This window comes from Tahibacter aquaticus, assembly GCF_004363655.1.
Classification (GTDB): Bacteria; Pseudomonadota; Gammaproteobacteria; order Xanthomonadales; family Rhodanobacteraceae; genus Tahibacter; species Tahibacter aquaticus.
This window is the reverse complement of the sequence record NZ_SNZH01000021.1, coordinates 56,659-114,329: the sequence shown is the minus strand read 5'-3', so window position 1 is coordinate 114,329 and position 57,671 is coordinate 56,659. Positions and strand designations below refer to the sequence as shown.

The window sequence follows — 57,671 nt, the reverse complement described above, 5'->3', positions numbered from 1 at the left end:
GGCCGGCTGATGCACTGCGTCATCGCGCGCGCCAACTCGACCATCTGCTGACGAAATGCCGCCGGGTAGGAATACTGGGGGGATTCCGACTTGCAGATCTCCGCGCACTGCTCGGCGGGGGACTTCATGTCCCTGTTGCACTGGGACCTGATCCTTTTGTCCTTCATACACTGCTGGTGCTTGGACTGGACTTCGGCCCCGCATTTCTCGCACTTCGGGCCGGCCCACGCGGTCCATCCGGAAAGGGTCAGGATCGCAGCAGCGAAAAAGATGCGACGATTCATCGGAATGACCACTTTTGTAGCAAAAGAAAATCTTTCTGTAGGGGTTCGGTCACGCTTCCCGACCGCACGCTTCTTGGGCCTGTCGAATTCGTCTATGGCTCGGCGGTTTCCTTTCCCGTCGCGACGGCTGATGGTCAACGTACAGTGACCCTGGCGCGGCAAGCCGCCGCGACTGGCCGATGGCAAAGGCCTCCGAATGTCGCCACTGCTGGCCTCAGGGATGCTGCCTTTCAAGATGCGTCTCTCGTCCTCGCGTGATAGTGCGCCGTATTGAAGTTCGCTTGGCGAGTTGGAGTGAGAGTTGGCGCCCTGACCGGACAGTGTTTGCCGGGGTGAGGCAGAGGAAATCAGCGTGTCACGGGCATGCACGCACGGAATGCGCCGAGCATCGAAGGTGAGTCTATTGGTTCAACGGGCATAGTCGGTCGAGTACAGCAAGCTGTCCACCACACACCGTTCGACGCTTGCTACCCGGGCAGTCCCGTCCAACTGGAGGCTCGCAGGGGGGCAATGTCATAGGCTTAGGGCAACCCGTCGCCGCAACCATCGGCTCGGCGAAGTGCCGCCGCTAGGAGGCGAATGAAGACAATGCGTCGGTCACCCGGTTGGTAGCCTCGCTACCCTGCGCGCAGGGCTATGGAAAATGCGCTGACCTGCCTCGGAGTCTGTACGGGGTTTGCCTAGAATCGGCGACATCCGCTACTGACGCTAGCATACAGGTGTAGAAAACCAGAGTGGACTATGTCAATGAGAGCCCTGCTCGTACAGTTCATCGTGGCCGCCGTCTTGATCGGTGGGGTACTACTTTTCACAAGGTTCACTGCCTGGCGGTCGGCGCGGGCCGCTCAGCAACGCGCAGCGGTACAGAAAAAGGGCACTGCAGCGGCCGCTGCGGTAGCGTCCCGAATTCGATCTCCGTCACCGCCACCGCTCCCTTTGCCAGCAACAGAGCCCGTGCCGGTTCGAACAGCGTCGTCACCCCATCTACCACCTGGCGGGTACCAGCCGCCACCGGCGAGCGGTCCAGTAGCGACGCCGGTACGCTGGGTGCCGGAGGGTGAGACCGTCACAGTCGCAGGCATTTCGTTCAACGGCGGTCTGATTTACTTCGGTGATCCGGCCCGCAACCGCGAGTTTCGCGATGAACCAGCGGTGATCGATCCAACGCTGGCGGTAGATCGACAACGCGTGCAAGACGTCGCCTGGTCAGCGTCCTATTGGCCACGCTATGACCGGCTGCTGCCCACTGATCGCACCCTATTTCTCAACTGGCTGTCACATGGACGCGCGGATGGGTCGGTCGCGATCGGTATTGTGTTCCTGTTCTACTACGGAATTGAACGCCGAATCTTGGTGGACGCGGTGACTGATCCTGCTGCGCGCGCGGAGGTTCCGCGGCTGCTCGCTGAAGTTGACCGCTTGCGTCGCATCTACGTTCATAGCGCGTTTCACGACTATTCGGGGTCGTTGCGCGATCTTGCAATCGCACTGTATGGCAACGCATCGCGTTTCCGAGCGACCGCGACGTTGTCACCGGGAAACATGCCGACAGGCATGACAATTGTTCTAGGGCGATTGGTCGGCGAAGGGCAGGCACTGCCGGCGGTACTGGCCTTTGACTGGGCGCGTTGCCTCGACGATGCCCCGCGCCAGAGCGCGTTTCGTCTCGTTGAGGCTGAACTCGAGGCACTTTTCATAGCGCGATACACGGCAAGATACCCTACCGGCCTCGTAATCTCAGCACCCAAGCGCCAGTTGTCAATTGAGCACCGAGGCGCGGCGGGCAATCGCATTGGGCTGCGCCTTACAGTCGGTGTGCCCGATGTACGCGGCATCTCTGCGCCGCAACGTCCGCTGCTACAGTTACTGCAGGCTTGTCTTGAGGATCTCGGCGCCCTAGTCCGCGTGCGAAAGCGCGAGCGGCCGACGGCGCTGGAAGTGGCGGCAGCCCTTCCCGCCGAATTGCGTGGCTCTGGCGCAAACGAGGGCATGAAGCCTCTGTACGACCTGATGGACGGCGCACTGAAGTCGACGCCGATCGGCGTTTTTGCTGGCGATCGCCTGCTGACCGCTGCCGGCGTCCTCGCCGGCCAAAAGTGGGGCAAGCGCGAATGTACCGCGCTCCTGTCAGCACTGGATTCGATCGGGATCGGCGTCGAGCCGGACGTTCGGTTCGATGGCCCCATCGTTGACGCTACCAAGTCTGTGGCAGTTTTTCGTCTCCCTGACGACGCCGCAAGATCCCCGAGCGCCAACTACCGCATGGGGCAGCTGCTCCTCCAGCTTGCTGTCGCAGTAGCCGCCGCCGATGGCGAACTTGATGAACGTGAAATGGAGGAAGCGCTGCAGCACCTTGATCGACTCTTCGCGCTTGAACCTACTGAACGACTGCGTCTGCAAGCGCACTTAGCATGGTTGGAGTCGGCTCCACCATCGCTTGCCAAGCTCTCCAACAGGCTAAAATCACTTCCGCCTGAACCGCGCCGCGCGTTGGCAGATGTTGTCGTAGGCATCGCGGCAGCCGACGGCCGTATTGACCCGGCGGAACTTCGTACGCTGGAGAAGGTATACCGCGCGCTAGGACTCGATGCGGCGACCCTGCCGGCAGACGTGCACCGCGTTCAGACAGGTGTAGCGCCACGACCGATGCAGCCGACGACCGCGACCAAACCGCAGGGACTGGACGTTGATGCCATCGCGGCCAAACTCAAGGAAACGGCGGAGGTACAGAGGTTGCTGTCCTCAATCTTCGTCGAGGACAGCTCCATGCCACTCGTCGACGCGGTGACCCCGTCAGTGCCAACCTACACCGCATCGCCAATTGAGTCGGCCAATCTTCCGATTGCCGGTCTTGATGCCGCGCACAGCACGTTGCTGCGCCAGCTTTTGGCTCACTCCAGCGACATGGTAGACCGTGCTGACGTCGAACGCTGGTGCGACCCACTGGGGCTGCTGCCTGACGGCGCACTTGAAAGCGTCAACGAAGCGGCTTATTCAGTCGCGGGCGACGCATTGCTTGAGGTCGATGAGTGCATCTCGATTCGCTCTGACATACGTGACATTCTGACCCGATCACTAGAAGGAGTTCCTGCATGAATGCTTTGGCGCCTACTGTCATCCGTCCAAAAGACCGGGACACCGTGCTGCAGGCGCTACGTGCTGGCGTGGTGCCGCGCGCTGGCCTTCAGCTCATCCAGGTTGGTCGCGCCAGGGAGGTGCAGTCGCTGGTTTCTGACCTTGATCGCGTCGCCGACAGCGGCTCGGCATTTCGAGTGATCGTAGGCGACTACGGCGCGGGAAAAACGTTCTTCCTTACGCTGGTGCGCGCCATTGCGCACGAGAAGGGACTAGTAACAGCGCATGCGGACCTCAATCCCGATCGACGCCTGCACGGCGCCCAGGGTCAAGCGCGCAGCTTCTATCAGGAATTGATGCGGAACCTTGCCACGCGCACGAAACCGGATGCCGCAATGGCTAGCATCGTCGAGCGTTTCATCTCTACAGCGCTCCAGGAAGCCAAACAGAACGGCATGCCCGTAGAGACTGCCATCCACACGCGTCTGCAATCGCTGTCCGAGCTAACCAATGGCTACGATTTCGCCGAAGTTATCGCGAAGTACTATCAGGGACACGACCAGGGCAACGATCAGTTGAAGCAGGATGCAGTGCGATGGTTGCGCGGCGAGTTCAGCACAAAGACTGACGCGCGCGCTGCACTCGGTGTACGCAGCATCATCGATGACGACGATGTCTACGACCAGCTGAAGCTGTTCGCACGTTTCACTCGCCTTGCAGGCTATAAGGGTCTGCTCGTCGTCGGCGACGAGTTGGTAAATCTGCTGAAGATCCCGCACGCGGGTGCTCGGAACGCCAACTACGAACAACTGTTGCGCATGGTGAACGATGTGCTGCAGGGTCACGCCGACTCGCTGGGGCTGTTGTTTGGCGGCACGCCAGAATCCTTGATGGATCCGCGGCGCGGTCTTTATAGCTACGCGGCACTGGAAACACGCCTGCGCGAGAATGCGTTCGCCCAAGCGCGTGGTGTCGACGATACTAGCGGTCCCGTAATTCGGCTTGCGACGCTCACACCCGAAGATCTCTACGTCCTGCTTACAAAGTTGCGTCATGTGCAGGCTGGTGGCGACCCCACGAAATACCTCGTTCCAGATGACGCGTTGTACGGCTTCCTTGCACACTGCTCCAACGTTATCGGTGCGGCATACTTCCAGACGCCACGCCAGAGCATTCGTGCTTTCCTGGACATGCTGGCCGTATTGGAGGCCTCGCCCGGTACGTCATGGACCGACCTCGTTACCAGTGTGGCGGTAGCCAGCGATGAGGCGCCGCCAATCGACGACATGGACGCGACCGGGCCGCGGGAAGCGATAAAGCCCGTAGCAAGGGCGGTGATGCCAAACGTTCTGCCCACTACGATCGATGATGATGGCCTATCCACGTTCCGTTTCTAGGACGGCGACATGCTTCCCATCACTTTTGGAACGATAACCGGCGATGAGGTGTGCGGTTTGGTGACGCGCGAAACACGCGAAAGCCGCCGGCTGGATTTCAAACGCGAGCTATACAAAATTGGGGCCGGCGAAACCTCCGAAACACGGTCGCGCGAAATGCGCGAGCTGGTAGCCGACGTGGTGGCTTTCGCCAACTCTGAGGGCGGCGACATTGTGATCGGCGTCGACGAGATGGACGAAGTGGCAGTGGCCGCCGCCGGTGTCGACCTCACAGAAGCCACCGAGTTTGAACGAAAACTGGCGAACTACTGGAAGGACAAGGTGGATCCTCCGCTATCCTCAGTCGTTGACAGTCGCGTGATTCAGTCGCCTTCGGACGCTAGCAAAGCGTTCGTACTCATTCGAGTTCGGCCAAGCCAGAATGCACCGCATCGCACATCGGCGGAGCGAATTTTCTACGAACGCAACGGCGCACAGAAAAACGCTATGGACATGAGCCGCATCCGCGAAGCTTTCCTGCGGGAAGACATTCATTACGACGCGTTCGACGCATTTCGACGTAACCGGCAGAGACAGGTTCAAGACGGAGTTACTTCTGGCCTTCCGTTCCTCCAGCTACATGCTGCGCCACTACACGCGCTCGCACGAAGCAGTCGTCAGCTGCTGAACTTCGAGAATCTCAATCCCCGAGACACGATGCCGAGTATCACGCATGTCGATCGGGAGTTCTTTACGGCTACAGGCTTCTTTTGCACGTCAGATGCTGATGATGATAGTGGGCCATTGGGCTATCAGGTTTTTTTTGACGGCCGCTATGAGCAGGTAATCGGCGGTAAGAAACAAAATGGAGACCATATTTTGCCGTTGGGTTGGATTATGAGAGGCATCGCCATGGCGCTTCGGCATACTCGTCGAGTTGCCGATCAGCTGGGAAATGGACCAATACTCGTTGGAGTTACCGGCACATATTTGAGCGACTCCATTCTCGATCCTGGCAACCGCCAGTGGGTGACGAGGAAGTCAAAAGTTGCGCCCAATGAGGTGGTATGGTGTCCGGAGATCCGGTTGGAAGCTCTACCGGAGCGCTCCATTGATTTTGCCAAGTTGCTGGCACCTACGCTTCTTCCGTTGTTCCTGTCATACAACCGAGACAAGGTGGAGCTTTCACTAGATGAAGCAGCGTGGTCAATAATTGATCGCGCGTTGCCGTCGTGAATGCGTCGATGTACCTACACCCGGGCGTCCTCAAATGGATTCACGCTCGTGGCTGGCGCACCCTGCGCAACATCCAAGAGCAAGCCATCGCACCTATTCTCGACCGCCAGAGCGATGTCCTGATCTCGGCACCGACGGCTGGCGGCAAGACGGAAGCCGCCTTTCTGCCCATCGTATCGTCGTTGGCCGGCAATCCGCCGCGCGGCGTGGGGTGCATTTGCATTTCTCCGCTGCGCGCACTTATTTCCGACCAAGCGCGTCGCCTGGAAAGCCTCTGCGAGGCCACGGGCCTGCGCGTACAGCCATGGCACGGCGACGTCACAGCCGGCAAGCAGCAGTTCTGGAAAAGTCCAGCAGAAATCCTGCTCATCACGCCGGAAAGCCTTGAGGCGATGTTTCTGCACCGGGCGAGCGACCTCGCGCGTGTGATGGTCGAACTACGTTACGTTGTGTCTGACGAGTTACATGCTTTGGTTGGATCAGTTCGCGGGCGGCAGATGCAATCTCTGCTACACCGCTTGGACACTCTGCTGGGCAGGACCACGCCACGGATCGCGCTTTCGGCTACCTTTGGTGACGTCAAGCTGGCCGAGCGTTTCCTTCGACCGGACGGCGCCCTTCCCTGCATCTCGCTAGAGGGAGCACAAGGGGGCGGCGAACTTCGTGTCCAACTTCGTGCATTCATTCGCCGCAAAGGCGGTGACGATCCGTATCAGACTATTTCGGACCACTTATTCTCAGTCCTGCGCGGCGAATCCAACTTGGTCTTCGCCAATTCGCGAGGGCTGGTCGAACAGGTGTCGGATGATTTGCGTGATAGGTCCGAGCGCGCGCACGTACCGAACGAGTTCTTTCCTCACCACGGCAGCTTGTCGCGCGACCAGCGCCAGTGGCTCGAAGCACGGTTGCGAGATGCGCATTTGCCGACGACCGCGGTATGCACCTCGACATTGGAGCTTGGCGTCGACCTCGGTGACGTTGAATCCGTGGCTCAGATCGGCGGAGCACCGACCGTGTCGGCGTTGAAACAGCGACTCGGGCGCTCCGGTAGACGACCAGGCAAGCCGCAAGTCCTACGGCAGTACGTGGTACTGGGCGATGTCGCTGTCGATAGCTCGCCGGGTGAACGACTGCGCCTACCTCTGATACAAGCGATAGCTGCGGTGGAGCTGATGCTACAACGGCGGTTCGAGCCGCCGCGCCTAAACGATGATCTTCACTACTCTACCCTGGTGCAGCAGGTGCTGTCGGTGATTGTGCAGAACCGCGGAGCGCGCGCTGATCAACTCTACGGGCTCCTTTGCAAAACAGGCCCATTTCACGACATCGACACAAAAAACTTTGGCGCTTTTCTTCGCGGCCTCGGCGCCACAGGTGTGCTCGAACAGCTTGGTGACGGCACCCTCGTTCCGGGTGTGAGCGGCGAACGGCTGCTGGCAAGCCACGACCTATACACCGCGTTTGCGATTCCGGAAGAGTTTCGTCTGGTCGCCGGCGGAAAACCGTTGGGTACACTACCGATCGACTCTCCCGTTGCGCCAGGAATGTTGATCATATTCGGCGGCCGTCGCTGGAGGATTGCCCACGCCGATATCAATTCGAAGACATTGACACTCCTACCTGCGCCAGCGGGCAAGGTTCCTCTGTTTGGTGGTGGCGCTGCAGCGGTGAGCGCGCTTCTTCGACAGGGCATGTCAGAATTGCTGCGTGACACCACTATGCCCGTATACCTCGACGAAGAGGCCCAGATGCAGCTTGTGGCGGCACGCAGCGAATTCTTGGCGATGAGACTAGATACCCAGCCGATCTACGCTGAGGATTCGTGCTTGTGGCTCGCGCCATGGTGCAGCGACCGCGCCTTGAATGTGCTGCGCCTAGCTCTGTGCAGTTTAGGACTTGAGGCAACAAACGAAGATGCATTTGTAAGCGTCTCAAACTCGACAGTCCCCACCGTCGTCGAGGCGCTAGATCAATGGCGAGTGCAAGGATTGCCGTCGATGGATCAGCTTCTGGCATTGAGCTTGCCGATCGTGGAACAGAAGTTCGACCAGTTTGTGGACACCGCGCTGAGGCTACAGAACTTCGGTGTTCGGCATCTCGATTTCGACGAAGCAACTAGCGCTTTGGCACGCCTCAGCAGTACGACAGCTTGATGTTTGAAGCTTCTCTGTTATTTCGCCCATCGCCCTCGCAACATACTTTTCCCAGATCGGCGCTCTTGCAACATACATTTCTAGGCCAAAAAGTTCGACTGCCTGACTGTGCAATGAAGCGCAAATTCTTTGAATTTCACAGCCTTGGCCCGATGCATACTCGTGTCAGGACAACACTTATCGGCTTTATATGAGTCTTGTGAGACGCGCTGAATCGGAGTAGGGTGGCTGTCGGCGTAAACCGTCCCGCCCGCGGCCGCCCGCTGGAGTAGTTGCCATGAGTGCCCCCACCATCGTCCTGGATTCGCTCCGGCTCGAGCCCCGGTTGTCCGTAACCAGCACGCTCGTCGACGCCGCCGCCATCGCGCAGGAAGTGCGCGCGCTGGACGATCATCTCGTCGCCTTACTGGTGCGCGCCGCTGACGTCGCGGCCCCGCCGGCGGACATCTTTGTCAGCGCGTGGGCGAGCATCGCCTCGCAACAGCTCGACACCGCGCGAACGATCCTCGAGATGCCCGTGATCGCGCTACCAGACGAGTTGGCGCGTTGGCACGAGGTCGTGATTCAGTCCATCCGTGAAATGGAACGACCGCGCGCACTCTTTGTGCATCTTGCCGACATCGAACACGCGCACACAGCGCTCACAAACCAACTTCGCAACGTCTCCGAAAGCATTGTCGGTGTGGGAATGGTGGGATCGGCGCTGGTCAAGTGGTTCAACGAGCGCCGAGAGGAATCATCGTTGCTGCTGCCGGTGTCGACGCTCAATCACGTCCCGGGCGAATCAGCGTCGATATCGCTCGACGCAGCGCGAGCATTACGCGACACGCTGCTCAAGGACGAGATGTGGCTCACCAGCACGCAGGTGGCAGAACACGGCCGTGGCGAGGCGCTCGAGACCAACCCGCACGAGTACGCCAGCCGGCTGCGGCGCGAACGTCGTCTGCTCGGGGTGCGTATCCGCGGCCAGTACCTGCACCCGGCCTTCCAATTCTTGACGGCCACAGGTGCTCCACATCCGAAGATGTCCGAACTCCTTGCCATTCTCCCCGCAGAAGATCACGGGTGGGCCGGAGCGCTATGGTGCTTCTCCCCCACGAACGCGCTCGACGGCCAACGACCGGCCGACCGCTTCCTAGCCGACCCCGATGCGGTCATCGCCCTCGCGCGCCGCGACTTCGAGGGCGACAATGCCGACTGGTGACCTTCCGACCTTCGTCGACCTGGTCATTGACGAGCTGCGGCCGCGCGTATGGCACCAGTATCCGACTGTGCTGCCCAGCGGCGCCACCGTTACGGCGACGCAGTTCAATCCTGCGAGCCGAGCCCGCTTTTCCGCCATCGTGGCGTCGCCGCCGCGCGCGATGTACTACGCAGGCTCAAGCCGCGAAGCAGCACTCTGGGAATCGCGACCGCTGCGGGACGTGATCGGCATCGGAGGCATCGTGCCGCTGAGCCGGCACCAGTTTCGAAATCAGCGCCTGGTGGAGCTGCGGTCGCTGCGACCCTTGCGCTTCGTCGACCTCGACATCAAGAAGGCGCGTCGCATGGTAGCGACGATCGCCGACCTGGATCTACTCGAAAACCTTAAGCAGACGTCGAAGCACGAACGCACGCACGCCACCGCCGCGGCCATCCTCGCGCTGGCCGCCGCGCGCGGAATAGCGCTGGACGGACTGATGTGGCGATCCAAGCAACACGGCACAGACACTGTCTTTCTGCTGTTCGACCCACCGGTGCGCAGCGCCGATCTGGAGGTCATCGCCGGCACCGAGATAGCGCTCGACGACCAGGAGCAGGCGTGGCCCGCCGTCGACGCAGCCCTCGCGCAGGCGAGCCTGCGCCGCGCCACCGCGGACGACGCCGCCGGCGACGCAGTGGCGGAGTCCCCATGACCGGAAATCTCGCAACAACACTAACAGCACATGACGCTCGCCCTGCCCACTGAAGTCACAGCGGCGCTCGCGACGCGGGAACAACCGCTCGTGATCATACGTCCGGCGGCGACCCCTCAAGACCTGGCGGCCGCGCTGGTGAAACTCGCCCGCCTGCGCCTTCCCCTCGCCTACGAAGCCATGGACGCGTGGTGGGCAATGAACTCCGGAGCAGCACGGCACGCGCTGGTGTTTCGGCTCGCCAGCGCGTTGGACAGAGTCGACAGCAAGACGGCCGAAGACGTGCTCGATCCCCGTTGGCGCGCGGGCGTCGGCATTCCGCTGGCCCTCGCCACATTTGCCGCCACCTGGCGCGGCCGCCGACGCTCACGCGCCGGCAACAGCATCAAGGCACTTTCGGCCGATTGGCGCGTCTGGCGCACGTGGTGCAAGTCCCATCACATGCCGAGCTTCAATCCGAGTGCGCGGCAGCTGCGCGCATTCCTCGCCTGGTACGCGCCAACCCACAAACTCGCCAGTATCCAGCGCTGGGGATCGAGCCTCAGTACGTTACACGAGGCGGCGGGGTTCTCCAATCCTCTCAAATCACCCCTCAACCGCGACGTCTGGCTGGCCGCGCTCAATCCGCCCGATCCCACGAAGGCTGGCGTCCGAACCGACCGCCGCAACGTTCCTGTGCGCCAAGCCGAGGGCCTCACACGCGAGCATCTCGAGCGCGTGCTCGCTGCCATCGACACCAAGACCCTCATCGGTGCGCGCGACGCCGCTCTGCTGGCAACAACCTACGATCTGCTCGGCCGCCGCTCCGAAGTCGTTGCGCTTGACGGTGACGACATCCGGGTCGACGACGAAACGAGCCAGGGGATAGCACAGATCCGCCGAAGCAAGACGGACCAGCGCGGACAGGGCAAAGCACTCTTCCTTCGTCGCGATACCTGCGTACGCATTCTCCTTTGGATCGACCGCGCCAAGCTTGATCTTGACGAGCCCGCACTATTCCGCTCACTGCGCGGTTTCGCGGGCCACGGCAGCGCGCGGCCGCGCGCGCGGCTGCCCGCCTCGGAGTTGGCGAAGATCATCCGAAAGCGCGTCGCGTCCGCCGGCCTCTTCGACGGGCTAGGGCTCACTGAGAAGCAAATCAAGGCACGTATCGCCCGCTTCTCGGGGCACTCCTTGCGCGTAGGCGCGGCGCAGGACATGGTAGCGGCCGGTATCTCCGACGTCGACTTGATGAACAGCGGGCGTTGGAAGAGCCTGAAGACCGTAGCTCGCTACACCGACGCGCTACGCGCCAAGCACGGTGGCATGGCGAAGCTCGCGGAGCTCCAGGACGCCGCCGGGGCCCGCGCGCCGATGCGGGGTTGAGCCAGGATAGGAGCACAATTGGGTCATACGATCTCGACTCCTGCAGCATCAAGGACCCTATCAAGCTGGCATCCCTTCCGGTCACGGCCTTCCCAACGGAAAGAGGCGCCACCCGAACGGCTCGTGGTACGCCTCAGCCAGATCCATGCCGAGCACCTAGCTGTACTCGTACACTTACCATGCCTGCTGTTTATCGTGTAGTTCCATCACCGCTTCGCCCAATCGCCATCGCGCAAGACGATCCCTGCACGGCTCAGGTTCGCGTAGAGTTCTCTAGCGCGTGCTGGTTTGATGAAGTTGAGAAGCCCCCATCAGGTAGCGCTGTGCCGCGACTCTTCCGGTACGCGACCGTGCAATACGATCCAGAAAATTGTTTGACAGTCTCGCGCGGATTTGCGAAGGGGGTGAGGCCCGAGCAGCTCACCGCGACAGCCATGCCATTTCTGACGATTTGCGATGCTTGTTTCGGCTATTGCAAACTGCGCAAAGCGAAAGGTCGGCTCGACCAGCACAGCAACCGGATTCAGCGAGAGAAAGGGTACAGTTGAGCCGCGTCTCGCGTATCCCGTACTCCGAATGGTTTGCACTCGGCGGCCTATGATCAAATTTTCGCTCTTATCTGGGCTCAACCCAATCTACGGAAATTTCACTGCAGCCGATCGTACATGGGCATCGATCGAGGCATAGATTTCCAGTGGAAAACCGATCGCCGTTCTGCCGGGATGCGTTGACCTGTATGCAGAATCAGATAGGGTAGCGGTGTATGTCGTGTGGCGGCCAAGACAGTGTGGCATTCAACATGCAAAATGAGGGAGTGACCAAGTGGCGCAAGGCCGCACAGATAGTTTGGGGCGCTACTACACGCGCGAATGCGTGGCCTCCGTACTGGTGGACGCGATTGACGCAGTCCTACCCCACACGATCATTGATTTGGGAGCCGGGGCCGGTACGTTAATTACCGAGGCCGCCAAACGTTGGGGGAAGGCTCGCTACCTTACGGTCGACATCGATCGAAAGGCAGCCAGCGGAGGTTTCCCAACGGCACTCGGGAGAGCGTATCGTCACCACGTTGGCGATGCGCTGGAGCGCAACATTGAGTCCCTTCTCCCGGTGCCACGTGGCGGCGCATGCGTTGCTCTGTGCAATCCGCCGTACATTCGACCCAAATGGCAGATCCATTTCAGAGACTTGCTAGAAGAAGTGGGGCTCGAGTCAGTACTACCCAAAGCACGGGACTTGCCGGCAGATGTACTCTTCGTGGCGCAAAGTCTGCGTCTCTTGAAGCCCGGGGGACGCCTCGGTCTGATTCTTCCAGACGGCCTGATAGCTGGAGAACGGTTCGCCAGCTTCAGAAGCGCGCTCGTGACGCATCACAGCATTCACCAGGTAGTCGAGCTTCCGCGCAGCATATTTAGAAGAACTGAGGCCAAGGCCCACATCCTGGTCGTAGGACGATCGGAAAGCCAGGCCAAGGATATTCTAGTGCGCTGCTTGAATCTCACGGGAAAATTGTCAGAAGCTATTGCGGTTTCACCGGAGCGCGCATGCGAACGACTGGATTACTCGTTTCATGTGGCCGGAACCAAAATCGGCAAGCGACCGAGGAACTGTGTTGGTGATTTCGTCGAGAATGTCAGCCGTGGCTCCTACAGTTCTAGGACTCGCAAGGATGCGAGTGTGGTCGTCTTTCATACGAGCGACCTGCCACCTGGGCGTACGACGGTACCCAAGCGATTCTGGCTGCGACCAGCCGTGGCGACAGGATCTGCAGTGACTGCGATCGCGGGTGATCTCCTCGTCGCGCGTGTCGGCCGCGGGCTGAGTAAGAAAATCTGCGTGGTTACCGCGGGAAAAATTGTGCCTTCGGACTGCTTCTTGCGGATCCGTCCGCGGGCCGGCTTGAGCCAGAAACTGCTTCAACTCCTAACAAGCTCGCGCGGCCAAGAAGCCCTTGAACGCATCGCCCATGGTGTGGGTGCTCGTTTCATCACTGTCCAAGCTTTCTTGTGTATCAGAATATGACCATTGCAACTCCGACAACCGACCCCTTGGAGTTGCAAGTCGCCCTACAGCAGCGGGCCGACTACATCCCCATAGAAGACTTGTCGCAGGAAACGTCGGAAGCGGGAGATTTGTTTCAAAAGGTCTTCCGAGAACTGATCAACCGCGGCCTCCGTACGTTGGTGGGACCACGTGGCTGCGGCAAGACCCACTTGATGCGGTACACATGGCTGCAGTGCCGCAACACGATGACACGTCCGTTTGCGGTCTTTGTCTCATTCAACCGCTACTTTCGACTGGAACCCTTACTGTCCAGTCAGGCTGGTGCTCTGGAGCAGTTTCACTCCTGGGTGCTGGCTCGGACCATTCTGTCGATACTCGACAGTGCTAATGAATGGCAGCCAAAGCTATCCGTCGCTGACTTGCTGCCCGACGGATTGTCGCCAACTGAATTGCAGACCTTTGTGAACCGGGTTGAGCGCAGCGTGCCTCCGGACACAGATTCGGCGCTAGTCGGTAGAGCGCTCTCGATCGACTTGGTCCAAAAGCTTGCAAGTGCAACGCGTGAGCGGGCGGAGCGCAAGCACACGATCCTGCTGATGGATGATGCCGCACTCACACTGACACCTGACTATTTGGTCGAATTTCTAGACATTGTGCGGTCGCTTAAGACCGTAGACCTAGCGCCTAAGGCATCGGTCTATCCGGGAACGACCGAGATGAGTCCTCGATTTCATGAGGGGCAGGATTCGATTGCCGTGCCCGTTTGGCTCAGCGTCGAAGATCCGGCATACGAAAAGGTGATAGACGGCATTGCACGAGCTCGAGTTCGTACCTTCGATCAAATACCAGACGACGCAAAGGCTACTCTTCGGTTCGCCGCTTTCGGCATACCGCGTGCCTACCTTACGATGCTCGATGAATTTGGCCGAGGCGGATTTGCGAGCACGCAGCAAGGGGTGAGCCGGATCATTCAGCACCATCTCGATGCCCGCGTCGGGGAGTTCCGGTCGTTGGGAACAAAAGTTCCAAAATTGGATTCGCTCGTGGTTGCCGGCGAGGCTGTGCTAGAAGCGATGGCCAAAGAGATTAAGACGGCCAATGACGTGTCGGCATCGAGGGACCTAAGGCAGCTCACATACGGTGTCGTCGAGAGCGATTTGACGCCCATAGTCGAGCGGATGTTTCGGCTTCTAATCGAGGCCGGGCTCGTCTACGACAACGGGACCGTCAAGCACGGGACGCCAGAGCGAATCTACCGACGCTATATTCCACACGCCGCACTACTTATTTCGATCCGCGCGTTGGGTGGAGGCACTGCTGGCGGAAGTCTGCGCCAAACTATCGACGCGATTGCACGAAAGTCTGAGAAGCATCCGGTCCGCAAAGGACTTCAGCGGGCCGTTCCCAATCTCGACTTGTCCCAACTCTCCTTTTCGTTGCCCAAGTGTGCTGCCTGCGGCACTACTCGGATCACCGATAGCCAACGCTTTTGCCATCACTGCGGCCAAATGTTGGTTGAGGCATCCACATTCGCGAAATGCCTCGATACGCGCATTGACGATGTGCCTGGCCTATCTGATTGGCAGCGAAACCAGATCACACAGTTCCTTCCGGCGTACCGAACGTTGCGCGATTTTCTCGCCAAGCAAGATCCCGCCGCCGATCTCCTGACCGTGCGCGGGTTTGGGCGTCAGCGCACGACAAAAATCGTTGACGTGCTCAATGGCTTTGTCGATGAATACCTGTCATGACTGCGCCGCTCAGACACGTGCCGGCGAACTACTCCAGCATGGTGCCCATTCCGGCGCCCACGACTCGCTTGGATACCTGCACGGTATTTCAAATCTCCCATGACGATTCGATGCTGTCGCCGATCGATCAGTTCATCACGAACACACTGCCACTAAACCTGATGTGGGCCAAACGCGGTCCCACCGAGCGGTTCGAGCGGTTCGAGGGCGTACTACTCGTGCTGGGCTATGTGTCAGCCGTCGAGAGCTACATGCGCGCACTCATCCGGCGTGTGCTTGTCGTTGACGAAATAGCAAAGGAAAAGTGTCATTCGCTAACTGTGTCGTACGCTGCAGCGCAAGTTCATGGCTCTGATATGCTTCCTGAAGCGTTGCTTGAGGAGCATGCTTTTTCTGGCGCCAAGGGTATTACCAGCGGGCTAATCAAGTTCTTGGGCGTTGACGTGGCGCCAGACAAGGCCTTGGTCGACCTGATCGACCAGTACGGCGATGTGTGCGAAATACGCCACTGCTGCGTGCACCGTTTCGGAAAGCTGGGCACGAAGAACGCCGTGGAATTGGGACTAGAGAGTCACCGGGCATTGATTGAAAAGCCCGTCGAACTCGGACGGTCCTCGATTGAAGTAATCGCTTCGGTCCTTGCGACCTTGGTCAAGAGCATCAACAATCATGTAATGGCTGCCGTTCTGAATCGAAGCGTATGGCCAAGCCGGAATGGATCATCGTCGCCGTGGACCTGGATCGAGCGCAAGGATTGGAGTCTGTATCGTAGCTACTATGCCATCTTCGCGAGCACCAAAGAGGCATCTCCGTCGGCCACGTGCGCAGTGATGTATAGATTGTTCAAGAATGAATTTAAACAACGGTCCCAGAAGAAAAACGTAAAGTGAGCCCAGCGACGATTGGTGCGGTACCCACTGAACAGTCTATTGCAGAAACATTTTTCGGCTTCTGTGATCGGTTTTTACATGTATCTCGGCTCAATCCCAAATCCGTCTCAATAGGCGAGATCCTTGCCTATATCTTGAAAACTGCACAAAAAACGAGATCGACCCAGCCAGCATCCCCAGCACCGGCGAACCGACCTCGTGTTGTCCACCTGGAGGTTCAGTGAGTTTGCTGACAGCGGAAGCAACCACGCGGATGCTCGGGCTACGGTCTGCCGCACCTGGGGCTATCCTGCGGATGGCTGCTGGGCTGAGTGGTACACCGACACGGAGGTGCGCCCGACGGTGAGGATGCTGGCGACGACCGAACGCCGCGCAACGCGATGCGTGCTCCACGATGTTACGCCCCTGACGGGTGCGCCGCGTTCTTGAAGTTGTCGCGCATAGGCCTCACCGGCGCACCCCCGCGCCGATGGGAACCCCGAAATGAACTTCATCCATCGATCCGACGGCACCTACCGCTTCCACCGCAGCCGCACCGACGTTGCTGAGTGCGACGTGCTGGCGGCCGCCGAAGACATCCTACGCCGCCGATTGGAGCGGCACGGCTCCGTCAGCAAACCCACGGATGCGATCAGCTTCCTTCGCGCGCGCATCGGGCACCTACCGCACGAGGAGTTTCATGTGTTATGGCTTGACACCCGTCACCGCATCATAGCGGCCGAACGGCTTTTCGCAGGCACTCTAGACGGCACGGCGGTTCATGCGCGCGAAGTCGTACGCCGTGCGCTGGAGGTCAACGCGAGTGCCGTGGTGCTAGCGCACAACCACCCTTCAGGTGTGGCCGAACCGAGCCACGCCGATCGCCTGATCACCAGAGAATTGAGCAGCGCCCTCGGACTCATCGGGGTCCGCGTGCTGGACCACGTCATCGTCTCCGCAGGTGCATCAGTCTCCCTGGCGGAACTCGGCGAGCTCGCAAATTAACCCTCCCAATGCCAGCCGGTCGGCAGCCCACGCTGCCGACTTCTCGACAGAACGCCTCCCTCAGATCCTGTGCGCGTGCGCTGTTGACCGATTGGATGGATCGGGCGCTAGACCTGGTGAGGTCCCCTGAGTTCGTCGAACTTGGTTACTGCAGCGTCTCAGGATAGGCATCCGCACTATCCGCGACATGGCGCAGCCAAGGCCGCTATGTACGTGCAGGGGTTCGGCCGAGATACGTGTAAAAATAGGACATTCAAGTCTAGAAAAGCAATTTAATCAGCTAGTTACACGATTCGGCCGCTTCAGAGGGTTCGTAGCTGAACAGGCCGCCCCGGCCCCAAGCTGACTCAGCGCAGATCCCGTTTCGACCAGCTGGCCCTGTCGTCCGGTAACAGGCCGTCATCGAACACGTCCAGCTTGTCTTCCGGCTCGAGCATGTCCTTGTAGATGACGAGGTTGGTGCCACCCGCCCGCACCATGCTCGGGAAGATGATGCCCTTGTGGCCCTGCTCCATGGCTAGATCGCCCAGCATCCAGGTGATCGGCGTGATGCCCTGATTTGTTGGCGCGCGTTTAAAGCTGACCATCCCTGCGCGTTGAAGATTGACCAGGGATGGAAGCCGAGGGGAAGTTCCCTGGGCTGGTTTGAAGTGTAGAGTTTTTGAGTCAGGAAGGTGTGTCGTTGGCCTCCTTGGCCGCGCTTTCGCGGCTTTGCTCGCGAGCTTTGATACGAGCTTTGGCCTTGCTGCTGCTGTGGCGGAAGCGGTAGGACTCATTGCCGGTCTCAACGATGTGGCAATGGTGGGTGAGCCGGTCTAGAAGCGCGGTGGTCATCTTCGGATCGACGAACACGTGAGCCCATTCGCCGAAGACCAGGTTGGTGGTGATCACCACGCTGGTGTGCTCGTAGAGCTTTGACAGCAGATGGAACAAGAGCGCGCCGCCTGCTTGTGAGAACGGCAGGTATCCCAGCTCATCGAGGATGACGAGGTCCAGATGCATGAGCTGATGGGCTAAGCGTCCAGCTCTACCAGCAGCCTTTTCCAGCTCCAGCGTGTTGACGAGTTCAATCGTGGAGAAGAAGCGCACTCGCTTGCCGTGCTGAGTGATCGCGTGAACTCCCAGCGCCGTAGCAAGGTGTGTTTTGCCTGTGCCTGTGCCACCGAGGAACACGATGTTCTCGGCTTTGTCGGTAAACGCGAGTGTGGCGAACTGCTCGATCTGACGACGCTCGACCTTGGATTGGTCGAACTCGAACCCGGCCAGGTCGCGATGCACCGGGAAGCGCGCTGCCTGCATCTGGTAGCGGATCGAACGCAGACCCCGATCAGTGCGTTCCGCGTGAAGCAGCGAGCGCAGGAGCGTGTCGGTCATCTGCAGATGCGAAGCTGGGCTTTGATGCTGCAGTTCCGCGTAGCCGCTGGCCATACCGTACAGGCGCAGCGCTTTGAGTTCGGTGACGAGGTCAGTCACGTGTCACCTCCGCATGCAAGCTGTCGTAGCGGCCAGGAGCAGCCAACGGCGGAGTGGTAACTGTCAGCGCGGTGGCGACGATTTCCGGTGCAGGCTCCTCGCGCAGACGTGCCAGCACGTTCAGCACGTGCTCGACGCTGGGGCGTCCGGTATCGAGGACCAGTTCTACGGCGACGATTACCGCCTCAAGGCCGTGAACGGGAACTGCCGCCAACACCTGTGACATCACGCGATCGCCGCCTTCGCGACGCAGCAACGCCCGGCTCAAGCGCAATAACGGTTCGGGCATCTGAGCGAACGGTGCGCCATTACGCAGTGCGCCCGGCTTGCGCTCCACGAGCGGAAGATAGTGCAGCCAGTCATAAACGACACGATCGCGTTCCACGACGCGTGCGTGTTCAGCGACGACCTCTTGGTCCACAACGATGACGAGTCGCTCCGGGTAGAGACGTACGCTGACACGATGGCCTGCGTAAGCGCACGGTACGGAGTAGCGGTTACGTGCCACGGTGATCAAGCTCGTGCTGGAGACGCGCACCGGCAATTCCACGTAGCCGTCGAACGGCGCCGGCATAGGCATTAGATGCGCTTGTTCGTGCTCCAGTGCCTCGGCGATCGTTAGCTCCGGATGCTCAGGGTGCGCAGCGCTACGTGTCATCACGCACTGTGTGGCCAAGTACACATTGAGCTCAGCGAACGAGGCGAAGCGCTGTTCCAGCGTCGTATGCCAGATCCGCCGTCGTGCGTCCTGGACGTTCTTCTCGACCCGGCCTTTCTCCCAGCCGGATGCCACATTGCAGAAGTCCGGGTCGAACAGATAGTGCGCCGCCATCGCCGCAAAACGTGCATTGACGATTCGAGCCTTGCCTCTGCCCGGCACGCGATCCACAGCCGTCTTCATGTTGTCGTAGATGCCGCGGCGAGCGACACCACCCAGCCCGACGAAGCATCGTGCATGTGCGTCAAACAACATCTCGTGCACTTGGCTCGGATACGCGACCAGCCAGAACGCGCGGCTCGCGCACAGCTTCATGTGCGCTACCTGCACTCGGCGCCAGATGCCGCCGATCACGATCCCTTCTTCGCTCCAGTCGAACTGGAAGGCCTCGCCCCACGCAAAGGTCAACGGCACATACGCCGACCGGGCGGTGACGGCACCCGCCTGTTCTCGCCACGCCCGAAGGGCTTCGGTGACGCGTGCATAGTGGCCGGTAAATCCCTCGGCCTTGAGTTGCTCGTGCAGGCGTCTCGCCGTGCGGCGTTGCGAGCGCGGCCGTCGCGCATCCACGCCTCGAACTCGTCCAGCTTCTTGCTCGCTGGCGTACGTTTGTACTTCATCTCGCGCCGCGCCGGCTCACGCAACCACGCTTTGATCGTGTTGCGCGACAGGCTCGTTCGCCGCGCAATCTCGCTAATCGACAACCCATCTCGCAACCTCAGCCGCCGGACCTTCGCGTACATCGCCATGGTGTGCACCTTCGTCACCCCGCATCGGCCGAAACCCATGCAGGTTAGGTGGGACACCCTGGTCAATTTTCCGCGCGCACAACCCCGTTTAGCTGGTCAGTTTTCAACGCGCCTCAACAGACTAACGCAGCTTCCGACGCTTCGGGGTAAGAAAACGTCGTGTTCAATGCACGGCGCCCTCGGGCGGCACCGCCGGTCTACGTGTTCACCAGCGTTAGCACGGGCGCGAACCCGCCGCCCGCCGTGCGGAAATTGGTGGTTTGCCCCTGATAGAGCCGGGCCGCGTAGAACAGCGCCTGGCCGCGGTAGGCATAGCAGCGCAGATCGACCTTCAGCGGGGTGGCATCGCGTCCGGTATGTCGCTCGCTGGGGGGAACCACGGCCTGCGCGACATAGGCCTGACCTTCCATCTGGGCCCAGGTCTTGTGGGTCAGCTTGTCGCCCCGGTAGCTGGCGCGGCTGCCGAATCCGCCGGCGGGCTTGAAAAACCAATCGCGTCGCGTGGCCCACAACTGCTCGCGATTGTCCGCGGTCACGAGTACCGTCGACGGGATTACCTCGGCAAGCAGCGCCTGCACCTCCTGGGACAGCCCGGCTTGGGCTAAAAACCTGCGGTCGCCCAATAGGCTCAGATTGCGCTTGTCGGCCCACAGCGCGTGGGCGCGCGGGTGGGGAGTCAACGCCACGTTGCCCGCCAGGTACGCCGAACGAAGCGCGTGCGACGTGGGTGCGGCCAACGCGAAGTCGGTGAGACGGTTGTAAACCCACCCGATGCGCGTCTCGCCCAACCGCAGCGCGCCGTCGACGTAGCTCAGATCCGCCGGATCACAGATGGCCGTCCGATGACCCCGAGCTTCCAGCGCCCGTTTGAACAGCATGAACTCGGCATAGAGGTATTGCTGCTCTGGCGCCTCGTCTACGATAGCCACCTGCGCGTCGGCGGCATGTTCGCCCTGCGCCCGCCACTCATCGAGCAAGACGTCGATCGCCAGCTGTTCGGTCTCTGGGGAGGCGGCCGGCACGCTCAGCGACGGCAGGCACAGGCGCTGGGCCTTCGCCAGGAGGGCGTTGAGCAGCAGCCCGCCGGGATTGGTGTTGATCTCGATAAGCCGGGGGCCCTCGGGCCCCAGATGAAAGTCAAAGCCCAGCAGTCCGCTAGGCGAGCCCGGATCGTGGTGGGCGATGGGGGGAGCCCAAGCCAATGCGGCGTCGACGAAGCCAGTGGTCGCGACGGCGGCGCTCAAGGCCCGTACGGCGGCCTCCATCTGCCCAATGGTGTGCTCGGGCACGAAGACCGGCAGTGCAGCGAACAGGTGGGCGTGGGCATCCGTCAAGCGCCTGGGCGCGCCTTCCGAGGCCAGCAGGCCGTTGACCTGCTCGCGTACGGCCTCCGGATCCACCGCGACGCAAAAACAGTCGCGGTGCAGGGCGTCGGCGGTCACGGTTTCCACGCAGGGCACACCGCAATGCTCCAGGACACGGCGAATGGCAGGTTGGGTCACGAGGGTCACGGGGGGTCTCGCAGTAGGGGGCGTGTGGCGCCCAGACAAGGTTATCGTGACGTATCCTGCGCCAGCTGGAACTATTCCGGGTCGGAGGAGTCGGAGGAGACGCTGGGTCGTTTGACCCAGGTCAAGCCCCGGCGCCGCCGGAGCGGGTACGGTAGTTTTCAACCATGAAGCGATTCCGCCGCCACCGCTGGTCCACCCGTCTTTCGCTGCTGGCGATGGTCGCCCTGCTGTGGACGCAGATGGCCTTGGCGAGCCATCCTGCCTGCACTTTGGCCAGCATGGCGCTGGCCGAGAGTGGCATCGGCCACGCTGATCACGGCGGGCCGCCCCCGGAACCCTGTCATCCGGCGCCCGCCGCGGATGCGTCTTCGCCCGCGTGCGAGTCGCACTGCAGCCGCAGCGAACTGAGTCCGGACGTCTCCCGCGTGCTGGCCGTGCCCGCCCTGGGGCTCTTGCCGGCGATCCCCGTGGTCAGCGTGCAGCACCTCCCCCACGATCCCGACGCCGCCCAGGCACCGGGGCCGCTGCGCTCCTGGCATCGACCTACTGCGCATCCTGCGAGTCTCTTGCTGATCTGATTCCTGACCGATGACCGGCCGGCGCCGCTGTGTGCCGACGCCGGAGACATCGGTTCGGCCGCGTTCTGCGGCCGGTGCCGTCCGACCCACCCCTGCCGACCCCTGTGGTCCGCAGTCCGTGCAAGGCGAACACCATGGGATTCCCGTTCATCCGTTCCACACTGGCGCCCCGCGCTGGCCAGCCGCGCCCCATCGCGCTGCAGGCCTTGGCATTGGCGACCCTGCTGGCCTTCGCGCCGCCGACGTTCGCCGAGGCGCCGCCGCCGGGCGCCGACGTCGCGTCGATCCGCGCCTGGCTGCTGGCGAACAACCCGGACCTGCAGGCCATGCAGGCCGAAGCCGAGGCGGCGCAGGCGCGCATCTACCCGGCCGGGGCACTGCCCGACCCGATGGCGGGCGTTGAGCTCCAAGAGATTGACCCCGACCGCCCCACCCTCCTGCCCAACAACGTCGGCTCGACCACCTACAGCCTCAAGCAGCCCATTCCCCTGTGGGGCAAACGCGGCTTGGCCCGCGAGATAGCGGGCCAGCAAGCCAATGCCGCCCAACTCGAACGCGAGGCCACGGCGTTGAACCTGCTGGCCCAGGCCGAGCAGGCCTATGTCCGTTACTGGCACGCCCGCGAAAGCGTCCTCGTCGTGGACCGGTTGATTGAATTGCTGGGTCAGGTCGAAGAAGTCGCCCGCGTGCGTTACAGCTTGGGCGTGGCGGCGCAGCAGGACTCCATCCGGGCGCAAGTCGCGCGCACCACCATGCAACGCGAACGCATCGAGCGCCTGGCCGTGCGACGCGAGGCGGCCGCCATGCTCAATGCCGTGTTGGGCCGCCCGGCGGACGCGCCCTTGGCCGAACCGGCGAGTGAGCCGGTCCTGGGCTTGCCGGCCGGTTCACTCGCCCATGCCCTGGCCGGTCTGGAAAACGCGCAGCACCCGGCCCTGCAGGCACGTCTGGCGGTGGCCGCCGCCGCCGACACCGCAGCGCAGTTGCAGCGCCGCCAGCGGTTCCCTGACATCACGCTGGGCGTGGGGGTGATGCAGCGTGACGACCGGGTCGACAGCCTGGAGGTGATGCTCGAGGTCGAGATTCCCCTGCAGCAACGTGCCCGGCGCGAACGCGAGCGCGAGGCGGTGTTGATGGGCGACGCGGCACGCTCGCGTGTCCAGGCGATGCGCAACGACCTGCAGGGGCAACTAGGCCAGGCCTGGGCCCAGGCCGACAGCGCCCGCGATCAACGCCAGTTGATCGAGCAGACGCTGATACCGCAATCGCAAGCCAATTTCGAATCGGCCTTGGCCAGCTACCGGGTCGGCGATGTCGACTTCGGCACGCTGCTGGAGGCCCTGGAGGCGTGGCAAGGCGCCGACCTGTCGCGGGTCGATGTCCGTCGCGATGAATTTCTTGGTGCCGCCGCCGTGCGCGCCATTGTCGGGAGTGTCGAATGAACCGTACGAATTGGAGTGTGTTGGCGATCGCCGTGGGTGTGGCCCTGGCGACCGGCTGGTGGGTCGGGCGATCGACCGCCCCGGAGACGGCTCTCAGCGCGGACGCGCCGTCGGCCTCGGCGGAGCGCCAGGTCTTGTACTACCGCAACCCCATGGGCCTGCCGGACACCTCGCCGGTGCCCAAGAAGGACGCCATGGGTATGGACTACATCCCGGTTTTTGCCGGCGGCGAGCCCGCGGCCGAGCCGGGTGCCGTCGTGCTGCCGCCGGAGAAGGTCCAAAAGCTGGGTGTGCGCACCGAACTGGCCGTCCGCGAGTCCCTGGCCGGTGCCGTGCGGGCGAGCGCCACGGTGCAGGTCGATGAGACCCGCCAGTTCGTCATCGCGCCCAAGTTCGAGGGCTGGATCGACACCCTGTACGCCAATCAGACCGGCATGACGGTGCAAAAGGGGCAGCCGCTGATGGCGCTCTACAGCCCGGAGCTGGTCGCCGCCCAGAGCGAATACCAGATTGCTGACGCGGCCGCCCGGCGAATGGCGTCGGCGGATCCGGCCAGCGCCGCGACCATGCGGCAGCTTCGCGATGCCGCCCGAGCGCGCCTGCGCAACTGGGACATTGGCGGCGCCCAGGTCACGCGCCAGGGCAGTAATTCGCGGCTGGTGCTGACGGCCCCGGCCGATGCCGTGGTGGTCGAAAAGCTGGTGGTCCAAGGCGACCGCTTCGAGCCGGGCCAAACCATCCTGCGGCTGGCCGACCTGTCCACGGTCTGGGTCGTGGCCGACGTGCCGACCTCGGCTGCGGCGGGCCTGACGGTGGGCGGCGAGGCCACTTTCCAGACGCCGAGTCTACCCGGCGAGCGCTTCTCGGGCCGCGTCAGCTTTATTCAGCCGATCGTCAACGCGGCCAGCCGCACCATTGGCGTGCGCATCGAGCTGCCCAATCCCGAGGGCGCGCTACGGCCCGGGCTCTTCGGCGACGTGGATCTGACCGGCACCGCGACGGACGCGGCGGTGGTGATCCCGCGCTCGGCGGTCATTGACTCGGGCACACGGCAGCTGGTGCTGGTGCAGACGGCGCCGGGGCGGTTCGCGCCGCGGACCGTGCGCGTGGGTGCCCGGTCCGGGGATCGGATCGAAGTGTTGTCGGGCGTCGAGGTTGGCGAAGCGGTCGTGGTCTCGGCCAACTTCCTGATCGACGCCGAAAGCAACCTGCGCTCGGCCATGCAGGGCATGGACCACGGCGCGGCGCCGCCGCCCACCGGCGAAACCGACACGCCACCAGTGAAAGCCGAAGAGGCTCCCGCCGAGCCCGATCCGCATGCCAGCCATACGGGAGGCCAGTGAGATGCTCGCCCGCCTGATTGAATGGTCGGTCCGCAATGTCTTCCTGGTGCTGGTGATGGCCCTGGCGATCACGGCCGCTGGCATCTACGCCGTGGCCCGGACCCCGCTCGATGCCCTGCCCGACCTGTCGGACGTGCAGGTGATCGTCTTCACCGAGGTGCCTGGCCAGGCACCGCAGGTCGTTGAGGACCAGGTCACCTACCCGCTGACCACGGCGATGCTGGCCGTGCCCAAGTCCAAGGTCGTGCGCGGCTTCTCGTTCTTCGGCGCCTCGTTCGTCTACGTGATCTTCGAGGACGGCACCGACATCTACTGGGCGCGCTCACGCGTGCTCGAGTATCTGAACTTTGCCTCGAAGAAGCTGCCCGAGGGCGTGACCCCGACGCTGGGGCCGGATGCCACGGGCGTGGGCTGGGTCTACCAGTACGTGCTTGAGGGTGAGCAGTGGTCGCTCGACCAGCTGCGCGCCATCCAGGACTGGTACGTGCGCTACCAGCTGACCAAGGCCCCGGGGGTGGCCGAGGTGGCCAGCGTCGGCGGCTTCGTGCGCCAGTATTCGGTCACTGTCGACCCCGGCCGGCTGCGCCAGTACGGCGTGCCGCTGTCGCGCATTTCCGAGGTCATCGCCAGCAGCAACCGGGATGTGGGCGGGCGCGTGGTCGAGATGACCGAGACCGAGTACATGGTCCGGGGCCGGGGGTATCTGCGCGGCATCGAGGACATCGAGAACCTGGTGGTCAAGGCCGACGGAGGCACCCCCATCCTCATCGGCGATCTGGCCCGGGTGGAGCTGGTGCCCGATGAGCGCCGCGGCGTGACCGAGCTCAACGGCGAGGGCGAAACCGTCGCCGGCATCGCCGTAGCGCGCTACGGCGAGAACGCCCTGACCGTGATCGAGGGACTCAAGCAGAAAATCAATGAAATCGAAGCCGGGCTCCCCGAGGGGGTGTCGATCCGCGCTGTGTACGACCGCTCCGACCTGATCCACCGCGCCATCGCCACGCTTCGCTGGACCTTGATCGAAGAGAGCCTGATCGTCGCCCTGGTCTGCATCGTGTTCCTGTTCCACGTCCGCAGCGCCCTGGTCGCGATCATCATGCTGCCCGTGGGCGTGCTGATCGCGTTCCTGGCCATGCGCTTGCTGGGCATGAACTCCAACATCATGAGCCTGGGCGGCATTGCGATCGCCATTGGCGCGATGGTGGACGCCGCGATCGTGATGATCGAGAACGCCCACAAGCACATCGAGCGCGACGACGGGACCAAGCCCCGCATCCAGCTGATCATCGATGCCTGCCGGGAGGTCGGACCGGCGCTGTTCTTCAGCCTGCTGATCATCACCGTGTCCTTCCTGCCGGTATTTGCCCTGGAGGCCCAGGAAGGTCGCCTGTTCCATCCCTTGGCCTTCACCAAGACCTTCGCCATGGCGGGCGGCGCGCTGCTGTCGGTGACGCTGGTGCCGGTGCTGATGCTGCTGTTCGTGCGCGGCAAGATCCTGCCCGAAGAGAAGAACCCGGTGAACCGGTTCCTGATCGCGGTCTACCGGCCGGTGATCGCCGTGGTCCTGCGGCACAAGGCGGCCACCCTGGTGGCCGCGCTGGCGGTGATGCTGGTCTCGATTTGGCCGGCCACGCGCCTGGGCAGCGAGTTCATGCCCACGCTCAACGAAGGCACGCTGCTGTACATGCCGGCGTCCCTGCCCGGCATGTCGGTGACCAAGGCGTCGGAACTGCTGCAGCAGCAGGACCGCATCATCAAGTCATTCCCGGAAGTCGCCTCGGCGTTCGGCAAGGCCGGTCGTGCCCTGACCGCCACCGATCCGGCGCCGGTGGAGATGTTCGAGACCGTCATCAACCTCAAGCCCGACGACCAATGGCGCGAGGGCATGACCATCGACAAGCTGATCGCGGAAATGGACCAGGCCTTGCAGTTCCCGGGCGTAGCCAACTCCTGGACCATGCCGATCAAGGCTCGCACCGACATGCTGGCCACCGGCATCCGCACCCCGATCGGCATCAAGGTATTCGGAACCGACCTGGTGGAGATGGAGCGGCTGGCCAAGGAGATCGAGGCCGCGGTGCGGACGGTGCCGGGCACGACCAGCGCCTACGCCGAGCGCCTGACCGGCGGCTTTTATCTCGACATTGAGCCCGATCGGCGGCAGTTGGCGCGCTACAACCTGCCGGTGGGCGAACTGCAGGACGTGATCGCGGCGGCCTTGGGCGGCGACATGGTGACCACGACGGTGGAGGGACGCGAGCGTTTCGGCGTGGTCGTGCGCTACCCGCGGGAGCTGCGCGACAGCCCGGAAACAATCGCCCGGCAGGTACTGGTCCCGACGATGGACGGGGCCCAAGTGCCGCTGGGAGAGCTGGCCACGATTACGATCCGCAAGGGCGCGCCGTCGATCCGCACGGAGAACGCCCTGCTCTCGGCCTATATCTACGTCGACACCCGCGACCCGGACCTGGGCGCCTACGTGCGCGCCGCCCAAGACGCCGTGGCCACAGCCGTCACGTTCCCGCCGGGTTACTACGCCACGTGGAGCGGCCAATACGAGTACATGCAGCGGGCGATCGCCAAGATGAAGATCGTGGTGCCGGTGACGCTGTCGCTGATCTTCCTGCTGCTGTACCTGAACTTCCGCCGGGTCACCGAGTCGCTGATCGTGATGCTGTCGGTGCCCTTTGCGCTGGTGGGCGGTGTCTGGCTGATGTGGGTGCTGGATTACAACCTCAGTGTTGCGGTGGCCGTGGGCTTTATCGCTCTGGCCGGCGTGGCCGCTGAGACCGGAGTGGTCATGCTGATCTACCTGGACCACGCGCTGGACGCCCGGGCAAAAGCCCGGCAGGGCAAGGGCGAAGCGTTGACGCTGGGCGACATTACCGACGCCATCGTCGAGGGCGCCGTCGAGCGCGTCCGGCCGAAGATGATGACCGTGGTCGCGATCATGGCGGGCCTGTTGCCGATCATGTGGAGCACCGGTACCGGCTCGGAAGTCATGCGGCGCATCGCCGCGCCGATGGTCGGCGGCATGGTCTCGTCCACGATCCTGACCTTGGTGGTGATCCCGGTCATCTACGCACTGGTCAAGCGCCGCGAGTTGCTGGGCCCCCGCGCCCAGGCCGTGCGCGCCGCCGGATTGCCGGAGACGGCGCGATGAGTTCTCGGCGCCCGGCCATTGACCTGTGTGCCGCACCCAGCTTTAGGGTTCCTGCACCCCGAACGGGACACCCCGCGGAGCGACATCCGGCCCGGGTGCGTCGCCGAGCCTAGGGGCGGCCGCACGGCCCGGGCCGCGTTGCCCGGGCCGACGGTCCGCTCCCGGGTCGTCTGCTTGTCCTGCCATCCACCTTGCACAAGGAGTTCGTCATGACTCACCACGACTCGCACGCTTCCCCGCCGTCGCGCGCCCCTGCGCCCTGGTGGATCCGGCTGGCCTTTTTGGGCTTCCTGGCCGTTGCCGGCTTTTTCCTGCTCGTCGAGCACGGCGCGCATCTGTTTGGCGCCCTGCCCTACGTCCTGATCGGCGCGTTCTTCGCCCTGCATGTGGGCATGCATGCCGGCCATCGCCACGGCGGTCACCGCCATGACCAGACCCAGCCGCCGCCGTCCAATCCCGCTACCCCCACCCCCGAGGACCGCCCGCGCGGCGGCCATCAACATTAAACGAGGAGACGGTCATGTCCAGTGGATCCGGTTATGGCTTGTGGACCTTGGCGGTCCTCAACGCCGCACTCTTCATCTTCTTCGCCTATACGTTCTACACCCCGTCGACGCGCCGCGATTGGCGCAGCTTCGGGATGTACTCGGCGTTCATCGTGGCGCTGTTCGCCGAGATGTACGGCTTTCCGCTGTCGCTGTACTTCCTGTCGGGTTGGCTGAGCAGCCGTTTCCCGGAAGTGAACTGGCTCTCGCATGACGCCGGTCACGTGTTCGAGATGTTCTTCGGTTGGCGTGCCAACCCGCACTTCGGGCCCTTCCATGTCCTGAGCATGGTCTTCATCGTCTGGGGGTTCTGGCTGCTGTCCAGCGCCTGGGTGGTGCTCTATCGCGCACAGCGCCTGGGCGAGATGGCGGCCACCGGGCCTTATGCCCGCATCCGCCACCCGCAGTACGTGGCCTTCGTGCTGATCATGTTCGGCTTCCTGCTGCAGTGGCCGACCCTGATCACGCTGGCGATGTTCCCGATCCTGGTCATCGCCTACTGGCGGCTGTCCAAGGCGGAGGAACGCGACAGCCTGCTGCGGTTCGGCGACCCCTACGTGCGCTACCTGGCGACCACGCCGGCGTTTATCCCGGGCCGGCGCCGGCAGGCGGTCACGGCATGAGCCGGCGGCGCGGTGCGGGCGGACACGCCCGGCGCGTGGGGTGGGCCGTGGTAGGCGCGGCCGCAGTGGCGCTCGCCGCGTTCGCCGCGTCGGCTCAGGCGACGCCCACGGATCAGCGGCAACAGAACGAGCGGATTACGCTCTACTACGGCGTGGTCCCCGCCGCGCTGTCCCAAGCCGCCCTCGCGGCGCACCCCGAGGCACCGGACGCGCACGGGGCGACCCGCCCCGCATCCGACACCCACCACCTGGTCGTCGCGCTGTTTGATACCCCGACCGGCCAGCGCATCACGCAGGCCACGGTGACCGTGCGACACACCCCGCCGCAGGGCGCGGCGATGAGCAAGGTGCTCGAGCCGATGCCGCTCGGGGACACGCTGTCGTACGGTTCGACCTTCGTCATCGCCGAGGGCCGGGGGCACCGGTTCCGCATCGAGGTGCGCCGGGGCGAGCGCGTCGAGCGGTTCGACGTGGTCTACGACAACGTGCACGGCGGTTCGTGATGGACCGCCGTACCCTGGGTCAGCCAAGGAGTAAACCCTGATGCGTCGTCGAATCGTGTGGAGTCTGTTGGCCGTGGTGGCGCTGGCCGGCGGTGCCGCGCTCGCCTACCAGTGGCTGCGGGTGCCGCCCCTCCCCGCTGGGTTCGCCTATGGCAGCGGCCACGTGGAAGCCACGGAAGTGCGCCTGGCCGCCGAAACGGGCGGCCGGGTAGTGGAGCAACGGCTCGTCGAGGGGCAGCCGGTCCGGGCCGGAGACGTGTTGCTGGTGATCGACCCGGTCACCACGCAGGACCAGCTCAGCAGCGTGCAGGAAGAGGCGCAGGCGATTCGGGCAAGCGTGGCGGCCCTGGAGGCGCAAATTGTCTCCTGGCAGCACCATGTCGAGACGACCCGCCAGCAACGCGCGCGGATCGAGCGCTTGGTCACGACCCAGATCGCCACCGCCCGGGAGCTGGACAGCGCCAACGACGCCGTCAACCAGGCCGAAGGTGAACTGGGACGGCTGCGGGCGCAGCGGGCCAGCCTGCAGGCGCAGGTGAGCAGCGTGGAATCGCGGGTGCGGCTGGCCCAGACCAATGTCAGCCGGACCGAGGTCAAAGCGCCGCAGGACGCCACGGTTCTCGTGCGCGGGGTCGAGGTGGGCGAAGTGATCCAGCCGGGCCAGCCCTTGGCCCTGCTGGCGGACCTGCGTCGTATCGAGCTCAAGGTGTACCTGGCCGCCAACGACGCCGGCCGGGTCAAGCTGGGCCAGTCGGCGCAGGTGCGGGTCGATGCCTACCCGGACCAGACGTTTCCGGCCACCGTCGCCCGGGTCGATCCCTACGCCCAGTTCACGCCGCGCGATATCCACGTGCCTGATGAGCGGGCACAGATGGTCTATGGCGTGACCCTGGTGATCGACAACGCCGAGCAGCAGCTCAAGCCGGGCATGCCGGCGGACGCCTGGATCCAATGGGACGCGCAGGCGCCCTGGCCCACGCCCTTGCGTGTGCCGCAGTGACGCCGACCGCTCGCCTTGTCGCCCAGGGGCTGGGCCGGCGGTTTGGCCCGCGCTGGGCGGTGCGGGATGTCAGCCTGTCGCTGGCCCCGGGCGAGACCTTGGGGGTCGTCGGCGCCGATGGCGCCGGCAAAACCACGCTGCTGCAGATGTTCGCGGCCATCCTGGATCCCAGTGAAGGGTCCTGTACCGTCTTGGGCGGCGATTCACGCCGCGACAGCAAGCGCATCGCTGCGGGCCTGGGGTACATGACCCAGGGCTTCACCCTCTACGACCGCCTCACCATCGAGGAAAACCTGCGCTTGGCGGCCACGCTTCGGGGCGTCAGCGATGCCGACTACGGTCCGCGGCGGGCGCAGCTGTTGGCCATGGCGGGTCTGGCCCGGTTCACCGAGCGCCTGTCGGGCAAGCTCTCGGGCGGCATGCGCAAGAAGCTGTCGCTGTGCACGAACCTGATCCATGCGCCGCAGCTGCTGATCCTGGATGAACCGGGCCTGGGCGTGGACCCGCTGTCGCGGCGGGAGCTGTGGACGATGCTCGCCCAGTACCGTGAGACCGGGGTGGCCACGATCGTGGCCACGTCCTACATGGACGAAGCCGAACGCTGCGACCGGGTCCTGCTGCTGCGCGACGGCCAGCCCCTCGCATTGGACACGCCGTCGGGCTTGCGAACCCAGGCTGCGGGCCGGGTGTTCGAACTGCGCGGCTCCGACCTGGCGCAGCGCCTTCCCGCCCTGCGCGCCCTGCCCCAGGTCCGGGGCCTGCAGGTCCTGCCCGACCGGGCGCGCTTCCAATCCCGCGATCCGGCCGCGGCGCCGGTCCCCGGCAGCCAGCCGGCGGTGCCCGTGCTCGAGGATGTCTTCGTCCTGCACGACACGGCGATCGAACCCGAGGCGCCGGCGGCGCCACCGGTGACCCTCTCAACTCCCGGCCCCGGATTGGTCACGCGCGACGTCTCGGTCGTGTTCGGAGGCTTTCGCGCGGTGAATCGGGTGTCGCTGTCGATCCAGCCCGGGGAGTTGCTCGCCCTGCTCGGGCCCAACGGCGCCGGCAAGACGACCCTGATCCGGGGCCTGTGTGGGCTGGTGCCCTTTTCCGAAGGCCAGGCGCAGGTCGCCGGCTTCTCGCTGCCCGGCCAAATCGCCGCCGTGCGCCAGCGCATCGGCTACATGTCCCAACGTTTTTCGCTCTACCTCGACCTCACGGCGCAAGAGAACCTCGATTTCTTCGCCAGCGCCTACGGCCTGCGCGGTGCACGGGCCCGCGAGGCGATCGCGCAGGCGACCGCGCAACTGGGACTGACCCTGGAGTCGGGGCGGCTGGTGGCGGCGCTGTCCGGCGCCGAGCGCCAGCGGCTGGCCTTGGCCTGCGCCATCCTGCACCAGCCTGCCGTGTTGTTTCTCGACGAACCCACCTCCGGCGTGGACCCCTTGGCGCGTTATCGCTTCTGGTGGCTGATCCGGCGCTTGGCCCAGGGCGGCATGAGCATCCTGGTCACTACCCACTACCTGGACGAGGCGGCGTACTGCGACCGCATTGGCCTGATGCACCAGGGCGCCTTGATCGGCTGGGGCACGCTCGACGCCTTGCGGGCCCAGACCGGTCAGTCGGCGGATGCCTCGGTGGAGACGGTGTTCGTGCAGGCCATCGCCCAGGCCACGGCGAAGACGGGAGCTGCCGCATGAACCGCCGGCGCGTGCTGGCGCTGATGGGCAAAGAGTGTCGGGAGCTGGCGCGCGATCCGCTGACCATCGGCCTGGCGATCCTGATGCCGCTGGTGATGCTGTTTCTGTTCGGCTATGCCGTCACCTTGGATGTCAACAACATCCGCCTGGGCGTCCTGGACGAAGACCGGTCGCCGGCGAGCCGGGAACTGGTGGATCGGTTCACATCCAGTGGGTACTTTGAGCAAAGTCACGCGTTCGACACGACGCGCCAGGCCGAACAGGCATTGCAACGCGGCCAGGTGCGCGTGGTCCTGGTCGTGCCGCGTCGCTTTCAGCGGGCGCTGGTGCGCGGTGAGGCCGCGCCGGTGCAGCTGCTGGTGGACGGCGCGTTCGCCTCCAGTGCCGCGCTGGCCTTGGGCTACGCCGAAGCCATTGTCGCCAGCTATCCGGCGGCGCCGCGCCAACGGATCGAGACCCAAGTCCGGGTCTGGTACAACCCGGGTCTTCGCAGCGCGAATTTTGTTATCCCGGGACTGTTCGCCGTGATCCTGATGGCGTTCCCGCCTCTGCTCACGGCGTTGGCGATCGTGCGCGAGAAGGAGTCGGGCACGATTGAACAGATTTACGCCTCGCCGGTGACCTCGGCGGAGTTCGTGCTGGCCAAGCTCTTGCCCTATGCCGGCGTCGCGCTGCTGGAGATGGCGCTGCTGGTCGGTGTCGGGATCGTCTGGTTCGACGTGCCGTTCGCCGGCAGCCCGGCGCTGCTGGCGGCCGCGTCCGGGGTCTACGTGCTGACCACGGTGGGTATCGGCCTGCTGGTCTCGACCATCACCCGGACCCAGCTCAGCGCCATGCTGGTGGCGCTGATCGTCAGCCTGATGCCCTCGTTCCTGTTCTCGGGCTTCCTGTTCCCGGTGTTCACCATGCCGCTGATGTTGCAGCTCTACAGCACCCTTGTGCCGGCGAGCTATTTCGTCGAAATCTCGCGCGATGTGGTGCTCAAGGATGCCGGCCTGGTGGCGCTGGCGCCTAATTTGGCCTGGCTGGCACTGTACACGGCGGTGGTGTTTGTCTTCGCGGCGTGGCGCCTGCGCCAGAAGGTGGCGGCGTGAGCGGGCGCTTTGTCGGCCTGCTGCGCAAGGAGGTGACGCAAGTGTTGCGTGACCGCACCGTGCTGTTCCTGATCCTGTTCCTGTACACCGTCGAAGCGGTGATGTGCACGCTGGCCTTGACCTTCGAAATCCGCGAACTCCCGGTGGCGGTGGTGGACCAGGACCAGAGCGTGGCCAGCCGGCATTTGGTCGCCTTGCTGCAGGCGACCGAGACCTTTGAGCTGCGCGAGGTGAGCGATCAGCCCCGGCGAGGCGAACAGGCCCTGCAGGCCGGGCGGGTGGCCATGGTCTGGGTGATCCCGCCGGGGTTTGAGCAGGCCTACCAGCGCGGCACCCGGCCGACCCTGCAACTGCTGCTCGATGGCACCAACTCCAACGTGGCCGAGAACGCCCGCCACTACGCCATGCAGGTCGTGCGGCGGTTTGAAGGCGACCGTCCCCCGCTGCAGGTGGCGCTGGGCACGCGCCCCGGCCAGGCCGTGGCCGTCCCCCGGGTCTGGTACAACCCCGAGCAGGAAACCAAGAACTTCATGGTGCTCTCGATGATGGCCCTGGCCGCGATGCTGGTCGGGGTCATGGTTCCGGCCGCATCGATCGTGCGCGAGAAGGAGCACGGGACCATCGAGCAGTTGCTGGTGACCCCGATCACGCCGCTGGAGCTGTTCGCCGCCAAGACCATCCCGACCGTGGCGGTGAATCTGCTGGCGATCTTCCCGGCTCTGCTGATCGTGGCGGCGTTCGACGTGCCCCAGCGCGGCAGCCTGGTGACGCTGATGGTGCTCGCGGCACTGTTCCAGCTCAGCGCGATCGCCATGGGGGTGTTCGTGGCCGCGGTGACCCGCACGTTGCAGCAGGCGCTGCTGCTGGCCTTCTTCGCGCTGTTCCCGGTGCTGTTCCTGTCGGGCACGATGACGCCGATCGAATCGATGCCGCCCGTGCTTCAAAGTGCCTCGCTGCTCAGCCCTCTGCGCTACTACATGGAGGTACTGCTGGGCATCTTCCTCAAGGGCACCGGCTGGGCCGAGCTCTGGCCCCAGGCCCTGGCCATGACCGGGATCGGGTTGGCGCTGTTCGTGGCGGCCGCCGCCGTGTTCCGGCGCAAACTGGCCTAGGCCATGCCCCAGGCTGTCAACGCGCCCGCCGCGGCCATCAGCGCGTACGCCAGCGCCAAGGGCCCCGCCACGGCGCGCCCGGCCAGACCGGCGGCCAACGCCAGCTTGGTGGCCTGGTTGACGGCCGCGCCAAGCAGCAGCGCCCAGGCGGCCGCCGCCGGCGTCACGATCCCCTCGCCCACCATTCGCCCGGTGCTGACGATGATGGCGTCGACATCCGCGAGACCGGCGATCGCCGACGTCAGGAACAAGCCCGCTTCACCCCACCAGTCCGTCAGCGCCCGGCTGACCAGCGCGACGACAGCGAGCAAGGCGGCGAAGCCCAGCGCAAAGCGCAGCGCGAGCGGGTTGGGTAGCGCGGGCTCGGGCAGCGCGGCGTTCGAGGTCCGCTGCCACAGCAGACCCAGCACTCCGCCGGTGACCGCCATCGCGGCCAGGAGGGGCCACAGGCCGGCGAGCAAGGACGGCGCCGTCACGGCGATCACCCCGATCATGCGGGCGAACATCGCCGCGCAGGCCAAGATGGCGCCGGCGGCGGCCGGACGCGCCAGCGCGGGGGTGGTCGCCGCCATCCGCGCCAAGGCTGCGGTCGTGGCCGTGGAGGACACGATGCCGCCCAGTAGCGCCGTGATCATGAGGCCCCGACGCGGGCCGGTGACGCGCATGGCGACGTACCCCGCAAACGACAAGCCGGCGATCAGCACGACCGCCCACCAGAACCGGTACGGATTGATGGCACCGTACGGCCCGAAGCCCTGGTCGGGCAGGACCGGCAGGATCACCACCGAGATCAGCAGCAGTTGGAACGCGGCTGCCAACTCCTCGCTCGAGAGTCGGGCGATGCCGGTGTGCAGCGTGTCCTTGAGCTGCAGGAGGAGCACCATCACGACCGCCGCAGCGGCGGCCGCCGCCGGTGCACCGCCCGCGGCCAGTGCGCCAATCATGAAGGTCGCCAAGCCCGCCATCAGGGTGGTCAGCCCCATCGCACGGTGCATCCACACCGTCGCCCCGTATCCGGCCACCAGCGCCAGCGCCACGGCCGCGCCCAGCGCGATAAGCACGCCGTCGCCCCAGCGCTGCGCCCCCAGCGCGCCCAAGCCGCCCAGCAGGCCGATTACGCCAAACGTGCGCAGGCCGGCCGGCCGATGGCCCTCGGCAACCGAGCGTTGGCGCCAGCCACGCTCCACACCCACCAACAGGCCCGCGGCCAAGGAAAACAACAGCCCGCTCAGTTCGTCCACGTGGGCTCGCCCGAAGAGTCAATGCGCCGGCCAGCATGGCACGTCGGGCCCAGCCACCGTCAAGGAGGTCGCAGGGCGATGGAGCCGGTGAGCGCTGACTCCGCCGTTGCTTCGGTGCCGCGGCAACTACGCGGACCACTGTTGGCGCTGTTCGTGATCGCCACCGCGTACGGCCTGGTGTTGCCGGTGCTGCCGGCCCTGCTTGCCACGGTGGCACCCGAGGACATCGCCGCCGCCACCGGGATGATGATGGCGACCTATACGCTGGCGACAGTGGTGGCCTCACCGGTGTGGGGGTGGCTGCTGGACCGCTATTCCGCCCGCCGGTTGCTGTTGATCGGTCTGGTGGGCCAAGGTCTGGTGCAGTTGGCCCTGTGGTGGCCATCGTCGCTGACCGTACTGGTCCTGGTCCGCGCCCTGCAGGGCGCGCTCGGCGCCGTGGCCGTGCCGGCCGTGCTCACGCTGGCGGCGCAGTGGTGTCCGCCCACGGTCTACGGGACAGCGGTTGCACGGGTGTCACGGGCGGCGCTCCTGGGCGGGCTGGCGGGACCGCTACTGGGTGGGGCGCTGGCCCAGGGCGCCAGCCTGCGGTTGCCGATTGCGCTGGCGACGGGCTTGATCTTGATCGCCGCGATCGCCGTGGCGCGCATACGCACGCTACCCACCACCGCGTCGCTAGCCGCGCCGTCGCGGCTCCCGGATCGGCCGCGCCTGTGGTTGTTGGCCGCGGCAGCCATGGTCGCCGGCTTGGTGATGGGAGCCATGGAGGTCGGGGTGAGTGTGCGCGGGCGCGAAGAACTGGGGCTGTCGGCGCCGGCGATCGGATTGTTGTTCTCAGGCTGCGGCCTGGTGATGATCGCGGTGCAGACCGGCGTGTTCCAACCTCAGCGCGACCCGACCAGCTTGTGGCGCTGGCTGGCGCCGGCATTTCTGGTTTCGGCGTTGGGGGTCGGTGTGCTGCGCTGGACGTCGGAGGCGTGGATGCTCGGCGCCGTTGTGGCATTGGTGGCGGCTGGGGGTGGCGTCCTGCAACCGACGATCAGCCTGTGGATCGTACGGAGCGCCGGCCGGGCGCACGGGTTGCAACTGGGCCTGCGCGCCGCCCTGGGCGGGCTGGGACAAGCCGCAGGTGCACTGTTGGGCGGCGTGGCATTCCGCGCTCAAACACCGCAGACCGCTTGGATCGCCGTCGTGGTGGGCCTCGCCGTGGTAGTCGCGGTCGCCATAGCGAGGCGTCCGCCCGTACAAGGGGCCGAACCTTGAGCAGTGCACGCGAACGACTTGACCCGTGCGGCAGCCAGCGTATCGTCGTGGCGTCGGTAGGCACCAGGCGCGACGCTGCGTCATTTGACCCAAGTCAACTTCCGACCCTGCGAACCGCGTTAGAGTGGCTTCGACAATGAACCGCTTCCGCCGCCACCGCTGGCGTACACCGATTTCGCTGCTGGCGATGCTGGCACTGGTGTGGGCCCAACTGGCCCTGGCGAGCCATCCGGCGTGCGCACTTTCGGCGATGGCGTCCATGCCCACCCACGCCCAGCATGCCGATCACGGCGATGCCGTCGCGGTCGAAACACCCCCGCCGTGCCACGGTGCCCCGCTCAGCAGCGATGCGCCCCTGTGCGCCTCCCATTGCAGCCAAGGTGACCTGAGCAAGGAGGCGCCACGCTTGGCGTCTGTCCCCGCCTTGGGCCCACTGCCGACTCTGCCAGTCGTAGCCGTTCAGCGACTGCCGGATGCGGCGGGTCACGCGGTGGCCGCTCGTCCGCATAGCGCTTGGCATCGACCTACGCCGCACCCGGCGAGCCTCCTGCTGATCTGATCCCGCGCCGATGACCGGCCGGTGCCCGTCCGGGCTCCGGTCGCTTCGGTGCAGCCGCCGTGTCCACGGCCTGCCCCGCCGACTCCTACCGCATCGCCCCTGGGCAGCGGTTCGTGCGAGGCCAAGACGATGGGATCGTCCCACTCCAAGCGTGTTGTCACTGCCGCTCTGCGCCGGCCGGCGTGCCTTGACCTGTGTTCGACACACAGGTTTACGGTCTCCGGACGGTTCTGCGGGAGCATGCAATGACGGCCGACCTTCGCAAATCCGATCCGCCGATGACGGTGCGCCGTCTGGCGCACTTGGGAGGCGTGACCGTGCACGTGGTGCGCAACTACCTGCGCCGCGGCCTGCTTCGCGCAGCCAGCCACACCGAGGCCGGCTACCAGTTGTTCTCGACCGCGGAACTGCATCGCCTGCATTTCATCCGCACGGCGCAGCGTCTCGGCTTCACCCTCGCCGAGATCGAGGAAATCCTGCGCCGCAGCCGCCAGCGCAAGAGTCCCTGTCCGCTGGTGCGCGACATCATGACCCGGCGCTTGAAGGAAACCCGGGACCAACTGGAACACCTGCTGGCCCTGCAGATGCGCATGGCCACCGCCGTCGCGCATTGGACCCACCTGCCCGACGCCGTGCCGACCGGCAATGACGTGTGCGCCTTGATCGAGGCGATCGCGGCCAGTGAAGCCGCCGCCGTTCCCCAAACCACCCCGCGGCGGCTGTTGGGTCGTCGCGCTTCTTCGGAGAAACCCTCATGACAAGCCCTCGTTTGTCCCCGCTCTCCTGCGGCCTGTCCCTGGCCGTGACGGCGGCTGTGCTTTACCTGGCGTGCGCCCTGGTCGTGGCGTGGTCACCCGGGGCCTTGGCCGCCGGCCTGGGCCTGATCGTGCATGGCCTGAGCCTGTCCGGCCTCTCGCCCGCCATCGGCGAGTTGCGCTGGGGCGCCGTGCTGATCGGCACGCTCGCGATTGCCGGCTACGCCTTCGTCGCCGGTGCCCTGTTTGCCACCGTGCATCGTTGGATCGGAGGTAGCCGATGAACCGCTCTCGACTCTTTCTGCTGCTCGCCAGCCTACTCGCCGCCCCGCTCGTTGCCGCTGCGCCGCCCGAGGCGGCCTCCACGTCCGACGACTCGCCGGTGATCTTTCACTTCGCCGGCTACGCCGACGTCACGGTGACCGATACCCAGGGCGACGCCGGCACGCTCGGCGCGGTGACCCTCGCGCCGATCTTCTGCAGGTTGGTGAGCGCTTTCTGATCGAGGCCGAGGCCGAGTTCGAGGCCGATGACCGCGGCGACCAGGCCGCCGGTCTGGAGTACGCGACAGCGAGCTGGTTGCTGGGCGACTCCTCGGCCGTGGTGGTTGGCAAGTTCCTGAGCCCGGTCGGCTACTTCTTCCAGAACCTGCATCCGTCCTGGATCAACAAGCTCGCCTCGGTACCGGCCGGCTTTGGCCATGGCGGCGCGGCGCCCTTGACCGACGTGGGAGTGCAACTGCGCGGCGGTCGCGCCCTCGCGGATGGCCACCAGCTCAACTACGCCCTGTATGTCGCCAACGGTCCGCGCCTGGGGCTCGAGGGCATGGAAGGTCTGGATCTGGATGTCGAGGGATCCTCGACCAACCGCGATGGCGAACGGGTCTGGGGTGGTCGCGTCGGCTGGCTGCCGCGGCCCGGCCTGGAACTGGGCGCCTCGCTGACCCGTGGCGATGTCGTGCTCGATCCGGGCGAGATGGGAATCGGCATGGCCGAGCCCACCCGTGCCTACCGGGTCGAGGGGGTGGACGTGGCCTGGCAGGCCAGCCGGGCGGTGTCGCTGCGGGGCGAATGGATCCGCCAGCGGGTCGGCGACGCGCCGATGAGCCTGGCGCCCGATGGCGCGACTTGGCGCGCCTGGTATGTGCAGGGGGCGTATCGCTTCGGCGCCGACCGCTGGGAGACGGTGCTGCGCGTTGGCGACTCGCTCTCGCCGCACGGCGAGTCGACCTTCCAGCAAACCGCCCTGGGTCTGAACTACCTGTTCCGCCCCGGTACCCAGCTCAAGCTCAGCTGGGAGATCAACGACAGCGACAACGCCGAGGCCGAGGCCGATCGCGTGCTGTTGCAGCTGGCCCACGGCTTCTAAGGAGACCTGTCATGACACGCGTCCCTCTTCGTTCCCCGGCCATCGCGAGCCAGAGCCTGCGGGCCGTGGCGGCTGCCTTTGGACTCGCCCTGGTCATCCTGCCGGCTGGCGCCATCGCCGCCGATGGCAAGGCCCTGTACGAGTCCACCTGCGTCGCCTGCCATGGCCCGACCGGCAAGGGCGCCATTCCCGGCGTGCCGGATCTGGCCACGCGTCTGGACAAGCCCGACGCCGAGCTGGTTAACAACGTACTCAACGGTTTCCAGACCCCAGGCTCGCCGATGGCGATGCCCGCCAAGGGCGGCAATCCCGCCCTGACCGCGGAGGATGCGCAGGCCATCATTGGCTACCTGCGATCCGGCGCGGGAACCCCTCCGCCCCCGTCGGCCGCCAACGGCGCGCCCGCCTCCCCGCCAGCCGCCGTGCTAGCCCCGGCGCCGGCGGGGGCGACCTCTGCGGGCGTCGCGGCAGATAGCACGGCCTTCGCGCGTGGCGCGCAGGCCTGGGCCGACAACTGCGCCCGCTGCCATGCCATGCGTGATCCCAAGTCGCTGCCCGACGAGCAGTGGCAAGTCGTGGTCACCCATATGCGGCTGCGGGCCGGCCTGGATGGCGCGCAAGCCGACGACATCCTCGTGTTTCTCAAAGGGAGCAACTGATATGCGCCTCCTCTCTCCCGTCCTGTGTGCGCTGACGATCGCCGTGACCGTCCCCGCCCTCGCGGCCGAGCCCAAGGCCCTGTACGACACCACCTGCGTGGCCTGCCACGGGCCCACGGGCAAGGGCGCCATTCCGGGCGTACCGGACCTGGCCACGCGCTTCGGCAAGTCGGATGCGGAGCTTGCGGCCAGCATCCTCAACGGATTCCAAACGCCGGGCTCGCCAATGGCGATGCCGGCCAAGGGCGGCAATGCCGCGCTGACTGCCGCTGATGCCACGGCGCTGGTCGGCTACCTGCGCACGCTCGGCAAGTCCTGAACGCGGCTGTTCGCCAGGAGACTCCCCATGACCACACCCACTGTCCATCCCCGCTCCCCCAACCAGCAACGCGCCCGCGTGATCTTCTGGGTGTTGATGGGGTTTGCGGCCTTCTACCTGATCGCCGAGCACCGCCTGCACCTGTCCGGACTCTGGCGCTGGCTGCCAATCCTGATCCTGCTGGCGTGTCCCTTGCTCCACGTGTTTGGCCACGGGGGCCACGGGGGCCACGGGGGCCATGGAAGTCATGGTGGGTACGGGGGTCACGGCGGGCACGGCGATGGGGACGCGGACCGCGCGTCCTCCAATGGCGGACCGCCGGCCGATGTCCCCACCCCACCGGGAGATGGCCCACGGACGCCGCGCCCGCACGTCCATCGGGGAGACCTGCCATGAACCCGCTCATTCCCGGCTACGGCCTGTGGACGCTGGCCGTGCTCAACGCCGCGTTCTTCATCTTTTTCGCCTGGAGTTTCTACACTCCGCTCACGACACGCGACTGGCGCAGCTTCGGCCTGTACTCGGCGTTCGTTGTGGCGTTGTTCGCCGAGATGTACGGCTTCCCACTGAGCCTGTTTCTGTTGTCGGGCTGGCTGTCGTCGCGCTTTCCGGAGGTGAACTGGCTCAGTCACGACGCCGGCCATGTGCTGGAGATGATGTTTGGCTGGCGGAGCAATCCGCACTTCGGCCCCTTCCATATCCTGAGTTTCGTGCTGATCGGTGGCGGCTTCTGGCTGCTCGCTCGGGCCTGGCCGGTGCTGTATCAGGCCCAGCGCAGCGGCGAGCTGGCCCAGACCGGCCCCTATGCCCGCTTACGGCATCCGCAGTATGTCGGGTTCGCCTTGATCATGACCGGCTTCCTGGTCCAGTGGCCGACCCTACTCACGCTGGTGCTGTACCCGGTGATGCTGATCACCTATGTGCGCCTGGCGATCAACGAGGAGCACGAAACCCGGGCACGCTTTGGCACGGCGTATGAGCAGTACGCGGACGCGGTGCCGCGGTTCTTCCCACGCCGTCGCCGGCCGCTGGCGGTGGCGTCATGAGCACCGCCATGAACACTCAGGCGGTAAGGGTCTGGCCGATCGGCGACATGCTGACCGAGGGCTGCGCCCGCACGCTGGCCGCCACGGTTCGCGGGTTGCCGGGCGTGCAGGCCGCCGAAGCCAATTTTGCGGCCGGCACGCTTCAGGTGCGCTATACCCGCGGCGCTGCGGAGCCGACGGCGATTACGGCGGCGATTCGCGCTTGCGGCTTCACCTGCCGCGCCCCGTCCGCCGAGTTTGTCCCGCCAGGCGCCTCCGCCGGGTCGGCCACCAGTCACTCTGCACATGCCGGCCATGCCCCGTCGCCCTCCCCCGCAGCGTCGGCCCTCCCTGAGGACGCAACGCCGTCGATGCAAGGGCACGCGGGCCATGCGCCCGTCGCGCCGGACAAGCGCGGCGCGGACCCGCACGAGGGCATGCACCACGGGGGCGACCTGCACGCGGCGGCAGCGGACATGCGCCGGCGCTTTGTGGTCGCCCTGCTGTTCTCGATCCCGCTGTTCATCTGGTCGCCGATGGGCATGATGAGTCCGCCCGCGACCCCGTTCGGACTGGCCGAGAACGTCTGGTTGTGGCTGCTGGCCAGCGGTGCGGTGCTTTACCCGGGCTGGCCCTTCTTCGCGGCCGCGATTCGCTCGCTGCGCCGCGGCGTGCTGGACATGGCGGTGCTGGTGCTGCTCAGCGTCGGCACCGGCTACGGCTTCAGCCTGGGCGCGACCTTCGTGTTCGACGGGCCCAACTTCTACGAGGCCTCCTCGGTCCTGCTGACCTTCATCCTGCTGGGCCACTGGCTGGAAATGCGAGCTCGCGCCGGCGCCTCGGATGCCATGAAGGCGCTGCTCAAGCTCTCCCCCCCAAAGGCGATCGTTCGCCGGGACAACGTCGATGTGGAGATCGCCACCGATGAGGTGCAGGTGGGCGAGGTGGTGGTCGTTCGGCCAGGCGCCAAGGTGCCGGTGGATGGTGAGGTGCTCGAGGGCCAGTCCCAGGTAGACGAATCCATGCTCACCGGCGAATCGATGCCCGTGAAGAAGGCGCCGGGCTCGCTCGTCGTGGGCGGCACCATCAATCGCAGCGGCGCCTTCACCTATCGCGCCACCAAGGTGGGCGCCGATACCGCGCTGGCCCAAATCATCAAGCTCGTCCAGGAAGCGCAGAACTCCAAGGCCCCAGCCCAGCTGCTGGCCGACCGGGCCTCGCAATGGCTGGTGCTGGCGGCGATCGTGATCGGCGCGCTCACCTTCGCGGTCTGGTTCTGGTGGATCGGGCAGACCCTGCTGTTCGCGCTCACCTTGACCATCACCGTCTTCGTGATCGCCTGCCCCGATGCCTTGGGCTTGGCCACCCCGATGGCGATCATGATCGGCACCGGCATGGGCGCCCGCCACGGCATTCTGTTCAAGCACGCCGAGGCGATTGAGCAGTGCGCTCGTCTGGACGTCGTGATCTTCGACAAGACCGGCACGCTCACGGTGGGGCAACCCGATGTCGTGGAAACGGTGCCGGCGGCGGACTGGGACGAGGCGCGCCTCATCGAGATTGCGGCCGCCGTGGAGGCGCACTCCGAACACCCGCTGGCGCAGGCCATCCTCAAGCACGCCGGGCCTGTCACAGATCGCGCGTCGGACTACACCAACATCGACGGACAGGGCGCCATGGGCCGGGTGGCGGGTCGCTGGGTGCATTTGGGCAACCGCCTGCTGATGACGGCCGAGGGCGTGGCCGTGGACGAGATCGAGGCACGAGCCGAGAGCCTCAAGGGCGCCGGCCGGACCGTGATCTACGTGGCCGTCGACCGGCGCCTGGCGGGCGTCATTGCGATTGCGGATGCCATTCGCCCCACCTCCCGGGCCACGATCCAGGAGCTTCACCGGCGCAAGGTCCGGGTGGCGATGATCACCGGCGACAACCGGCCCACCGCCGAGCGTGTGGCCGCGGACCTGGGCATCGACATCGTGCTGGCCGATGTCCTGCCTGGCCAGAAGGCCGATGAGGTCAAGAAACTGCAGGCCCAGGGCCTGAAAGTCGGCATGGTCGGCGATGGCGTCAACGACGCCCCGGCGCTCACGCAAGCCGAGGTCGGCTTCGCGATCGGCGCCGGCACGGACGTCGCCATCGACAGTGCCGACATCGTGCTGATGCGCAGCGACCCCTATGACGTCGTGCGGGCGATCACGATCGCCCGCGGGACGCTGCGCAAGATGCACCAGAACCTGGCGTGGGCGGTGGGCTACAACGTCCTGGCGTTCCCGCTGGCCGCCGGTGTGCTCTTCCCGTTCGTGCTCTCGCCCGAAATCGCCGCGCTGTCGATGTCCGGCAGCTCGGTGATCGTGGCGGTCAATGCGCTGTTGCTCAAGCGCCTCCCCCTGGCCGCCGCCGCGGCCGCCCCGTCCCCTGAGACCCCCAAGGAGTCCCTCTCATGAATACCGTCCCCGTTTCCAACCGCGCCGCCTCCCTGCGTGGCCACTCCCGCCGCTGGCTCGGCCTGGGCGTCCTGATGCTGGCGCTGACCGGCGCCGCCCACGCCGCCGAGGGCAGCTTCAAACATGAAGTCGTCATGCGCGGACAGATTCTGGAGGCCGACGCTGGCGCGTTGGTCGTCTGCGTGGGCGAGGCCGATGGCGCCCAGGTCGGGCAGGTGCTCGAAGTCGTGCGCCACAAGCGGGTCTCGCGCAGTCCCAAGGCGGCCGGCCCCCGGTTCCGTCGCGAGCCGGTCGGCCAGGTGCGGATCACGGAGCTGTTCGATACGCACTACGCCCAGGCCCAGGTGGTCAGCGGCAAGCCCAAGGTCAACGACACCGTCGAGTTGATCCGCTGATGGGCGCCCGGCACCCGTGGCCACGCCGGTCGGCCCTCGTGGCCGATAGCGTTGTCGCGGGTGCCTGCCCGCGGGTGCACACGTCCCGGACCGCCCCTTCTTTCCGAGGCTTCCCGTCATGATCCTGATCCCGTGGTTTCGGCGCCATCGCGTCCACGCGTCTTGGCGCCGAAGTGCCCTCGCCGCCGTTGCGGTGCTACTGGTCTCGGGGATGACGGCCTGCGGTCCGGAAAACCCCTACCGGCATGAGGTCCTCATGCGGGGCCACATCCTGGAGTCCACGCACGAAGGCTTGATCCTGTGCGTGGGCGAGAAAGACGGTGCCCGTGTCGGTCAGGTATTCGCGGCGATCAGCCATAGGCGCCTCTCGGACAGGGGTCCACAAGCGGGCTCGCGCTACCAGCGCCAGCCCACCGGCACCGTGCGCATCACCGCGTTGAGGGACGACCACTACGCCGTCGCCGAAGTCGTCGATGGCAAGCCCGGTCTCCACGACACCGTCGAGTTGGTCCGGCCATGAGCGAACGACGCCGGCGGCATTGTTGGCAGACCCCGTGGGCCGCGGCTGGCGCCGCCCGTGGCCCCGGAACGGCGTGCCGCACACACGCCCTTTTCCTCCAAGGAGTCTCGTCATGACCCTACTTCCCTGGATTCAGTTCCCTCGCGCCCCGACGCCTTGGCGCCGATCCACCCGCGCCGCGCTCGTCGCGCTGCTCGTCCTCGGGAGCACGGCGTGCGGACCAGAGGATCCGTGCCGGCATACGGTGCGTATGCGAGGCCACATCCTGGAGGTCCCGCACGGCCGCTTGGTGTTGTGCGTGGGCGAGAAAGGCGCCGTCCAGGTCGGTCAAGTGCTCGACGCGTTCCGCCAGCAGCGCGTCACCGGCTCGGACCCGCAGGCCGGTCCGCGCTACCGCCGGGAACGGTCCGGCACGGTGCGCATCACCTCGCTGTTTGACGAGCATTACGCCACCGCCGAAATCATCACCGGCAAGCCCGGCATCCACGACACCGTCGCGTTGCCCCGGCCATGAACGACCGTCGCTCGCGGCCCCGCGGCCCCGCCCTGACCGCCCCCGTCGGGCGCTTCCCGGCGGGCGCCCCGTCCCGACCGCCGTCCACCCGGCCCCTTCTCTCCCTTTCAAGGACTACCCCCATGGCTTCCGCATCAACACGCTCCCTGCACTTCCTCGGCGCCGCCGGCACCGTTACCGGCTCACGCTACCTGGTCCAGGCGGCGGGCCAACGCATCCTGGTCGATTGCGGCCTGTTCCAGGGCTACAAGCAGCTGCGCGAGCGCAACTGGGCCGAGTTCCCCGTCGCGCCGGCCTCGATCGACACCGTGCTGCTGACCCACGCCCATCTCGACCACGCCGGCTATCTCCCGGCCCTGGTCAAGCAGGGCTTTACCGGCAAGATCCTGTGCACCGAGGCCACCCGCGACCTCAGCCAGCTCTTGCTGCCCGACAGCGGTCATCTACAAGAGGAAGAAGCGCGCTACGCCAAGAAGAAGGGCTACTCCAAGCACGCCAATCCACTCCCCCTCTACACGCAGGAGGATGCGATGACCTGCCTGACCCGCTTCGAGGGCCGCCCCTTCCTGGAGCCGCAGACCCTGGCGCCGGGCGTCAGCGCCCGTTTCATCCCCGCCGGCCATATTCTCGGTGCCGCCCAGATTGCGCTCACCATCGACGGCCGTCGGCTGCATTTCACCGGCGATCTGGGTCGCGCCAGCGACGCGCTGATGAAGGCCCCCGCGCCGTTCGAGGGCGCCGACGTGCTGGTGTGCGAGTCCACCTACGGCAACCGCCGCCATCCCACCGCCGACGCCGAGGCGGAGCTCGCGCCGGTGATCAAGCGGGTCGCGGCCCGCGGCGGTGTGATCGTGATCCCCGCCTTCGCGGTCGGCCGTGCCCAGGCCCTGATGCTGCATATCGCGCGGCTGCGCCAGCGCGGCGAGATTCCGCGCGTCCCGGTCTATCTCAACAGCCCGATGGCGATCAATGCCACTGACCTGTATCACCGCCACCACGGCGAGCACCACGTCACCGACGCCGAGTGCCGGGACATGTATGAGCTCGCGACCATGGTGCGCACCGTGGAGGAGTCCAAGGCGCTCAATATGCAGCGTGGGCCGATGATCATCATTTCCGCCAGCGGCATGCTCACCGGTGGCCGGGTCTTGCACCACCTGGTGGCCTTTGGCCAGGACTCGCGCAACGCGATCCTGCTGGCCGGCTACCAGGCCGGTGGCACCCGCGGCGCAGCGCTCGTGCGCGGCGAGAAGTCGTTGCGCATCTTCGGGCAGGAGGTGCCGATCAATGCCGAAGTGATTGCGATGGAGAGCTTCTCCGGCCACGCCGACAGCGAGGAGTTGCTCGCCTGGCTGCGCCCGGCCCCGGTCACGCCCAAGATGACCTACATCACCCATGGCGAGCCCGATGCGGCCGATGCGCTGCGCGGCCGCATCGAACGCGAGCTCGGCTGGCACTGCCGCGTCCCTGAGCATCTGGAACGGGTGCCGCTCGGCGGCGAGGCGGCGGCATGACCGAGCACGCCCACACCCGCCTGCGCGTCGTGCGCGCCGGCATCGACACCTACCAGCAGCCGGTGGTCTACATGCACCGCGACTGCCCGGTCTGCCGCTCGGAGGGCTTTGCGGCCCTGACCCGCGTGCAGATGCAGGTGGGCGACCGAGAGGTGATCGCCACCCTGAACGTCGTGACGGGTGATCACCTGGCGGTCGACGAGGTCGCGCTCTCGGACGCCGCCTGGTCGGCCGTCGGGCCCGACGCGGGGGCGTTTGCCACCTTCCAGCATCCCGAGCCGGCCGCGTCGGCCGGGGCCCTGCGGGCCAAGGTGTTCGGGGCGCGCCTGGGCGACGCAGATTGCCTGGCCCTGATGCGTGATACGGCCGCCAACCGGCTTTCGGACATCGAACTGGCGGCGTTCGTGACCGCCTGCGCCGGCGAACGCCTGGACCATGGCGAAACCCTGTCCTTGACTCGAGCGATGGTGGCCGTGGGCCAGACCCTGGACTGGGGCGGCGGCCCGGTGCTGGACAAGCACTGCGTGGGTGGCTTGCCCGGCAACCGCACCACCCCGATCGTGGTCGCGATCATCGCGGCGCTGGGGCATCGCATCCCCAAAACCTCCTCGCGGGCGATCACGTCGCCGGCCGGCACCGCCGACACGATGGAAGTCATGGCGCCGGTGGCGCTGGATCTGGCGGCGATGCGGCGGGTGGTCGAACGCGAAGGCGGCTGTATCGTCTGGGGCGGCAATGTGCGCCTGAGTCCGGCCGACGACGTGCTGATCCGGGTCGAGCGGCCGCTGGACTTCGACAGCGATGGGCAACTCGTTGCCAGCGTGCTGTCCAAGAAGGTCGCCGCCGGCGCGAGTCACGTGCTGATCGACATGCCCGTCGGGCCCACGGCCAAGGTACGGTCCGACGGCGCGGCGCAAGCGCTGGCAGCACGGCTGACCGACACCGCGTCCGCAATGGGGCTGATGCTCGCCGTCCTGCGCACCGACGGGCGACAGCCGGTCGGCGTGGGCATCGGCCCGGCGCTGGAGGCTCGCGATGTGCTGGCCGTACTGCGCGGCGCGCCCGAGGCCCCGGCCGACTTGCGCACGCGGGCTTTGGCCGTCGCCGGCGCCTTGCTCGAGCTCGCGCCCGGCACACCGCCCGGTCAGGGACTGGCCTTGGCCACGCAGGCGCTGGACTCCGGTCGCGCCTGGGCCAAGTTCCTGGCTATCTGCGAGGCGCAAGGCGGCTTCACGGAACCAGGCGAAGCGCCCTTCCAGGCACCGGTGGTGGCCCCCCGTGCCGGGCGCATCGCCGCGATCGACAACCGGCGCCTGGCCAAGGTGGCCAAGCTGGCAGGCGCGCCCGGCGCGGCCTTGGCCGGCGTCGTCTGCACCGTGCGCATCGGGGATGCCATCGCCGCCGGGCAGCCGCTGTACACCGTGCACGCCCAGTCCCCCGGCGAGCGCGACTACGCCCTGGCCTACGCCCACGCGCACCCCGACATCCTGTCCCTGGAGGCCCCATGAGCCGCGTCCTGATCCCCTTTCCCGATTTGCAACCCTTGGCGGTCGAGCTGGGGGCGCGCCTGCAGGCTCGCGTGGCGCCCGTGGGCTGGCGCCGGTTCCCTGACGGCGAATCGCTGGTGACGCTCGACGCCCAACTCGAGGGCGCCGACGTGGTGTTGGTGGCCGGACTGAGGCATGCGGACTCGGTCGCATTGGCGCTGCGCCTGGTCGCCGAGACTGCCCGCGAGCTGGGCGCCCGCTCGGTCGGCCTGGTCGCCCCGTACCTGCCCTACATGCGCCAGGACACCCGCTTCCATCCCGGCGAAGCGATCAGCGCGCCGATCTTTGCCCGCTTCCTGGAGCAAAGCGTCGACTGGCTGGTGACGGTGGATCCGCACCTGCACCGCAACCCGCGCCTGGACGGCTTGTTCTCGATCCCCACCCGCCATGTGGCGGCGGCCCCGGCCATGGCGGCTTGGGTGCAGGCCAACGTGCCCGACGCGATCCTGATTGGCCCGGACAGCGAGTCGGCGCAGTGGGTTGGCGACATCGCCGACCGGGCGCAGGTGCCGTTCCAGGTACTGGCCAAGATCCGGGAGGGGGATCGCGCCGTGCAGGTGAGCCTGCCCGACCCCATTGCCGCCCGCGGCCGCACGCCGGTGGTGGTCGATGACATCGTTTCCTCGGGCCACACGATGATCGAAACCCTCAAGCATCTTTCGGCGTTGGGCTTGCCCGCCGCCACGTGCCTGGTCACCCACGCGGTGTTCTCCGAGGACGCGTACGAACGCCTGCTGGCCGCGGGTGCCCAGCGCGTCGTCAGCACCGACACCATTGCCCACCCGGCCTGCAACGCTATTGCGATGGCGCCGCTCCTGGCCGTGGCCTGCGAGGCGCTGCTGGCCGAGCGCACCCCGTCCCTGGCCGCCCTGTGATGCGCGCCGCCCTCGCCCCCGCCTGTGCCCTGGAGATCCGATGAACGACCTGACCTGTCCCGCCAGCGCCCTGAGCGCCATAGACCAGCACCGGATGGACCAGTTGGCCCGGCGCTACGCCCAGGCCGAGCCGGCCTTCGCCGCCTGGGCCGCCGGCTATGGCGTCATCGCGCACACGCCGCTCACGCAGCTGCGCGTGCGCGCGATGCTCGAGGAACTGGTCGCGACCGGCGCCCTGCCCGATACCGCGACCGGCTACCGGCGCCTGAGGGCGGCCGACCGCGTGGCCAGCGCCGGCATGTGGTTGGTGGCGCACATGACCTACGCCCGACGGGTCCGGCTGGACGGCAGCCCGATGGCGGCCGAGGACTTCAAGCCGCAGCCCGAGGGCCATACCGGCGGCGCCTTGAACATGGTGCCGGCCTACACCGGCTACCTGGCAATGAATGCACTCGACGGGGTGACCCGCGCCTGGATGATGGGACAGGGTCACTGCGTGGCGGCCATCGATGCGCTCAATGTGATCGTCGACAACATGAGCCCGGCGCATGCGGCCCGCTACGGCCTGGACGAGCCGCAGTTGGCGCGCTTCGTCGGCGACTTCTACTCCTACGAACTCACCCCGGAGGGCCGCCCGGCCTCGCCGCTGGGCTCGCACGTCAACGCCCACACTGCCGGCGGCCTGCAGGAGGGCGGTTACCTGGGCTTTGCCGAGCTGCACTACGTGCACGCGCCGCTGCCCGGGGAGCGGTTGGTCGCGTTCGTCAGCGACGGGGCGTTCGAAGAGCAGCGCGGCGGCGACTGGGCGCCGCGCTGGTGGCGCCCCGACGATTCGGGGCTGGTGGCGCCGATCATGGTGCTCAACGGCCGGCGCATCGAGCAACGCAGCCAGATCGAGCAACAGGGCGGCGAGGACTGGCTGTACCGCCACCTGCGGCTCAATGGCTTCGAGCCCATTGGCCTGGACGGCCGCGATCCGGCCAGCATTGCCTGGGGTATCCACGTGATCGAGTCGCGGCTGCAGGCCTGCGCCGAGGCGGCGGCGCTGCATCCCGAGGGCGATTTCCGGATCCCACTGCGTTACGGCGTGGCCGAAGCGCCCAAGGGCTTCGGGTTCCCGGGTGCCGGCACGAACGCCGCTCACAACCTGCCCCTGTCCGGCAATCCCCACCGCGACGCTGCGGCGCGCGACCAGTTCAATGCCGGCTGCGCGCCCCTGTATGTGCCGGCCGCCGAGTTGCTCTCGGCGGTCGCGGCCCTCAACACGCATGGCGCCCAGGGCCGACCGCGGGAGCGGGACCACGCCCTCGCCGCGCGTCAGGTCATCTTGCAGGCCGCGCCGACACCGGCGTGGGCCGAAGCCGGTTCCGCGGGATCGCCCATGGCCGCCTTGGACGGCCAGTTCGTACGGCTCGTGCAGGCCAATCCCCATCTGCGGCCGCGCGTGGGCAATCCCGACGAGCTGCGCAGCAACAAGCTCGATACGACCTTGGACCTGCTCAAGCACCGGGTGCACGTCCCCGAGCCAGGAGTGGCGGAATCGCGGACTGGCGCCGTGATTACGGCGCTCAACGAAGAGGCCGTGGTCTGCGCGGCCTTGGCCAACAAGGGCGGGCTCAACCTCGTGGTCACCTACGAAGCCTTTGCGCCCAAGATGCTCGGGGCCCTTCGCCAGGAACTCATCTTCGCGCGGCATCAGCGCGAGGCAGGTCGGTCGCCGGGCTGGCTGGGCGTGCCGGTCGTGCTGACCTCGCACACCTGGGAAAACGCCAAGAACGAGCAGTCGCATCAGGACCCGACCCTGGCCGAGGCCTTGCTCGGCGAAATGGCGGACGGTGCGCGCGTGTGTTTCCCGCCCGACGGCAACAGCGCCATGGCGGCCCTTACCCACAGTATCCAAGCCCTGGGCACGATCACGGCGCTGGTCGTGCCCAAACGCGAGGTCCCGAATCGGCTGACGCCGGCGCAGGCCCGCCTGTTGGCAGACGAGGGCCTGCTCTTGCTGCACGGCGACCCCGACACGGCTGCCGTATTGTTGGCCGCCACGGGCAGCTACCAACTTGGCGAGGTTTTGCGGGCGCATCGGCGTCTACACGAGGCCGGCATCACTGCGGCGGTGATTTACGTCGGTGAGCCGGGGCGACTGCGGACCGGGCGCGACGCGCGGGAGGCGGCCTACGTGCTGCCCGATGCGGTGGTGCTGCGTCACTTCCCGGTCGGCATTCCGCGCGTGTTCGTGACTCACACCCGGCCCGAGCCCTACCTGGGCGCGCTGCGCCGGATCGATACCGGGCCCGCCACCACGCGGGCGCTGGGCTTTGTGAACCAAGGCGGCACGCTGGACGTGCCCGGGCTGCTGTTCGCCAACGGCTGCACCTGGGCGCATACGGTGGCGGCGGCGCTGGCAGTGCTGGGTCGCCCCCTCAATGACGGACTGCGCGCCGACGAGCAAGCCGCCCTGGCCGGCCGCGGCGACCCGACCCTGATCACGCGCCCGGCATGAACACCCCTCAGCCAACGCCTACCTCGCGCCTGCCCCGCAGCCTGCAGATCGCCGTGGCCCTGGGCGGCTTCGGCTGGACCTGGTGGCGGCGCCATCGGCGCGCCCCGGAAAGCCTGCCGGCGCGCCTGCGCGAGACCCTCGAAGGCTTGGGCACGACCTTCGTCAAACTGGGCCAGGGGTTGAGCCTGCGGCGGGACCTGTTGCCGGCACCGTACCTGTCGGAACTGGAAGCGCTACATGCCCACGTGCCCCCGTTCGAGTCGGCCTTGGCCGTGGCGGCGATCGAATCGGCGTTCGGCCAGCCCGTGGACCAACTCTTCGCCGAGTTCGAGCTGGTGCCTTTTGCCGCCGCGTCGGTCGCCCAGGTGCATCGGGCCCAGCTGCCGGACGGGCGCACGGTCGCGGTCAAGGTGCGAAGGCCTGGCATCGTGGCCCAGGTGCATGCCGACCTGCGGCTGCTGCGGCGCTTCGTGCGCGTCAGCCAGTGGCTGGTGCCGGGTCTGCGGCGCTATCAGCCGCTGGAGCTGGTCGACGAACTCGGGCAGTCCCTGCAGCAGGAGATCGACATGGTCCAGGAAGCGCGCAACATGCGCCGTCTGGCCCACACGCTCGACCCGCTCCCCTACCTCTCGTTGCCCCACGTGGTCGAGCCATGGGTGGGGGCCGCCGTGATCGTCCAGGAATTCAGCCACGGAGCACCCATCGCGTCCCGGAATCGCACGCCGCGTGGGCGCGAGCTGGCCGGACGGCTGCTCGATGCCTATGTGCACCAGCTGATGGGGTCCGGGGTGTTCCACGCCGATCCCCATCCCGGCAACTTGTTTGAGCTCCCGGACGGTCGTCTGTGCTTCCACGACTTTGGGTCCATCGGTTTCCTGGACCCCGCGGCGCGCATGGCCTTCGCGCAACTCATTGAGGGCTTGGTCGCCAACGAACCCCAGGATGTACTCGACGCCGTAGTGGCCATGGGGTTCATCTCGGGTCCGGTTGACCGTCAGGCTTACGTCCGCGCCATCAGTGAAATCCTCAGCAGCCTGGCCACCCTGCCCTTGAACGAATGGTCCATGGCAGATGCGATCTGGCGGGTGGCGCGGATCGGGGCGGGCGCGCACTTCCGGCTGCCGCGTCATCTGTTGGTCCTGATGCGCACGCTGTTCCTGGCCGAAAACACCCTGCGGTCCCTGGATCCGGAGCTGGACCTTCTGCGGGCTCTGGGGGATCGGGCCGAACGCATCGTGCAGACGCTGCAACAGCAGTCAACCGGGCGCCCGTTGCACGAAAAGTTGATCAAGGGTGCCGAGCAGTTGCCGGTCGTGGCGATGCAGGTGCTTCGGCAGCTGCGACTGGACGAGGGGCGGCCCGCGCTGTCGCTGCACCATCGCGGCCTGGAGCCGCTGGAAACGACGCTGGCGCGCACCGGCAATCGCCTGGCCCTGGCGCTGGTGACGCTGGGCCTGTACCTGGCCGGGTCGGTGATAATGCTGCACGGCGCCGGGCCGCGCCTGTGGGGCCATCTGCCGGTGCTCTCGGCGCTGGCGTTCGCGGCCGCGCTGGTGCTGTCCTGGCGGCTGGTGCGCGCCATTTCGCGGTCGGGGCATTTATGAGTGCGTCGACCCGCAACTGGCTGGTAATGAACGTGGGGTCGGCCACGCTCAAGGTGGCCGTCTACACCGTGGATGGGGATGGCGAGAGGGCCGGTGCCAGCCACCGCGTCACGATTCCCCTGGGTGACGATGCTGACGTTGACGCGGCGCTCAGCACCGCGTTGACCCGACTACCCGCGGCGGCGCAACAGCCGCAGGCGATTGTGCACCGGGTGGTTCACGGCGGCCGACGCGCCGGTGCGGTCGTGCTGACCCCGGCACAGTGTGCCGAGCTGACGGCCCTGGCCCCCATGGCCCCCTTGCACCAACCCCCGGCGCTGGCGCTGGTGGAACTAGCCGCAAGACGCTGGCCGCGAGCCCGCCAGTTTGCCGCCTTCGACACCAGTTGGCACGCGCATCTGGCGCCGTGGTCCCGCCGGCTGCCACTGCCCCAGGGGCTGCATACCGCCGGCGTCATGCGGTATGGATTCCATGGTCTCGCCTACCAATCGGCCTGGCGACAACTGAAGGCCCAGGCCCCGGCGCTGGCCCATCGGCGGCTCGTCATGGCCCACCTGGGCGGCGGGTCGAGCCTGTGCGCCGTGCACGATGGGCGCAGCATCGACACCACGATGGGGCTGACGCCGCTCGATGGCGTCCCGATGGCGACGCGGTCGGGCAGCCTGGATCCTGGCGTGATTGGCTACCTGACCCACGCCCTGCGGATGCCTTGGCCCGAAATCGAACAGGTGCTGTGGCGCGAATCGGGCCTCAAGGGCCTGTCCGGGTTGAGCGGCGACATGCGCGAACTCCAGGCCGATCCCGGGGAGGCTGCCGCGCTCGCCCGCGAGCACTACGCGCGGCGCGTGGCCCAGGCGATGGCGGCAATGGCCACGAGCCTGGGCGGTGTGGACGCCATCGTCTTTTCGGGGGGCATCGGGGCCGGCGCGGCGGCTGTACGCGCCCAGATCGCCGCGCCGCTGCGCTGGATGGGCATCGAGCTTGACCCCGAAGCCAATCAACGCGGCGGCCCCGCGGTGCATGCCGACCACGCCACGGTCAGTGCCTGGGTGTTCCACGTCAATGAAGAAGACGAATTACTGGAGGCCGCGCTGGCCGAGGAGCGTGCGTGAGTACGGAAATGACACTGACCCGCGCCCGCCCCGGCGAGGCGACGGTCGCCCGCTTGTTGGCCACGGCCGACGCGCAACTCGCTGGCCCTCGCCCCTGGGATCTGCAGGTGCACGATCCGGGCCTGTTTGCCCGCGTGCTGGCGCAGGGCTCGCTGGGGTTTGGTGAGGCTTATATGGACGGCGCCTGGGACGCGGCCGACCTGGACGGCTTGGTGGCACGGCTGCTCGCCGCCGGCCTGGACCGCCGGGTGCTGGGCTGGCGCGACCGCTGGGACGCGCTGCGTGCGCGACTGATCAACCTCCAGGCCGGTCGCCGGGCCTTCATCGTGGGCGAGCAGCACTATGACCTGGGCAATGACCTGTATCGGGTGATGCTGGGCGATCGCATGGTCTATAGCTGTGGCTACTGGCGGCAGGCCCAGGACTTGGAGGAAGCGCAGGAAGCCAAGCTCGACCTGGTCTGCCGCAAGCTCAAGCTCGAGCCCGGCCAGCGGGTCCTGGACATCGGCTGCGGCTGGGGCGAGGCGCTGCGATACGCGGCCGAGCGCTACGGCGTTCACGGTGTCGGGCTGACGGTCTCGTGCGAGCAGGCCGCCTATGCCCGGGAGCGCTGCCGGGGGCTGCCCATCGAAATCCGCGTGCAGGACTACCGCGACTTCCATGAACCGGTCGATCGGATTTTCTCGATCGGCATGTTCGAGCATGTTGGCGTGCGCAACTACGCCCAGTATTTCGAGCTTGCGGCCCGCAACCTGCCAGATGACGGCCTGATTGTGCTGCACACGATTGGTACCAACCGATCCACCACCCATACCGACCCCTGGATCGACCGCTACATCTTCCCCAACTCGATGCTGCCCTCGGCCGCGCAGATCACCGCCGCCCTGGAAGGCCGCTTCGTGCTGGAGGACTGGCACAACTTCGGCGCCGACTACGACCGCACCCTGCAAGCGTGGCGGGACAACATCGAAGCCGGGTGGAGCCGTCTGCCCGCGCGCTACGACGAGCGGTTCCGCCGCATGTGGCGGTTCTACCTGGCCTCGAGCATGGCCCTGTTCCGGGTCCGACAGGCCCAGCTCTGGCAACTCGTGCTCTCCCCCCGCGGTGTGCGCGGGGGGTATGTCGCCCCTCGCTGAGTCCCGTGGTCTCGGCTTCCTTGTTCCTGCCCGTCCGTTACCCCCACCCACTTCACCGGAGTCCCTCCATGAACACCCTCATTGCCGTGATCTACAAGCACCAGGAAGACGCTGCCGCCCAGACGCTGGCACGACTGCAAGACCTGCAGCGCGAGTACCTGATCGCGCTGGAAGATGCGGTGATCGTGCGACGAAACGCCGACGGCAAGCTGCATCTGCAGCAGTCCATCAACCTGATCTCGGCGGGCGCCGCGACCGGGGCCTTTTGGGGCCTGTTGGTCGGCGTCATCTTCGCCGGGCCGTTGGGCCTGGCGGTGGGTGGCTTGGGCGGCGCCGGGCTCGGCGCGTTGGCGGCGCGGCAGAGCGACTACGGCATCGACGATGAGTTCATCCGCGAATTGAGCGCCGAGGTCGAGCCGTGCTGTTCGGCCTTGTTCGTGCTCGTCCGGTCGATGACCACCGACAAGGTGATCGCTGAGCTCGAGGGCACGGGCGGGCGTGTGCTCAAGACCTCGCTGCCGGCCGATATCGAGGCGCGCCTGCAGCAGGCCCTGGCGAGCGCGGCGCCCGGCCACGCCGGCCACTGAGTCACAAGGAGACCTCGCGATGCGACCCCCCAAGCCCCTTTCCCTTCCCGCCGGTTCCGTCGCCCTGCCGTCCTCCGGCCGGCGGCGGTTCGTCCAGGGCATGACCGCCTTGGCGGCGGTGTGCGCATCCGGCCTCCCCGGACGCGCCGCCTGGGCGCAGCCTGCCGGACCTGAGCAGCTGAGCGGTACGACGTTTGATCTGGTCATCGACGAGTTGCCGGTGAACTTTACCGGCACGCCCCGGATCGCCACGGTCGTCAACGGGCGTCTGCCCGGTCCGGTCCTGCGCGTGCGCGAAGGTGACACGGTCACGCTGCGCGTCACCAACCGACTGCGGGAGATGACCGCGATCCACTGGCACGGTGTGATCCTGCCGCCCGAGATGGATGGCGTGCCGGGCATCAGCTTCCCCGGCATCGCGCCGGGGGAGACGTTCACGTACCGCTTCACTCTGGTACAGAGCGGCACCTACTGGTACCACGCCCACACCCTGCACGAACAAACCGGACTCTATGGCGCGTTGATTGTCGAACCGCGCGTGGCCGACCCGGTGGTGGTCGACCGCGACTATCCGGTGATCCTCGCGGACTGGACCGACGAGGACCCCCTTCAGGTGTTCCTGAACCTCAAGAAGATGGGGGGCTACTACAACTTCGCCCAACCCACCGTCGGCGACTTGCTGGCGGACGTCTCGCGCGCGGGACTGGCTGCTGCCCTCGAAAAACGGCGCATGTGGAACCGCTCGCGCATGAGTCCGACGGACTTCAGTGATGTGTCGGCGGCCACCTACACCTACCTGATGAACGGTGCCTCGCCCGCCGGCAACTGGACGGCCTTGGCCCAGCCGGGCGAACGTGTGCGCTTGCGCTTCATCGGTGCTGGTACCGCGACCTACTTCGACGTGCGCATTCCTGGACTCAAGCTCACCGTCGTGGCCACCGACGGTCAGGCGGTCGAGCCGGTGGAGGTCGATGAGTTCCGGATCGGTCCGGGGGAAACCTACGACGTCCTGGTGCAACTACCGGATGAGCGCGCCTATTCGATCTACGCCCAGTCGATGGACCGAACGGGTTTCGCCCGAGGCACCCTTGCGCCCCGGGCCGGCATGACCGCTGAACCGCCGCCGCTGGAGTCGCCGGCCTGGCTCGACCCGATCGACATGATGGGCGCGATGGCGGCCAT

General features: G+C 66.1%; 49 protein-coding genes and 1 pseudogene (2 of these 50 only partly in view). 45 read left to right on the top strand and 5 right to left on the bottom strand.

Features of this window, described 5'->3' with window-relative positions; translation table 11 throughout:
• The 12 genes from DFR29_RS25805 to DFR29_RS25750 form a co-directional block, all read left to right on the top strand.
• Positions 1-542 carry the 3' portion of a hypothetical protein gene (locus tag DFR29_RS25805; protein ID WP_133821525.1) on the top strand. The gene continues 124 nt to the left of window position 1, outside the view, so the window shows 542 of its 666 coding nt (coding positions 125-666); its start codon lies beyond the left edge, outside the window; its stop codon occupies positions 540-542.
• Between the two features lie 789 nt (positions 543-1,331).
• On the top strand, positions 1,332-3,380 hold the full coding sequence (locus DFR29_RS25800; protein ID WP_166654342.1) for a tellurite resistance TerB family protein: 2,049 nt from the start codon (positions 1,332-1,334) through the stop codon (positions 3,378-3,380).
• Positions 3,377-4,756: an ATP-binding protein gene (locus DFR29_RS25795; protein WP_133821523.1), complete on the top strand. Its 1,380-nt coding sequence runs from the start codon at positions 3,377-3,379 to the stop codon at positions 4,754-4,756. Before DFR29_RS25800 ends, DFR29_RS25795 begins: the two co-directional genes overlap by 4 nt.
• A 9-nt stretch (positions 4,757-4,765) precedes the next feature.
• Complete coding sequence (locus DFR29_RS25790; protein ID WP_133821522.1) at positions 4,766-5,971, top strand: AlbA family DNA-binding domain-containing protein; 1,206 nt, start codon at positions 4,766-4,768, stop codon at positions 5,969-5,971.
• A complete protein-coding gene (locus tag DFR29_RS25785; protein ID WP_133821521.1) occupies positions 5,968-8,124 on the top strand; it encodes a DEAD/DEAH box helicase in 2,157 nt (718 codons plus the stop codon). The genes DFR29_RS25790 and DFR29_RS25785 overlap by 4 nt, the downstream gene beginning before the upstream one ends.
• A 277-nt stretch (positions 8,125-8,401) precedes the next feature.
• Positions 8,402-9,328, top strand: coding sequence for a hypothetical protein (locus DFR29_RS25780; protein WP_133821520.1), 927 nt, complete (start codon positions 8,402-8,404; stop codon positions 9,326-9,328).
• On the top strand, positions 9,315-10,019 hold the full coding sequence (locus DFR29_RS25775; protein ID WP_166654341.1) for an RES domain-containing protein: 705 nt from the start codon (positions 9,315-9,317) through the stop codon (positions 10,017-10,019). The genes DFR29_RS25780 and DFR29_RS25775 overlap by 14 nt, the downstream gene beginning before the upstream one ends.
• A 30-nt stretch (positions 10,020-10,049) precedes the next feature.
• Complete coding sequence (locus DFR29_RS25770) at positions 10,050-11,384, top strand: tyrosine-type recombinase/integrase (protein ID WP_133821518.1); 1,335 nt, start codon at positions 10,050-10,052, stop codon at positions 11,382-11,384.
• 822 nt (positions 11,385-12,206) lie between these two features.
• Positions 12,207-13,406, top strand: a complete 1,200-nt coding sequence (locus DFR29_RS25765) for an N-6 DNA methylase (RefSeq protein WP_133821517.1) — start codon at positions 12,207-12,209, stop codon at positions 13,404-13,406.
• Positions 13,403-15,139 carry an ORC-CDC6 family AAA ATPase gene (locus DFR29_RS25760; protein WP_133821516.1) on the top strand — a complete coding sequence of 579 codons (1,737 nt, stop codon included), beginning with the start codon at positions 13,403-13,405 and terminating at the stop codon, positions 15,137-15,139. The genes DFR29_RS25765 and DFR29_RS25760 overlap by 4 nt, the downstream gene beginning before the upstream one ends.
• Entirely contained in the window at positions 15,136-16,029 is an 894-nt protein-coding gene (locus tag DFR29_RS25755) for a hypothetical protein (RefSeq protein ID WP_133821515.1), read from the top strand. The genes DFR29_RS25760 and DFR29_RS25755 overlap by 4 nt, the downstream gene beginning before the upstream one ends.
• A gap of 483 nt (positions 16,030-16,512) precedes the next feature.
• Entirely contained in the window at positions 16,513-17,013 is a 501-nt protein-coding gene (locus DFR29_RS25750) for a JAB domain-containing protein (protein ID WP_133821514.1), read from the top strand.
• Positions 17,014-17,360: 347 nt separating this feature from the next.
• Here DFR29_RS25750 and DFR29_RS25745 read toward each other — a convergent pair whose 3' ends face one another.
• From DFR29_RS25745 to DFR29_RS25730, 4 genes and pseudogenes are all read right to left on the bottom strand, one after another.
• Positions 17,361-17,600, bottom strand: a complete 240-nt coding sequence (locus DFR29_RS25745) for an RES family NAD+ phosphorylase (protein WP_133821513.1) — start codon at positions 17,598-17,600, stop codon at positions 17,361-17,363.
• A 79-nt stretch (positions 17,601-17,679) separates the two neighbouring features.
• The gene (gene istB, locus DFR29_RS25740; protein WP_133821512.1) at positions 17,680-18,486 is read right to left on the bottom strand and encodes an IS21-like element helper ATPase IstB; all 807 of its coding nucleotides are present in this window, start codon (positions 18,484-18,486) and stop codon (positions 17,680-17,682) included.
• Positions 18,479-19,953 (bottom strand): annotated as a pseudogene (gene istA, locus DFR29_RS25735) (IS21 family transposase). The gene istB and the pseudogene istA overlap by 8 nt, the downstream one beginning before the upstream one ends.
• Positions 19,954-20,150: 197 nt before the next feature.
• Entirely contained in the window at positions 20,151-21,464 is a 1,314-nt protein-coding gene (locus tag DFR29_RS25730) for a hypothetical protein (protein WP_133821511.1), read from the bottom strand.
• Between the two features lie 164 nt (positions 21,465-21,628).
• On the opposite strand from DFR29_RS25730, the gene DFR29_RS25725 reads away from it, so the two are divergent.
• From DFR29_RS25725 to DFR29_RS25675, 11 genes are all read left to right on the top strand, one after another.
• Positions 21,629-22,042: a hypothetical protein gene (locus tag DFR29_RS25725; RefSeq protein ID WP_133821510.1), complete on the top strand. Its 414-nt coding sequence runs from the start codon at positions 21,629-21,631 to the stop codon at positions 22,040-22,042.
• A 134-nt stretch (positions 22,043-22,176) separates the two neighbouring features.
• A complete protein-coding gene (locus DFR29_RS25720; RefSeq protein ID WP_133821509.1) occupies positions 22,177-23,484 on the top strand; it encodes a TolC family protein in 1,308 nt (435 codons plus the stop codon).
• Entirely contained in the window at positions 23,481-24,827 is a 1,347-nt protein-coding gene (locus DFR29_RS25715; protein ID WP_133821508.1) for an efflux RND transporter periplasmic adaptor subunit, read from the top strand. Before DFR29_RS25720 ends, DFR29_RS25715 begins: the two co-directional genes overlap by 4 nt.
• 1 nt (position 24,828) lies before the next feature.
• Positions 24,829-27,990, top strand: a complete 3,162-nt coding sequence (locus DFR29_RS25710; RefSeq protein ID WP_133821507.1) for an efflux RND transporter permease subunit — start codon at positions 24,829-24,831, stop codon at positions 27,988-27,990.
• A gap of 209 nt (positions 27,991-28,199) precedes the next feature.
• Positions 28,200-28,496, top strand: coding sequence for a DUF2933 domain-containing protein (locus DFR29_RS25705; protein WP_133821506.1), 297 nt, complete (start codon positions 28,200-28,202; stop codon positions 28,494-28,496).
• A gap of 14 nt (positions 28,497-28,510) precedes the next feature.
• On the top strand, positions 28,511-29,158 hold the full coding sequence (locus tag DFR29_RS25700) for a methyltransferase family protein (protein ID WP_133821505.1): 648 nt from the start codon (positions 28,511-28,513) through the stop codon (positions 29,156-29,158).
• Between the two features lie 65 nt (positions 29,159-29,223).
• Positions 29,224-29,661, top strand: a complete 438-nt coding sequence (locus tag DFR29_RS25695) for a hypothetical protein (RefSeq protein WP_133821504.1) — start codon at positions 29,224-29,226, stop codon at positions 29,659-29,661.
• 40 nt (positions 29,662-29,701) lie between these two features.
• Positions 29,702-30,661, top strand: coding sequence for an HlyD family secretion protein (locus DFR29_RS25690; protein WP_133821503.1), 960 nt, complete (start codon positions 29,702-29,704; stop codon positions 30,659-30,661).
• Entirely contained in the window at positions 30,658-32,343 is a 1,686-nt protein-coding gene (locus DFR29_RS25685) for an ATP-binding cassette domain-containing protein (RefSeq protein WP_133821502.1), read from the top strand. Before DFR29_RS25690 ends, DFR29_RS25685 begins: the two co-directional genes overlap by 4 nt.
• A complete protein-coding gene (locus DFR29_RS25680; RefSeq protein ID WP_133821501.1) occupies positions 32,340-33,437 on the top strand; it encodes an ABC transporter permease in 1,098 nt (365 codons plus the stop codon). Before DFR29_RS25685 ends, DFR29_RS25680 begins: the two co-directional genes overlap by 4 nt.
• Positions 33,434-34,549, top strand: coding sequence for an ABC transporter permease (locus DFR29_RS25675; protein WP_133821500.1), 1,116 nt, complete (start codon positions 33,434-33,436; stop codon positions 34,547-34,549). The genes DFR29_RS25680 and DFR29_RS25675 overlap by 4 nt, the downstream gene beginning before the upstream one ends.
• Here the strand turns inward: DFR29_RS25675 and DFR29_RS25670 are convergent.
• Complete coding sequence (locus DFR29_RS25670) at positions 34,546-35,790, bottom strand: MgtC/SapB family protein (RefSeq protein WP_133821499.1); 1,245 nt, start codon at positions 35,788-35,790, stop codon at positions 34,546-34,548. The two genes, DFR29_RS25675 and DFR29_RS25670, sit on opposite strands and share 4 nt — an antisense overlap.
• Positions 35,791-35,931: 141 nt before the next feature.
• Between DFR29_RS25670 and DFR29_RS25665 the strand changes: the two genes are divergently transcribed.
• The 22 genes from DFR29_RS25665 to DFR29_RS25570 form a co-directional block, all read left to right on the top strand.
• Positions 35,932-37,053 carry an MFS transporter gene (locus tag DFR29_RS25665; protein ID WP_166654340.1) on the top strand — a complete coding sequence of 374 codons (1,122 nt, stop codon included), beginning with the start codon at positions 35,932-35,934 and terminating at the stop codon, positions 37,051-37,053.
• Positions 37,054-37,806: 753 nt separating this feature from the next.
• A complete protein-coding gene (locus DFR29_RS25660) occupies positions 37,807-38,370 on the top strand; it encodes a MerR family DNA-binding protein (protein WP_208113729.1) in 564 nt (187 codons plus the stop codon).
• Positions 38,367-38,651, top strand: a complete 285-nt coding sequence (locus DFR29_RS25655) for a DUF5676 family membrane protein (RefSeq protein ID WP_133821497.1) — start codon at positions 38,367-38,369, stop codon at positions 38,649-38,651. Before DFR29_RS25660 ends, DFR29_RS25655 begins: the two co-directional genes overlap by 4 nt.
• A complete protein-coding gene (locus DFR29_RS29440; RefSeq protein ID WP_166654339.1) occupies positions 38,648-38,869 on the top strand; it encodes a hypothetical protein in 222 nt (73 codons plus the stop codon). The genes DFR29_RS25655 and DFR29_RS29440 overlap by 4 nt, the downstream gene beginning before the upstream one ends.
• 77 nt (positions 38,870-38,946) lie before the next feature.
• A complete protein-coding gene (locus DFR29_RS29435; RefSeq protein WP_166654338.1) occupies positions 38,947-39,735 on the top strand; it encodes a hypothetical protein in 789 nt (262 codons plus the stop codon).
• Positions 39,736-39,746: 11 nt separating this feature from the next.
• Positions 39,747-40,394 (top strand): c-type cytochrome, encoded by a 648-nt coding sequence (locus DFR29_RS25650; RefSeq protein WP_166654337.1) that lies wholly within the window; start codon positions 39,747-39,749, stop codon positions 40,392-40,394.
• A gap of 1 nt (position 40,395) precedes the next feature.
• On the top strand, positions 40,396-40,713 hold the full coding sequence (locus DFR29_RS25645) for a c-type cytochrome (RefSeq protein ID WP_166654336.1): 318 nt from the start codon (positions 40,396-40,398) through the stop codon (positions 40,711-40,713).
• 27 nt (positions 40,714-40,740) lie between these two features.
• The gene (locus DFR29_RS30590; RefSeq protein ID WP_133821494.1) at positions 40,741-41,109 is read left to right on the top strand and encodes a DUF2933 domain-containing protein; all 369 of its coding nucleotides are present in this window, start codon (positions 40,741-40,743) and stop codon (positions 41,107-41,109) included.
• The gene (locus DFR29_RS25635; protein ID WP_133821493.1) at positions 41,106-41,759 is read left to right on the top strand and encodes a methyltransferase family protein; all 654 of its coding nucleotides are present in this window, start codon (positions 41,106-41,108) and stop codon (positions 41,757-41,759) included. The genes DFR29_RS30590 and DFR29_RS25635 overlap by 4 nt, the downstream gene beginning before the upstream one ends.
• Positions 41,756-44,182 carry a heavy metal translocating P-type ATPase gene (locus DFR29_RS25630; RefSeq protein WP_243746180.1) on the top strand — a complete coding sequence of 809 codons (2,427 nt, stop codon included), beginning with the start codon at positions 41,756-41,758 and terminating at the stop codon, positions 44,180-44,182. Before DFR29_RS25635 ends, DFR29_RS25630 begins: the two co-directional genes overlap by 4 nt.
• Positions 44,179-44,577, top strand: coding sequence for a hypothetical protein (locus DFR29_RS25625; protein ID WP_133821492.1), 399 nt, complete (start codon positions 44,179-44,181; stop codon positions 44,575-44,577). Before DFR29_RS25630 ends, DFR29_RS25625 begins: the two co-directional genes overlap by 4 nt.
• A gap of 118 nt (positions 44,578-44,695) precedes the next feature.
• Positions 44,696-45,097, top strand: a complete 402-nt coding sequence (locus DFR29_RS25620; protein ID WP_133821491.1) for a hypothetical protein — start codon at positions 44,696-44,698, stop codon at positions 45,095-45,097.
• Positions 45,098-45,209: 112 nt separating this feature from the next.
• Positions 45,210-45,611: a hypothetical protein gene (locus DFR29_RS25615; RefSeq protein ID WP_133821490.1), complete on the top strand. Its 402-nt coding sequence runs from the start codon at positions 45,210-45,212 to the stop codon at positions 45,609-45,611.
• A 122-nt stretch (positions 45,612-45,733) separates the two neighbouring features.
• The gene (locus DFR29_RS25610) at positions 45,734-47,125 is read left to right on the top strand and encodes an MBL fold metallo-hydrolase RNA specificity domain-containing protein (RefSeq protein ID WP_133821489.1); all 1,392 of its coding nucleotides are present in this window, start codon (positions 45,734-45,736) and stop codon (positions 47,123-47,125) included.
• A complete protein-coding gene (locus tag DFR29_RS25605) occupies positions 47,122-48,633 on the top strand; it encodes a thymidine phosphorylase family protein (RefSeq protein WP_133821488.1) in 1,512 nt (503 codons plus the stop codon). The genes DFR29_RS25610 and DFR29_RS25605 overlap by 4 nt, the downstream gene beginning before the upstream one ends.
• Positions 48,630-49,547, top strand: a complete 918-nt coding sequence (locus tag DFR29_RS25600; protein WP_133821487.1) for a ribose-phosphate diphosphokinase — start codon at positions 48,630-48,632, stop codon at positions 49,545-49,547. Before DFR29_RS25605 ends, DFR29_RS25600 begins: the two co-directional genes overlap by 4 nt.
• A gap of 40 nt (positions 49,548-49,587) precedes the next feature.
• The gene (locus tag DFR29_RS25595) at positions 49,588-52,050 is read left to right on the top strand and encodes a phosphoketolase family protein (protein WP_133821486.1); all 2,463 of its coding nucleotides are present in this window, start codon (positions 49,588-49,590) and stop codon (positions 52,048-52,050) included.
• Positions 52,047-53,654: an ABC1 kinase family protein gene (locus tag DFR29_RS25590; protein ID WP_133821485.1), complete on the top strand. Its 1,608-nt coding sequence runs from the start codon at positions 52,047-52,049 to the stop codon at positions 53,652-53,654. The genes DFR29_RS25595 and DFR29_RS25590 overlap by 4 nt, the downstream gene beginning before the upstream one ends.
• Positions 53,651-54,766, top strand: a complete 1,116-nt coding sequence (locus tag DFR29_RS25585) for an acetate/propionate family kinase (protein ID WP_166654335.1) — start codon at positions 53,651-53,653, stop codon at positions 54,764-54,766. The genes DFR29_RS25590 and DFR29_RS25585 overlap by 4 nt, the downstream gene beginning before the upstream one ends.
• Before the next feature lie 8 nt (positions 54,767-54,774).
• A complete protein-coding gene (gene cfa / locus DFR29_RS25580) occupies positions 54,775-55,902 on the top strand; it encodes a cyclopropane fatty acyl phospholipid synthase (RefSeq protein ID WP_133821540.1) in 1,128 nt (375 codons plus the stop codon).
• Between the two features lie 68 nt (positions 55,903-55,970).
• Complete coding sequence (locus DFR29_RS25575) at positions 55,971-56,489, top strand: DUF1269 domain-containing protein (protein ID WP_133821484.1); 519 nt, start codon at positions 55,971-55,973, stop codon at positions 56,487-56,489.
• A 19-nt stretch (positions 56,490-56,508) separates the two neighbouring features.
• On the top strand, positions 56,509-57,671 hold the 5' portion of the coding sequence (locus DFR29_RS25570; protein ID WP_133821483.1) for a copper resistance system multicopper oxidase. The gene runs 589 nt beyond the window's last position; the window shows 1,163 of its 1,752 coding nt (coding positions 1-1,163); its start codon is at positions 56,509-56,511; its stop codon lies off the right edge, out of view.

What these genes read in the sequence shown, in the direction of transcription:
- DFR29_RS25795 (WP_133821523.1), top strand. Translation starts at nt 3,377, where the DNA reads ATGAATGCTTTGGCGCCTACTGTCATCCGTCCAAAAGACCGGGACACC.
- DFR29_RS25790 (WP_133821522.1), top strand. Translation starts at nt 4,766, where the DNA reads ATGCTTCCCATCACTTTTGGAACGATAACCGGCGATGAGGTGTGCGGT.
- DFR29_RS25780 (WP_133821520.1), top strand. Translation starts at nt 8,402, where the DNA reads ATGAGTGCCCCCACCATCGTCCTGGATTCGCTCCGGCTCGAGCCCCGG.
- DFR29_RS25775 (WP_166654341.1), top strand. Translation starts at nt 9,315, where the DNA reads ATGCCGACTGGTGACCTTCCGACCTTCGTCGACCTGGTCATTGACGAG.
- DFR29_RS25770 (WP_133821518.1), top strand. Translation starts at nt 10,050, where the DNA reads ATGACGCTCGCCCTGCCCACTGAAGTCACAGCGGCGCTCGCGACGCGG.
- DFR29_RS25760 (WP_133821516.1), top strand. Translation starts at nt 13,403, where the DNA reads ATGACCATTGCAACTCCGACAACCGACCCCTTGGAGTTGCAAGTCGCC.
- DFR29_RS25755 (WP_133821515.1), top strand. Translation starts at nt 15,136, where the DNA reads ATGACTGCGCCGCTCAGACACGTGCCGGCGAACTACTCCAGCATGGTG.
- DFR29_RS25750 (WP_133821514.1), top strand. Translation starts at nt 16,513, where the DNA reads ATGAACTTCATCCATCGATCCGACGGCACCTACCGCTTCCACCGCAGC.
- DFR29_RS25745 (WP_133821513.1), bottom strand. Translation starts at nt 17,600, where the DNA reads ATGGTCAGCTTTAAACGCGCGCCAACAAATCAGGGCATCACGCCGATC.
- DFR29_RS25725 (WP_133821510.1), top strand. Translation starts at nt 21,629, where the DNA reads ATGAAGCGATTCCGCCGCCACCGCTGGTCCACCCGTCTTTCGCTGCTG.
- DFR29_RS25720 (WP_133821509.1), top strand. Translation starts at nt 22,177, where the DNA reads ATGGGATTCCCGTTCATCCGTTCCACACTGGCGCCCCGCGCTGGCCAG.
- DFR29_RS25715 (WP_133821508.1), top strand. Translation starts at nt 23,481, where the DNA reads ATGAACCGTACGAATTGGAGTGTGTTGGCGATCGCCGTGGGTGTGGCC.
- DFR29_RS25710 (WP_133821507.1), top strand. Translation starts at nt 24,829, where the DNA reads ATGCTCGCCCGCCTGATTGAATGGTCGGTCCGCAATGTCTTCCTGGTG.
- DFR29_RS25705 (WP_133821506.1), top strand. Translation starts at nt 28,200, where the DNA reads ATGACTCACCACGACTCGCACGCTTCCCCGCCGTCGCGCGCCCCTGCG.
- DFR29_RS25700 (WP_133821505.1), top strand. Translation starts at nt 28,511, where the DNA reads ATGTCCAGTGGATCCGGTTATGGCTTGTGGACCTTGGCGGTCCTCAAC.
- DFR29_RS25690 (WP_133821503.1), top strand. Translation starts at nt 29,702, where the DNA reads ATGCGTCGTCGAATCGTGTGGAGTCTGTTGGCCGTGGTGGCGCTGGCC.
- DFR29_RS25680 (WP_133821501.1), top strand. Translation starts at nt 32,340, where the DNA reads ATGAACCGCCGGCGCGTGCTGGCGCTGATGGGCAAAGAGTGTCGGGAG.
- DFR29_RS25655 (WP_133821497.1), top strand. Translation starts at nt 38,367, where the DNA reads ATGACAAGCCCTCGTTTGTCCCCGCTCTCCTGCGGCCTGTCCCTGGCC.
- DFR29_RS29440 (WP_166654339.1), top strand. Translation starts at nt 38,648, where the DNA reads ATGAACCGCTCTCGACTCTTTCTGCTGCTCGCCAGCCTACTCGCCGCC.
- DFR29_RS25650 (WP_166654337.1), top strand. Translation starts at nt 39,747, where the DNA reads ATGACACGCGTCCCTCTTCGTTCCCCGGCCATCGCGAGCCAGAGCCTG.
- DFR29_RS25645 (WP_166654336.1), top strand. Translation starts at nt 40,396, where the DNA reads ATGCGCCTCCTCTCTCCCGTCCTGTGTGCGCTGACGATCGCCGTGACC.
- DFR29_RS30590 (WP_133821494.1), top strand. Translation starts at nt 40,741, where the DNA reads ATGACCACACCCACTGTCCATCCCCGCTCCCCCAACCAGCAACGCGCC.
- DFR29_RS25635 (WP_133821493.1), top strand. Translation starts at nt 41,106, where the DNA reads ATGAACCCGCTCATTCCCGGCTACGGCCTGTGGACGCTGGCCGTGCTC.
- DFR29_RS25630 (WP_243746180.1), top strand. Translation starts at nt 41,756, where the DNA reads ATGAGCACCGCCATGAACACTCAGGCGGTAAGGGTCTGGCCGATCGGC.
- DFR29_RS25625 (WP_133821492.1), top strand. Translation starts at nt 44,179, where the DNA reads ATGAATACCGTCCCCGTTTCCAACCGCGCCGCCTCCCTGCGTGGCCAC.
- DFR29_RS25620 (WP_133821491.1), top strand. Translation starts at nt 44,696, where the DNA reads ATGATCCTGATCCCGTGGTTTCGGCGCCATCGCGTCCACGCGTCTTGG.
- DFR29_RS25615 (WP_133821490.1), top strand. Translation starts at nt 45,210, where the DNA reads ATGACCCTACTTCCCTGGATTCAGTTCCCTCGCGCCCCGACGCCTTGG.
- DFR29_RS25610 (WP_133821489.1), top strand. Translation starts at nt 45,734, where the DNA reads ATGGCTTCCGCATCAACACGCTCCCTGCACTTCCTCGGCGCCGCCGGC.
- DFR29_RS25605 (WP_133821488.1), top strand. Translation starts at nt 47,122, where the DNA reads ATGACCGAGCACGCCCACACCCGCCTGCGCGTCGTGCGCGCCGGCATC.
- DFR29_RS25600 (WP_133821487.1), top strand. Translation starts at nt 48,630, where the DNA reads ATGAGCCGCGTCCTGATCCCCTTTCCCGATTTGCAACCCTTGGCGGTC.
- DFR29_RS25595 (WP_133821486.1), top strand. Translation starts at nt 49,588, where the DNA reads ATGAACGACCTGACCTGTCCCGCCAGCGCCCTGAGCGCCATAGACCAG.
- DFR29_RS25590 (WP_133821485.1), top strand. Translation starts at nt 52,047, where the DNA reads ATGAACACCCCTCAGCCAACGCCTACCTCGCGCCTGCCCCGCAGCCTG.
- DFR29_RS25585 (WP_166654335.1), top strand. Translation starts at nt 53,651, where the DNA reads ATGAGTGCGTCGACCCGCAACTGGCTGGTAATGAACGTGGGGTCGGCC.
- cfa (WP_133821540.1), top strand. Translation starts at nt 54,775, where the DNA reads ATGACACTGACCCGCGCCCGCCCCGGCGAGGCGACGGTCGCCCGCTTG.
- DFR29_RS25575 (WP_133821484.1), top strand. Translation starts at nt 55,971, where the DNA reads ATGAACACCCTCATTGCCGTGATCTACAAGCACCAGGAAGACGCTGCC.